55 protein-coding genes and 1 pseudogene (1 of these 56 running past the window's edge) are annotated in these 56,384 nt (G+C 59.4%); 21 read left to right on the forward strand and 35 right to left on the reverse strand.

Annotation, left to right across the window (positions count from 1 at the left end; genetic code table 11):
- Positions 1 to 160 precede the first annotated feature (160 nt).
- The 3 genes and pseudogenes from CEW89_RS20125 (at position 161) to CEW89_RS20135 (ending at position 2,669) form a co-directional block, all read left to right on the forward strand.
- Positions 161 to 922 carry a DeoR/GlpR family DNA-binding transcription regulator gene (locus CEW89_RS20125; RefSeq protein ID WP_088652777.1) on the forward strand — a complete coding sequence of 254 codons (762 nt, stop codon included), beginning with the start codon at positions 161 to 163 and terminating at the stop codon, positions 920 to 922.
- Positions 923 to 980: 58 nt separating this feature from the next.
- Positions 981 to 1,350, forward strand: a pseudogene (locus CEW89_RS20130) (DDE-type integrase/transposase/recombinase); the annotation flags it as partial.
- Between the two features lie 386 nt (positions 1,351 to 1,736).
- Positions 1,737 to 2,669, forward strand: a complete 933-nt coding sequence (locus CEW89_RS20135; protein WP_096807325.1) for an IS5 family transposase — start codon at positions 1,737 to 1,739, stop codon at positions 2,667 to 2,669.
- 195 nt (positions 2,670 to 2,864) lie between these two features.
- Here the strand turns inward: CEW89_RS20135 and CEW89_RS20140 are convergent, their stop codons facing one another.
- The 4 genes from CEW89_RS20140 to CEW89_RS20155 all read right to left on the reverse strand — a co-directional run bounded on the left by CEW89_RS20140 (position 2,865) and on the right by CEW89_RS20155 (position 5,879).
- Entirely contained in the window at positions 2,865 to 3,986 is a 1,122-nt protein-coding gene (locus CEW89_RS20140; protein WP_096807326.1) for a Fic family protein, read from the reverse strand.
- Between the two features lie 120 nt (positions 3,987 to 4,106).
- The gene (locus tag CEW89_RS20145) at positions 4,107 to 4,346 is read right to left on the reverse strand and encodes a hypothetical protein (protein WP_096807327.1); all 240 of its coding nucleotides are present in this window, start codon (positions 4,344 to 4,346) and stop codon (positions 4,107 to 4,109) included.
- A 161-nt stretch (positions 4,347 to 4,507) separates the two neighbouring features.
- Entirely contained in the window at positions 4,508 to 5,149 is a 642-nt protein-coding gene (locus tag CEW89_RS20150; RefSeq protein ID WP_096807328.1) for a hypothetical protein, read from the reverse strand.
- A 10-nt stretch (positions 5,150 to 5,159) separates the two neighbouring features.
- Positions 5,160 to 5,879, reverse strand: a complete 720-nt coding sequence (locus CEW89_RS20155) for a nucleotide-binding protein (RefSeq protein WP_096807329.1) — start codon at positions 5,877 to 5,879, stop codon at positions 5,160 to 5,162.
- A 440-nt stretch (positions 5,880 to 6,319) separates the two neighbouring features.
- Here CEW89_RS20155 and mobC point away from each other — a divergent pair, with 440 nt between their 5' ends.
- The 4 genes from mobC (at position 6,320) to CEW89_RS20175 (ending at position 12,223) form a co-directional block, all read left to right on the forward strand.
- The gene (gene mobC / locus CEW89_RS20160; RefSeq protein ID WP_096807330.1) at positions 6,320 to 6,907 is read left to right on the forward strand and encodes a plasmid mobilization relaxosome protein MobC; all 588 of its coding nucleotides are present in this window, start codon (positions 6,320 to 6,322) and stop codon (positions 6,905 to 6,907) included.
- Entirely contained in the window at positions 6,894 to 9,242 is a 2,349-nt protein-coding gene (locus tag CEW89_RS20165; RefSeq protein ID WP_096807331.1) for a relaxase/mobilization nuclease domain-containing protein, read from the forward strand. The genes mobC and CEW89_RS20165 overlap by 14 nt, the downstream gene beginning before the upstream one ends.
- On the forward strand, positions 9,235 to 11,190 hold the full coding sequence (locus CEW89_RS20170) for a type IV secretory system conjugative DNA transfer family protein (protein WP_009574171.1): 1,956 nt from the start codon (positions 9,235 to 9,237) through the stop codon (positions 11,188 to 11,190). The genes CEW89_RS20165 and CEW89_RS20170 overlap by 8 nt, the downstream gene beginning before the upstream one ends.
- Before the next feature lie 313 nt (positions 11,191 to 11,503).
- On the forward strand, positions 11,504 to 12,223 hold the full coding sequence (locus CEW89_RS20175) for a HoxN/HupN/NixA family nickel/cobalt transporter (RefSeq protein WP_009574170.1): 720 nt from the start codon (positions 11,504 to 11,506) through the stop codon (positions 12,221 to 12,223).
- A gap of 120 nt (positions 12,224 to 12,343) precedes the next feature.
- On the opposite strand, the gene CEW89_RS20180 is transcribed toward CEW89_RS20175, so the two are convergent.
- Genes CEW89_RS20180 through CEW89_RS20245 form a run of 14 tightly spaced genes read right to left on the reverse strand, consistent with a single transcriptional unit; the run spans position 12,344 to position 23,651 of the window.
- Entirely contained in the window at positions 12,344 to 13,369 is a 1,026-nt protein-coding gene (locus CEW89_RS20180) for a TrbL/VirB6 family protein (protein WP_009574169.1), read from the reverse strand.
- Positions 13,369 to 13,788 (reverse strand): hypothetical protein, encoded by a 420-nt coding sequence (locus CEW89_RS20185; RefSeq protein ID WP_009574168.1) that lies wholly within the window; start codon positions 13,786 to 13,788, stop codon positions 13,369 to 13,371. Before CEW89_RS20185 ends, CEW89_RS20180 begins: the two co-directional genes overlap by 1 nt.
- Before the next feature lie 16 nt (positions 13,789 to 13,804).
- Positions 13,805 to 14,839 (reverse strand): ATPase, T2SS/T4P/T4SS family, encoded by a 1,035-nt coding sequence (locus CEW89_RS20190; RefSeq protein WP_043872329.1) that lies wholly within the window; start codon positions 14,837 to 14,839, stop codon positions 13,805 to 13,807.
- A gap of 1 nt (position 14,840) precedes the next feature.
- Positions 14,841 to 16,166, reverse strand: coding sequence for a TraB/TrbI/VirB10 family type IV secretion system protein (locus CEW89_RS20195; RefSeq protein WP_043872330.1), 1,326 nt, complete (start codon positions 16,164 to 16,166; stop codon positions 14,841 to 14,843).
- Positions 16,163 to 16,864, reverse strand: a complete 702-nt coding sequence (locus tag CEW89_RS20200; RefSeq protein ID WP_009574160.1) for a TrbG/VirB9 family P-type conjugative transfer protein — start codon at positions 16,862 to 16,864, stop codon at positions 16,163 to 16,165. The genes CEW89_RS20195 and CEW89_RS20200 overlap by 4 nt, the downstream gene beginning before the upstream one ends.
- On the reverse strand, positions 16,861 to 17,508 hold the full coding sequence (locus tag CEW89_RS20205) for a VirB8 family type IV secretion system protein (protein WP_043872331.1): 648 nt from the start codon (positions 17,506 to 17,508) through the stop codon (positions 16,861 to 16,863). Before CEW89_RS20205 ends, CEW89_RS20200 begins: the two co-directional genes overlap by 4 nt.
- A gap of 14 nt (positions 17,509 to 17,522) precedes the next feature.
- Positions 17,523 to 18,320 (reverse strand): type IV secretion system protein, encoded by a 798-nt coding sequence (locus CEW89_RS20210; RefSeq protein ID WP_028095516.1) that lies wholly within the window; start codon positions 18,318 to 18,320, stop codon positions 17,523 to 17,525.
- Positions 18,317 to 19,483 (reverse strand): lytic transglycosylase domain-containing protein, encoded by a 1,167-nt coding sequence (locus tag CEW89_RS20215; protein WP_096807332.1) that lies wholly within the window; start codon positions 19,481 to 19,483, stop codon positions 18,317 to 18,319. Before CEW89_RS20215 ends, CEW89_RS20210 begins: the two co-directional genes overlap by 4 nt.
- Positions 19,484 to 19,487: 4 nt before the next feature.
- Complete coding sequence (locus CEW89_RS20220; protein ID WP_043872333.1) at positions 19,488 to 19,703, reverse strand: hypothetical protein; 216 nt, start codon at positions 19,701 to 19,703, stop codon at positions 19,488 to 19,490.
- Positions 19,700 to 22,084 (reverse strand): VirB4 family type IV secretion/conjugal transfer ATPase, encoded by a 2,385-nt coding sequence (locus CEW89_RS20225; RefSeq protein ID WP_043872334.1) that lies wholly within the window; start codon positions 22,082 to 22,084, stop codon positions 19,700 to 19,702. The genes CEW89_RS20220 and CEW89_RS20225 overlap by 4 nt, the downstream gene beginning before the upstream one ends.
- Positions 22,074 to 22,352 (reverse strand): VirB3 family type IV secretion system protein, encoded by a 279-nt coding sequence (locus CEW89_RS20230; protein WP_009574151.1) that lies wholly within the window; start codon positions 22,350 to 22,352, stop codon positions 22,074 to 22,076. The genes CEW89_RS20225 and CEW89_RS20230 overlap by 11 nt, the downstream gene beginning before the upstream one ends.
- A gap of 21 nt (positions 22,353 to 22,373) precedes the next feature.
- Entirely contained in the window at positions 22,374 to 22,688 is a 315-nt protein-coding gene (locus CEW89_RS20235) for a TrbC/VirB2 family protein (RefSeq protein ID WP_043872335.1), read from the reverse strand.
- Positions 22,685 to 23,368 (reverse strand): lytic transglycosylase domain-containing protein, encoded by a 684-nt coding sequence (locus tag CEW89_RS20240; protein WP_043872336.1) that lies wholly within the window; start codon positions 23,366 to 23,368, stop codon positions 22,685 to 22,687. Before CEW89_RS20240 ends, CEW89_RS20235 begins: the two co-directional genes overlap by 4 nt.
- Positions 23,325 to 23,651 carry a hypothetical protein gene (locus CEW89_RS20245; protein WP_009574148.1) on the reverse strand — a complete coding sequence of 109 codons (327 nt, stop codon included), beginning with the start codon at positions 23,649 to 23,651 and terminating at the stop codon, positions 23,325 to 23,327. The genes CEW89_RS20240 and CEW89_RS20245 overlap by 44 nt, the downstream gene beginning before the upstream one ends.
- A 314-nt stretch (positions 23,652 to 23,965) precedes the next feature.
- Here CEW89_RS20245 and CEW89_RS21125 point away from each other — a divergent pair, with 314 nt between their 5' ends.
- From CEW89_RS21125 to CEW89_RS20270, 5 genes are all read left to right on the forward strand, one after another.
- On the forward strand, positions 23,966 to 24,124 hold the full coding sequence (locus CEW89_RS21125) for a hypothetical protein (protein ID WP_169747690.1): 159 nt from the start codon (positions 23,966 to 23,968) through the stop codon (positions 24,122 to 24,124).
- Positions 24,125 to 24,987: 863 nt separating this feature from the next.
- Positions 24,988 to 26,388: a TolC family protein gene (locus tag CEW89_RS20255; RefSeq protein ID WP_043872337.1), complete on the forward strand. Its 1,401-nt coding sequence runs from the start codon at positions 24,988 to 24,990 to the stop codon at positions 26,386 to 26,388.
- Complete coding sequence (locus tag CEW89_RS20260; RefSeq protein WP_074646437.1) at positions 26,385 to 27,752, forward strand: multicopper oxidase family protein; 1,368 nt, start codon at positions 26,385 to 26,387, stop codon at positions 27,750 to 27,752. The genes CEW89_RS20255 and CEW89_RS20260 overlap by 4 nt, the downstream gene beginning before the upstream one ends.
- A 26-nt stretch (positions 27,753 to 27,778) precedes the next feature.
- Entirely contained in the window at positions 27,779 to 28,255 is a 477-nt protein-coding gene (locus CEW89_RS20265) for a cupredoxin domain-containing protein (protein ID WP_009574143.1), read from the forward strand.
- A 23-nt stretch (positions 28,256 to 28,278) separates the two neighbouring features.
- Complete coding sequence (locus CEW89_RS20270; protein ID WP_009574142.1) at positions 28,279 to 28,566, forward strand: copper-binding protein; 288 nt, start codon at positions 28,279 to 28,281, stop codon at positions 28,564 to 28,566.
- Positions 28,567 to 28,621: 55 nt separating this feature from the next.
- Here CEW89_RS20270 and cueR read toward each other — a convergent pair whose 3' ends face one another.
- Together cueR and CEW89_RS20280 are read right to left on the reverse strand one after the other, a co-directional pair.
- Positions 28,622 to 29,026 carry a Cu(I)-responsive transcriptional regulator gene (gene cueR, locus CEW89_RS20275; RefSeq protein ID WP_009573646.1) on the reverse strand — a complete coding sequence of 135 codons (405 nt, stop codon included), beginning with the start codon at positions 29,024 to 29,026 and terminating at the stop codon, positions 28,622 to 28,624.
- A gap of 12 nt (positions 29,027 to 29,038) precedes the next feature.
- Positions 29,039 to 31,543 (reverse strand): heavy metal translocating P-type ATPase, encoded by a 2,505-nt coding sequence (locus tag CEW89_RS20280; protein WP_096807333.1) that lies wholly within the window; start codon positions 31,541 to 31,543, stop codon positions 29,039 to 29,041.
- Positions 31,544 to 31,717: 174 nt separating this feature from the next.
- Between CEW89_RS20280 and CEW89_RS20285 the strand changes: the two genes are divergently transcribed.
- On the forward strand, positions 31,718 to 31,915 hold the full coding sequence (locus CEW89_RS20285; protein WP_009573644.1) for a heavy-metal-associated domain-containing protein: 198 nt from the start codon (positions 31,718 to 31,720) through the stop codon (positions 31,913 to 31,915).
- A gap of 88 nt (positions 31,916 to 32,003) precedes the next feature.
- Here the strand turns inward: CEW89_RS20285 and CEW89_RS20290 are convergent, their stop codons facing one another.
- The 8 genes from CEW89_RS20290 to CEW89_RS20325 form a co-directional block, all read right to left on the reverse strand.
- Positions 32,004 to 32,324 carry a YnfA family protein gene (locus CEW89_RS20290; RefSeq protein WP_009573643.1) on the reverse strand — a complete coding sequence of 107 codons (321 nt, stop codon included), beginning with the start codon at positions 32,322 to 32,324 and terminating at the stop codon, positions 32,004 to 32,006.
- Between the two features lie 118 nt (positions 32,325 to 32,442).
- Positions 32,443 to 33,177, reverse strand: a complete 735-nt coding sequence (locus CEW89_RS20295; protein WP_009573642.1) for a DsbA family protein — start codon at positions 33,175 to 33,177, stop codon at positions 32,443 to 32,445.
- Complete coding sequence (locus CEW89_RS20300) at positions 33,177 to 33,647, reverse strand: c-type cytochrome (RefSeq protein WP_009573641.1); 471 nt, start codon at positions 33,645 to 33,647, stop codon at positions 33,177 to 33,179. The genes CEW89_RS20295 and CEW89_RS20300 overlap by 1 nt, the downstream gene beginning before the upstream one ends.
- Positions 33,644 to 35,038: a multicopper oxidase family protein gene (locus CEW89_RS20305; RefSeq protein ID WP_009573640.1), complete on the reverse strand. Its 1,395-nt coding sequence runs from the start codon at positions 35,036 to 35,038 to the stop codon at positions 33,644 to 33,646. The genes CEW89_RS20300 and CEW89_RS20305 overlap by 4 nt, the downstream gene beginning before the upstream one ends.
- A 56-nt stretch (positions 35,039 to 35,094) precedes the next feature.
- Positions 35,095 to 36,039 (reverse strand): c-type cytochrome, encoded by a 945-nt coding sequence (locus tag CEW89_RS20310; RefSeq protein ID WP_066707480.1) that lies wholly within the window; start codon positions 36,037 to 36,039, stop codon positions 35,095 to 35,097.
- A gap of 2 nt (positions 36,040 to 36,041) precedes the next feature.
- Positions 36,042 to 36,614: a c-type cytochrome gene (locus CEW89_RS20315; RefSeq protein ID WP_066707483.1), complete on the reverse strand. Its 573-nt coding sequence runs from the start codon at positions 36,612 to 36,614 to the stop codon at positions 36,042 to 36,044.
- Between the two features lie 426 nt (positions 36,615 to 37,040).
- Complete coding sequence (locus tag CEW89_RS20320; protein WP_066707486.1) at positions 37,041 to 37,505, reverse strand: c-type cytochrome; 465 nt, start codon at positions 37,503 to 37,505, stop codon at positions 37,041 to 37,043.
- Between the two features lie 29 nt (positions 37,506 to 37,534).
- The gene (locus CEW89_RS20325) at positions 37,535 to 38,098 is read right to left on the reverse strand and encodes a L,D-transpeptidase (protein WP_066707488.1); all 564 of its coding nucleotides are present in this window, start codon (positions 38,096 to 38,098) and stop codon (positions 37,535 to 37,537) included.
- 163 nt (positions 38,099 to 38,261) lie between these two features.
- Between CEW89_RS20325 and CEW89_RS20330 the strand changes: the two genes are divergently transcribed.
- The 8 genes from CEW89_RS20330 to CEW89_RS20370 all read left to right on the forward strand — a co-directional run bounded on the left by CEW89_RS20330 (position 38,262) and on the right by CEW89_RS20370 (position 49,584).
- Positions 38,262 to 38,558, forward strand: a complete 297-nt coding sequence (locus CEW89_RS20330; RefSeq protein ID WP_066707491.1) for a DUF2933 domain-containing protein — start codon at positions 38,262 to 38,264, stop codon at positions 38,556 to 38,558.
- Positions 38,559 to 38,809: 251 nt separating this feature from the next.
- Complete coding sequence (locus CEW89_RS20335; RefSeq protein WP_009573630.1) at positions 38,810 to 40,990, forward strand: protein-disulfide reductase DsbD family protein; 2,181 nt, start codon at positions 38,810 to 38,812, stop codon at positions 40,988 to 40,990.
- 682 nt (positions 40,991 to 41,672) lie between these two features.
- Entirely contained in the window at positions 41,673 to 42,734 is a 1,062-nt protein-coding gene (locus tag CEW89_RS20345) for a YncE family protein (protein WP_096807335.1), read from the forward strand.
- 33 nt (positions 42,735 to 42,767) lie between these two features.
- Positions 42,768 to 44,153, forward strand: coding sequence for an MBL fold metallo-hydrolase RNA specificity domain-containing protein (locus CEW89_RS20350; RefSeq protein ID WP_066707496.1), 1,386 nt, complete (start codon positions 42,768 to 42,770; stop codon positions 44,151 to 44,153).
- On the forward strand, positions 44,150 to 45,664 hold the full coding sequence (locus CEW89_RS20355; protein ID WP_066707498.1) for a thymidine phosphorylase family protein: 1,515 nt from the start codon (positions 44,150 to 44,152) through the stop codon (positions 45,662 to 45,664). Before CEW89_RS20350 ends, CEW89_RS20355 begins: the two co-directional genes overlap by 4 nt.
- Positions 45,664 to 46,554, forward strand: coding sequence for a ribose-phosphate diphosphokinase (locus CEW89_RS20360; protein ID WP_009573625.1), 891 nt, complete (start codon positions 45,664 to 45,666; stop codon positions 46,552 to 46,554). The genes CEW89_RS20355 and CEW89_RS20360 overlap by 1 nt, the downstream gene beginning before the upstream one ends.
- Positions 46,555 to 46,619: 65 nt before the next feature.
- On the forward strand, positions 46,620 to 48,980 hold the full coding sequence (locus CEW89_RS20365) for a copper-transporting P-type ATPase (protein ID WP_096807336.1): 2,361 nt from the start codon (positions 46,620 to 46,622) through the stop codon (positions 48,978 to 48,980).
- 121 nt (positions 48,981 to 49,101) lie between these two features.
- Complete coding sequence (locus tag CEW89_RS20370; protein ID WP_009573623.1) at positions 49,102 to 49,584, forward strand: c-type cytochrome; 483 nt, start codon at positions 49,102 to 49,104, stop codon at positions 49,582 to 49,584.
- A gap of 57 nt (positions 49,585 to 49,641) precedes the next feature.
- Here CEW89_RS20370 and lgt read toward each other — a convergent pair whose 3' ends face one another.
- The 7 genes from lgt to CEW89_RS20405 all read right to left on the reverse strand — a co-directional run.
- The gene (gene lgt / locus CEW89_RS20375; protein WP_009573622.1) at positions 49,642 to 50,547 is read right to left on the reverse strand and encodes a prolipoprotein diacylglyceryl transferase; all 906 of its coding nucleotides are present in this window, start codon (positions 50,545 to 50,547) and stop codon (positions 49,642 to 49,644) included.
- 97 nt (positions 50,548 to 50,644) lie between these two features.
- Positions 50,645 to 51,808: a c-type cytochrome biogenesis protein CcmI gene (ccmI, locus tag CEW89_RS20380; protein WP_009573621.1), complete on the reverse strand. Its 1,164-nt coding sequence runs from the start codon at positions 51,806 to 51,808 to the stop codon at positions 50,645 to 50,647.
- Positions 51,805 to 52,275 (reverse strand): cytochrome c-type biogenesis protein, encoded by a 471-nt coding sequence (locus tag CEW89_RS20385; RefSeq protein WP_009573620.1) that lies wholly within the window; start codon positions 52,273 to 52,275, stop codon positions 51,805 to 51,807. The genes ccmI and CEW89_RS20385 overlap by 4 nt, the downstream gene beginning before the upstream one ends.
- A gap of 1 nt (position 52,276) precedes the next feature.
- Positions 52,277 to 52,837 (reverse strand): DsbE family thiol:disulfide interchange protein, encoded by a 561-nt coding sequence (locus CEW89_RS20390; RefSeq protein ID WP_009573619.1) that lies wholly within the window; start codon positions 52,835 to 52,837, stop codon positions 52,277 to 52,279.
- Between the two features lie 3 nt (positions 52,838 to 52,840).
- Positions 52,841 to 54,841 (reverse strand): heme lyase CcmF/NrfE family subunit, encoded by a 2,001-nt coding sequence (locus tag CEW89_RS20395; protein ID WP_009573618.1) that lies wholly within the window; start codon positions 54,839 to 54,841, stop codon positions 52,841 to 52,843.
- A gap of 47 nt (positions 54,842 to 54,888) precedes the next feature.
- On the reverse strand, positions 54,889 to 55,188 hold the full coding sequence (locus CEW89_RS20400; RefSeq protein WP_009573617.1) for an SHOCT domain-containing protein: 300 nt from the start codon (positions 55,186 to 55,188) through the stop codon (positions 54,889 to 54,891).
- Positions 55,189 to 55,210: 22 nt separating this feature from the next.
- Positions 55,211 to 56,384: the 3' portion of an ATP-binding protein gene (locus CEW89_RS20405; RefSeq protein ID WP_009573616.1), read on the reverse strand. 212 nt of this gene lie beyond the right edge of the window; only the last 1,174 of its 1,386 coding nucleotides appear in the window; the start codon falls outside the window, past its right edge; it ends in the stop codon at positions 55,211 to 55,213.

Here is a 56,384-nt window from a genome sequence, read left to right on the forward strand (position 1 = left end):
TTCGATTAAGAAAAATCAATGGGTTAGGTTGGATATTTCTGCAACTGCGAAGAAAAGATAAGAGAATCTACGCGGGTGCGGCAATAAATTGACTGGATTCGCATCGGGTTTTCGCGTCTTTTTCCCGTGCAGCCACAAAAACGAAGCAAAGCGAACACCTATGTCCAACAACTTTCGTCATCCCGAGATTCTCGAAATGACACGCAAAGAGGGAAAGGTCACGGTCGAGAGGCTGGCAGAGCATTTTGGCGTGACGCTTCAAACCATTCGCCGCGACCTGTCCGAATTGGCGGAACTGGGGCGTGTCGAACGGGTACATGGCGGGGCGGTGCTGGCTTCTGGCACAATCAATATCGGGTACGAAGATCGTCGGCAGTTGAACGCGGAGGCCAAAACCGCGATCGCGCGGGCCTGTGCATCGCGGATTCCCAACGGGATTTCGTTGTTTCTCAACATTGGGACGAGCACGGAAGCCGTCGCGCAGGAGTTGTTGCAGCACAAGGATCTGATGGTCGTCACCAACAATATGAATGTCGCCAACATCTTGGCCGGGAACAGCAATTGCGAAGTCATCGTGACCGGCGGGCATTTGCGGCGCTCCGATGGCGGCTTGGTCGGCAATCTGGCCGCAGAGACCATCCGCCAATTCAAATTCGATCTGGCGGTTATCGGTTGCTCCGCGCTCGACCGTGATGGCGATCTTCTGGATTTCGACATCCAAGAGGTCAGTGTGAGCCAGACGATCTTACGGCAATCGCGCAAAATTTTTCTCGTCGCGGATCACACCAAATTCTCCAGAAGCGCCCCGGCAAGGATCGCATCGCTGTCCGACATCGACGTGTATTTCACCGATCACGCCGTTCCGGCCGAGCTGTCCCAGGCCTGCAAGAGCTGGAATACCGAGGTGGTCTCTGGCTGCTGAGACGACGCCACGGCATTGCCAAGTGGTATGCGCGTTCTGAATTGTTTACGGCTCACGCATGAAGATCCCGCCCAAAATGCCTCGCCTGAAGGGTTTTGGTTTTACCCGTGAGATCATCGTCTATGCCGTCGGGGCCTACCATCGCTTTGCGTTCAGCCGCGCTGACGTTGCAGATCTGCTCGCGGAACGCGGTGGACGGTCAGCCGGTAAACAATCCGGAAATGGGTCCGGCCATTTCGCGCATTGCATCAGGCGAGACCGGCCAGCCGCAGCCGACAAATGGCATATGGACGAAGTGGTCATACCGGATCAACGGTCGGAAATGCTGGCTCTGGCCGGCCGTGGATGCGAACGGAGATGTTCTTGATGCCCTCGTACAACCAGGGCGGAGTGCAAAGGCAGCCCGGCGCTTCCTGAGGCGGTTTATTTGAACCCCGTGTCGTGATCACAGCTTGAACCGCGCCATAACTGCGCAGGTTGTCTGTCACAATCAACCGAGGATTGCCCCAACGGGCGCCAAACCCCGCAAGAAAACGCCTTGCGGCCCGTGTGTTCCGCTGTGATTGCAACCTTTCAACTATTGCTCTCAGTTAGGTCGGGCTGATCAAATTCCTCGACTTAATCATCGTTTAATAATGATAGAGGTCACAATTTGATTATTAAACGATTAACAAAAATGGCGGACCTCTAAGATTGCTTGGTACATTGAGATTGTACCATTCACTAAAGAAAATCGACTATTTCGACGGGCGTTGTTGCAGAAGTCTGGCCGCGAAGGATTCCCATCACGAATCCATCCGGTTAGACGGGCGTCATGAACAAGCCCAAGCCCGCCCGCTACCGCACGACGAACTGGTCCGCCTACAACGCTGCGCTGACGAAGCGCGGGTCTCTGCTGATCTGGCTGGACAAGGAGATGGCTTGGCACGCGCCGCATGAGGGCCGCCCCGGACGCCCGCCAGTCTTCTCGGATGCGGCGATCCAGTTCTGCCTGTCGATCAAGGTGCTATTCAAGCTGCCGCTCAGGCAGACAGCCGGGATGGTCGCCAGCCTCCTGCGCCTTGCCGGGCTGGACTGGCCCGTTCCAGACTTCTCCACGCTGTGCCGCCGGCAGAAGACTCTTAAGGTGCAGATCCCCTATCGCCGTGCCGGCGGGCCGCTGAACCTGCTGGTGGACAGCACCGGCATCAAGTTCCTCGGCGATGGCGAGTGGCAGGCCCGGAAGCACGCTGCGCAAGGCCGTCGCCAATGGCGCAAGGTCCATCTGGCCATGGACACCGCCACTTCCGACATCCGCGCGGTCGAGTTTACCCCCAGCCGGGAAGGCGACAGCCCCGTCCTGCCAGACCTGCTGGACCAGATCCCGGACGACGAAGACATCGGCACCGTGACCGCAGACGGCGCCTACGACACCCGCCGCTGCCATAGCGCCATCATCGCACACGGTGGCACTGCGATCATCCCTATCCGCAAGAACGGTCGGCCATGGAAAGACGACTGCCCAGCTGCCCGGGCGCGCAACGAAACCCTGCGCGCCACACGTCACTATGGCAGGGCGTTCTGGAAGCGGTGGACCGGATACCATATCCGCAGCCGCGCCGAGGCCAGGATGCGATGCCTGAAGGCCTTCGGCGAGCGCATCGCCGCCAGAGACCCCGACCGCCAGACTGCCGAAATCCACATCCGCGTCGCCCTCATGAACCGCTTCAACGCCCTCGGCACCGCCGAGATCGTACGCGCCGGCTAACGCCTATGGGGAAAGGGGACCTCAAGCCTCAGGACGCCGTTCTGCAACAACGCCATTTCGACGACAGCATGTTCCGTCTTCTCGATGGTATGCTTCAAAATCGACTTGAGGCACCAAACAGATCATCAGTATACATAAAACGAATTATGCGTATTTCGGTAAAGTATTGATAAAAATACAAATGTTAAGTTATCGTCACTTGCGCTGCTCCATATGGTCTAGGTTCAACCAGTACCTCGTATGGCGTCGCTCACCGGTTCGGCGGAGCGCACCTTTCTCGACCAGGTTCTGCAGATCGCGGGTTGCGGTTGCGCGTGAAGTTCCGGTGATCTTGAGATAGTTGTCGGCGCTGAGGCCGCCTTTGAAACCGCCAGGGCCTTCCCGAAACAGGCGAGCGATGGCCTTGGCCTGGCGTTCGTTCAAGTGGTCTCTGTGCCGATCGTAGAAGTGCGCTTTGTTGATGAAGAAGCCGACGCGGTCGAGTGTTGCCTGTTGGGCCTTCAAGACAACTTCCGCGAACCAGACGAGCCAATCGGTCACGTCGAGCGTTTTTTGATGCTGCTCGAGCTGGTCGTAGTATGCCTTGCGCTCCTTCTCGATGGTGAAGGCGAGCGAGATGAGGGTCGGCTGGCCAATGTTCTGCGCCAGCGACTTTTCAGCGAGGGCGCGACCCAAGCGGCCGTTGCCGTCTTCGAATGGGTGGATACTCTCGAAATAGAGGTGGCATAGCCCTGCGCGCGTCAGCGCTGGAAGCGGCTTTGCTCCCACCGGCCCGGTCTTGTTGAACCAATCTGCGTATCGCTCCATCTCAGGCATGACCCGCTCCGAGGGAGGCGCTTCGAAATGGATCGTCGGCCGGTCGAGACGGCCGGAAACGATTTGCATCGCCTCGGCGTGTTGTCGGTAAGCCCCGATGGTTTCCAACCGGCGGTCATGGGACAGGAGCATCCGATGCCAGCGGTACAGTGTCTCGTGGCTCAGCTTTTCTGCAAAACTGGAATAGACGTCGACCATCATTTCCGCGACGCCCTGTTCGCGCGGTTTGGCAGGGTAGCTGTCCGGATCGAGGCCCAGATGGCGGCGCAGCGAAGACTGGACACTGAGCCGATCGAGGATTTCACCCTCGATGGCGCTCGTCTGCATCGCTTCCTCGCTGAGCAGTTCGATGCGGAGTTGCTCGCGTTCCGGCTGACTGACATGATGGACCGCGCCGAGGATTTCCCCGGACGACAGCAGGAACGTCTGCTCAAACGGCTCCAGAGCGGAGGCGTCATATCGGAAATCCGGCCAATCGGGCAGCGTCCAGTTCCAAGCCATGAGTTATAGATATCCTTTCTATAACTCATATCTAGATCACTAATGAGGCATAGAAGTCAACTCTATCGCTCAAAGGACCTACGGGATGGGATGACCCACAAACCGACGCGAGACTTTGAGCTAGGCCTTTTCAAGGTGCGTCAGATCTTGCTGACGCGGTCTGGGGGTCTTCGGATCGACAGGGTTCTGTTCCGTCGCTTGAATGAATGGTTCATAGCGAACGTCCGCCACAGCGCCGTCGAACCAGGCAGGCTGCACGTCGCCATTGTTCCATTGGTAAAGGTAGCCGACCAGATTTTCAGATGTCTTGCAGAGGATGCGCATGATCGGTTCGCCAGTCAGGCGGGGCTTCGTGTTCATAATGCGTTCCTCCTAAATGGACCTCGTAACTCGTCACCACTGAGGTCTGAAATTCCCTATGACGCTCATTAGCGCCACGCTTTCCGCAACTGCAAGGCGAGCTTCTGCCGGTGGGCAAAAATCCACCGGCGAAATGCAAGTTGTCTTTTCAGATAGGTATCTTACGGTGCGTGCGGTTCATGCGGCGATGCAGCACGAACAGCAATTTCTTCCAAGATTTTGTCGATCTCGCCCCATATGCGTGGTTCCACCTGGCCGCGGATCAGAGCCCATTTACTCAAGACGTCGAGGGGGTCGTGGTCCCGGAGGAGGACACCCAGGCTGGCCGCATCTACTGCCAGAGATGTACGGGCCTGCCACTGCGTGTTTCGAGTGCGCCGCTCCTCCGCGACTGGGGCGAAGACCGGCGACAGTTGCCAGCCTTTGACTGCACGGCGCAGGGCGGCACGCACCACATGTGCCGGCTCAACACCACAAATCTCCAGCGCTGCTTCCTGTCGTTCGAGTGCGTTGACCCTGATGTCGATCTTGCGGGTCGGGCTCTTCGTCGCGGTCGATACGGGAGCACTCAGGCTGGTATGCGGGTCAGAGCTTTCTGCGATGACTTGGTGCGGCGCCACGGCACCTTCCGGCGCACACTCTGACACGTGCCGATCAGCGTCAACGTCAGCGGCTGGGGTGGCTGTCTTTGTTGCTGAGACCTGTGCCTCATCTTCCTTCCCGGGAACCTCGCGGCCACCCTGTTGCAGGGTGGCGGCGTAGGCTGGGTCGGGCCTGGTGATAGTCGGGATCTTCTTGCGCAATCGACTGTCCTCACGCAGCAAGAATGTTGTTGAGAATGTCCGTCGCCTCTTCAAGCGCCTCGACGACATGACGTACATGTGGACGCATCAGGGGATTTGGATCGGACTGCTTTTCCAGCGCCAAGGCGTGGAGAAGCCCCTTCTGGTCCATCTCCTTGTAAGTGTTCCGTCGCATCATGACGGTCTCAATCACCGGAAAACGGGTGAGCGCTTCTTCAATCAGGGCGGCGTCAGCACGGGTTGTTTTCGGGTCGACCATGTTGAGGACGACGTGGTGGCGCGGAAGGCTGGAGGGGTCGTCAACACGGGATTTCAGCTTCTCAAACCAATCAGCCGTCTGCGCGCCGACATCGAAATCAGACGTCGACAGCATGACGGGCGTCACAATGTGGTCCGCAAGCACCGCAATGCCGTCTGACCATTCGGCACCGACCCCTGCGGTATCGATGAAGATGAAGTCTGCCGTGCCTGCCATGTAGACCTGATCGATCTGATCCTCGACACCCGCCACGCTTTCGACGGTGGCCGAGCAGAGAAGCGGCGAACTCAACCCACCGGCTTGCGCCCGAGCATGCCAGGCCCCGAGTACTCTCGTGCTGTCCGTGTCGATCAACATCACTCTGCGTCCGGCGGCGATCGCGGCGCTGATCAAGGCGCGCGAAAGCGTCGTTTTTCCACTGCCCCCTTTCCGGGCCATCGCTGCGATCACCACAAGATTTTCGTTCGGCATTCTGATCCTCCGCAAAAATAGTGAATCGCAACGATAATACCAAAATGTCGCTAAACGCATGAGACTGAGGGGTCAAGCAGAAGTCGGGATGCGCTCGGCGATGTACAGCGGACGGAATGCAGGTGACGGATAGCGCGCTCCAGACGACGGGAGGCAGTCTCGCGTATGTCGTTCCGCGGGTGACGCGAGACGGTTAGCACGCGGCAAAACCCGTCTTGCGGGGTGCAAGAGACGGGGCGCAAAAGACGCGATGCGCGATGCGGAGACCGCATCGCGTGGTGCAATGAGCGCGAAGCGCGATCCATTTGACAAAGGGCGGGAAATCGCCCCTGCAGGGCGATTTTCTACATTGAGTACAAGCCCTTATAGCCGACCCCACTTGCGTTGGGAGTCGGCGGGCTTGTACGAAGTTGGCAAGAAATAGGAACGTTAACTTCAAAATGCCCCGCCGTCGTAGACTATCAGAGATCGAGCGATCGACCATCGCCCAGGACCGCCGGAACGGCGTCTCTGCGGCGTCGTTGGCCGCGCGCTACGATGTCAGCCTGAAGACGATCTACAATGTGGTGAACCACTGGGGTGAGCGTCAGACAGCGAACGGCAGCCGATCGCGGGTTGTGGGGATCCGGGTCTCGGACGACGACCTGCGCCGGTTCGACGCGGCGCTGTCGCGGCGCGGGATTGCGCACCGCTCGGATGCCATGCGCCGCCTGATGCTGGCGGCCGAAGGTGTCTTCATGCCCGACGACGAGTTGTGCGACGAGCTGCGCAGCCTCGGCGCCGCGCTCAACCGGGTTGGCAACAACGTGAACCAGATCGCGCGACGTCTGAACGAGGCCAAGGTGCGGGGCGAGAGACTGTCCTACCCGGCCTCAAGTCACCGTGACGTCCGCGCCCTTGCGGGTCTGGTCTTCAATCTGGCCGACCAGGTTCAGGAGATGTCGCGGGCGCGTCGCAGCGTGCTGGACCTTGAGATCAGCTCTGCCCTGGCGGGCCTCGCCGAGAGGGATGAGAATGGCGCGGAGTGACCGGGTCCGTGGCATCGACCCGGCGCTCTTTGACCGCGGCTGGAGCCGAGTTTCGGGATCCTGGCAGGGGCTTTCCAAGGGCGCGCAGATGGTCCGGGCCGCGCGCGGCTATTCGCCAGCGATCTTCAAGGCTATCTCGAAAGGGGGCTGCCACACCGGGGCGCAGCTACGGGCGCAGCTCACATATCTCACGACGAAGTCGACCCATATCCTCGACAGCCGCGGCACCCATGACGGGAAGAAGCAGCTCTCGGAAGCCGAGATCAACCGAGTGGCGCGGCGGTTCGAGAACCAGTGGAACGAGCGCTACAGCCCCAAGCTTGGCCATACGTCGCATCTGCTGATGGCATTCCCGGTTGGGACCAGTGGTGAAGAGGTGCGCGATATCACCCAGGCCGTCTGCGAGAAGTTCTTTCAAGGTGAGGGCTCGCAATTCGACTATATTGCTGCAATACACCAAGATCGCGCGCATCCACATGCGCATATCGTTCTGAACCGCCGCAGCAAGGATGGCGAAATGTTCTTTCTCGGGAAGGATCATCACTTCAACTACGACGCCTTTCGCGAGGCGATGGTCGAAGCGGCCAGAGGACACGGGATCCGGCTCGAGGCAACGCGTCGTCTGGATCGCGGCGTCACGACCTACCGCGCCGAGATCGATGAAATCTACAAGGCCCGCGACGAAGGTCGTCCCCCAGTCGAGCGCCAGAGAACCGGTGCTGACCTGGCGGCCGCTCTGGAAACCGTCCGGCACAACGCTTTGATCTATCGCGGGCTCGCGGCGGAGGCGTCCCGTTCGAATTTCGAAGACGTGTCCGAGGCGCTCGAGAGGGCCAGCACCATCCTTGCCAGTGGCGGTCAGATTCAATCTGACGGAGCCATCTACATGTCCGAAGACGAAGCAGCGTTCGACACGCTGATCACCGAGTTTTCTCAGAACATTCGCCAGATCGAGGCGGCGATCGACAGGGCGCCAGCGGCCGAGAGGCCGGTGATCGAGCGCAAGCTGACCGACGTTCTGGCCTCGGTCGCGCATTTGAACCCGCTCGGGGATCGCTCCGCCGCCCTGGTCGATGCCCCATCCCGGGACGGCATCTATGCAAGGCCGAACTTAAGTGAAGAACACCTCGCGCGTATTGACGATGGAGAGGTGGCATCAAAGCTGGCCGAGGCGTTGCAAGGCACGGGCATCGATGCCGAGGCTGTGGCCGCGCGCCTGCGGGAGGGGGCAGGCAATGCCGCATTGGAGCGCCAGTGGCTGGCACAGGATCTGCAGGGGATTGCCAAAGCAAGCGACCTCGATCTGGAGAAATCTGCGGACCGGGAAGACGCGCTCGACCGGCTGGAAGCCGTGCATGTTCGGTTGGGCGATGTTCTGACTGACGTGCGCGTCCTGCGCGCGCCAACCGAGGTCGACGAGGTGGATGACGCTGAGGCAGCGCTTGGTGAGCGGTTGACGACACCTAGGAGTGATCTCGCGCAAGACGGGTCCGACATCTTTGCCCCATCGGAGCGGCAGGCGTTCAGGGCGCTGGTGGCGCAGTTCCGTCGGACGGATTTCGATCATCCGTTCTCCGACGACCCCTCGGTGCGGCGGGCGGGCGCCGTGGAGGTGGAGGAGGCCCGCGTTGCGTTCGACGCCTATGCGCAGAGATCTCCGCAGCATGCCGAATTGGCCTCGATGGCTTGGGAACAGATGACTGACAGTCGAATGCCGCCGCAATATGCGGTATCGGAACAGGACCGCACACTTCATGCTGGCGACATGGACCTCGCCTTGCGGGATCCTTCGGATCATCTCGGTCCGATTACCGAAGAGCTCCGTACCCTCGCCCGCTATCGCACGGAGATGCCGGATGACGAGTTTGGGCAGGCCGTCCAGGACGAAATCAACCACCTTCGTTCGCTCGGCGCGTCGCGTGCCTATATCAGCGAGCGCAGTTTCGAGATCGAGGACCAGGCGCGACAAGACTACGCCGAGCGCCGGTATCTGGAAGAGACAGCGCCAACCGTCATGGCCTTTGTGCGAAACGCAGACGTCGAGGGCCCGCTCTCCGAGGCAGAGCGACATGACATCGTCCGGCAGGTCAACGAACGGCTAAGCCCCGACGCAATCGACGCGCTGCGGGCCGGAAACGCAGAAGTCCTCGATAAGTTCACTGAGGATCCGCTCCGCCAGCTGGAACTCGCTAGAACCTATCTCCAGAGCAGCGAGGTCACTGCGCATGGCCCGGCCATGGAGCGCGTTCTCGATGCATTGGCGGAAGAACAGATAGAGGCGCAGCGCGCACGCCACGCCGCGGCACATGGTGAGAAGGGGATCACCCATGGATAAAGGCAAGATTGCCCTAGGAGTGTTGAGCCTCGTGCTGGTCGGTCTCGCCATGGGCTATGTCGTGGCGACCGGCTTTGTCATGTTCCGCTATGGGCTTTCTCCCACGCGTTTCGACGTCACCCTGCTTGCCCGCGAATATCGGGGTCTGTCTCAGTCCGCACCAAAAGACTTCCTCTGGGTGAACCTCATACTTGGCGGCTTCGGTCTGGCATCGCTGATGCTGAGCGTCACGCTTCTGGGGGATGCATTGACCCGCTTCGGGACGACGCATTGGCAGACTCGCAGCGAGATGAAGAGGAACGGTTTCTTTGCCAAGCCCGGCGGCGGCTTCCTTCTGGGCAAGCTCGGCTCCCCGAAATCCAAGCGCCCGTTCCTAGTCTCAAAAACCTTCCCCCACGCGCTGATCGTGGCGCCCACGGGCCGGGGCAAGGGCGTGGGGTTCGTGATCCCGAACCTGCTGACCTACAAGGGCTCCGCCGTGGTGCTCGACGTGAAAGGCGAGAACTTCCGCGAGACCTCGCGCTTCCGCGCCAGCATGGGGGACAAGGTTTTCCGCTTCGCGCCGACCGACTGGGACCGACCAACACATCGCTATAATCCGCTGGCGCGCATTGCTGCCATGACCAACCCCGACCGGCAGCAGATGGAGCTTAAACTCACCGCGAAGCTCTTCCTGCAGACCGACAACGAAAAGCTGAGCGGCCTTCTCGCAGGCGGTATCGACTTGTTCGTGGCGGCCGGTCTTCTGGCTTTCGAGCGCGGCGTGCCGACCATCGGCGAGATCTACCGCATCACCGCCTCGGGGGGCGACAAGCAGAAGGAATATCTGAAGCGTTCGCAGGAGGTGAAGAACACCTCGGCCAAACTGATCTTCGAGCGTATGGCCTCGACCAACAACGACACCCTCACCTCCTACCTCTCGCTTCTCATGACATCGGGTCTCGACACCTGGGACAACCGCGCGATCGACGCGGCCACCGCGACCTCTGACTTTTCCTTCCGGGATATCCGCCGCCGCCCACATGCGATCTATCTTGCGGTCGAATCCGAGATGATCCGCCCGCTTGCCCCGCTGATCCGCCTCTTCTTCTCGGACCTGATCGCCTCGCTGCAAGCACAGGAACCCGGCGATGACGAGCCCTGGCCGGTGATGATCATGCTCGACGAGTTTGACCGGCTCGGGAAAATGCCAATCGTCGCCGAAAGCATAAAGACGCTGCGCTCCTTCGGCGGCAACCTCGCCATCGTGACCCAGACGATCCCGGCGCTGGACGAGATCTATGGTGAAAACACCCGCAGGTCGCTGCAGGGCGGCGCCGGGGTAAAGCTCTACCTCACCCCATCCGAGCAGAAGACCATCGAGGAATTGAGCCAGGCTGTCGGCAAGACCACCAAGCGTGTGGTGACCCGCTCCCGTGCTGTTGGACGCAATCCATTCGAAGGGCGCAGCGTCTCGGAGAGGACAGAAGATACCCCGCTCCTGACCGAGGATGAGGCCCGACGCATGGACCTCGACGAGGTCATTCTCGTGATCGACGCGCAGATGCCCATCCGCGGGAGAAGGGTGAAGTATTTTGAGGATCCGGCATTGCAGATTCTGCACGCCGGTCAATCGGGAAGCTTCCCATATCCAGACGAGGACAAACTGAGGCGGGATCGGCAGATGTCCGAGACCCGCGAGACGGTGGCTAGGCTGAAGCAAGAACTGCAGGAGGTGCGGGCGGCTGCGGGACCGCGGGACGTCGGCCCGAATGCGCCCAACGTATCGAAAACCGACCCTGTCAGCGCAGCGAAGGCCCGCGGCCGCGCGGCTCGTGTCGCTGCAAGCGGCGGTGGCCAGGGCCAGCTGTCGCTTGATGTTGAGGGCCTAGGTATCACGAACACAGACCGGACAACGCTTGCTTCGGCAGTTCAGACAACGAGAGCTATCATCGCGGAGCACGGATGAGTTTCGCAGGAGTTGACGTTCATTCTCCTCGCGGCGAATGTAACTGAAGAGCCCTTTGCGGACGACAGCTGCACATGCGGTCTTGACCGCGTTCCGGCCATTGGTAGCAGAAGGCACGTATGGCCGTCATGCCAGACACGGGATGCGGTCTGGCGTGACGGGTTGCGCGCATCGTCGACAACTGCGATCGGGAAGGGGGCCGCATGGGAAGTTCGAAGCGGTGGTTTAGAAGGGCGCTGTTGGTCCTGCAGGAATGGTGGGACGGCGCCTATTCCGGTGATGCGTCCCGGGCTCAATACATGAGGTCTAAGGCATGAGTTACTCCGCGATCCTATTGCTCGCCTTCGTCATCGGCATGGGGCACGCGCTTGAGACCGATCACTTGACCGCCGTATCCAACATGCTGGCTCAGAAGGGCAGCCGCCGAGCGCTGATTGCCCGTGGGGCATTCTGGGGGCTGGGACATACACTCGCGTTATTCGGTTTCTGCGCTGCTGTAGTGCTGCTGGGCCTTACAATTTCGGGCCAAATGCAAGCAGGACTTGAATTTGCGGTTGGCGTGATGATCGTGGCGCTCGGCACGCAGACACTTTGGCGGTTGCACCGAGACCGCGTACACATCCACATGCACGAACATGACGGCTCCCAGCACATGCACGCCCATTCGCACAAGGGAGAGACGCTGCCTCACGGCGAGGTGTGGCACAACCACAGCCACCACAGGACCAACGCCAAGGCCCTTGGTATCGGGCTGGTTCACGGCGCCGCAGGCTCAGGAGCGCTCTTGGTGCTAGCAATCAGCGCGACACAGAACATTAGCCAAGCTTTGGCGTATTTCGCCGTGTTTGGACTGGGTTCGATGGCCGGAATGGCGGCGTTGTCCACGGTGGTCAGCTTTCCGTTGCTGCTAGCTCAGCGCGGGGCGAATTGGCTTCGAATTGGGACCTCTGGAGCAATCGGGATAGCAGCGCTATGGATCGGCGCAACCATCATCGTTGAGAACGGAACAGCGCTTAATATCTTCGGAGGCTGAAAGCGTACTCGTCAACGCCTCACGGCCTGCACGCTTGATTCGGTCGAACAGCAGAAGGTGCGGAAAGTCCCGCATTGTGTGAGTTCATGCACAGTGCGGCGAAAGGCTGCTTTCTCCTTTCTACTCTCGCAAACGTTTTGCCCGTTCCGCCATTCTGACCACCTGCGCGCTTGTCGTTGCCGCGGCGCTCCGCACAGCGGCAGGCGTCTGCACCGCGCCTCGTCCGATTACTTCGCTTGTCGTGAGCGCACCGATCCGCGCCCGGCCCTTCACGCCGTCGGTATTGAAGATCCCCCGCATGATCCCGGTCGATCCAGCGACCACAGCGGGCGCTGCGGCTACCATCAGGTTCCCAGAGATCCCCCGCACAATCAGGGGCGTTGCAGCGACGAAGCCCTTGGCTAGGAACACCATGACGAAGAACGGCACGAGCGATCCGATGTTGGTTGCCGAGTTTGGATCACCGAGCTGCGCGAGAAGCGAATTCGCCATGCCGACGACGGTCGAAAACATTGCTGCGATGACGATGGGGTAGAAGGCATAGCTGACCGTCGTCGAGACCCACCTATGGAAGAAATCCTTGGTCGCGTCGAAGAGCGACAGAGCGATCATGATCGGAGCAAGGCCGAGCATGAGGGTCAGCATCATCTTGGCGAATATGAGGACGATGCCGGTCATGAAGCCAAGGAGGCTCAAAAGAATAAGCCCGATGCCGCCTAGGATCGCGCCCGTCATCCAGTTCAAATTGCTGCCGATGGCATTCAGGTACTGGCTGAATTTTTCGATCAGGATGTCGAATTCGCCGGCAAAGTGTGTGGCTCCGGCTCCTCCGCCGCCAACCGAAGACACTAGTGCGCCAGCGACGTAGTCCAAGCCTCCAATGACGGCGTTCGCTACTGCATTGAAGTTTGCCCAGTTGAAGGCGAAGAGCCCTATCAGCATCAGCTTGATCAGGTACCAGAAGAAGCTGGCCCCATCCATGCTGCGGAACTGGAATGCCATGTTGATGCAGACGCCGATTAGCGAAAGCGTGACCATCAGCAGGACGATCGTGCCGGTATTGCTTGCCACGGCCCCGAACTGGGACTCAGCCGCATCGACAAGGAACGCGTCTGCCGTTCCGACCATCCAGCTGACGACGCCCATTACCAGTTGCCTTGAGCTTCGCAGATTGTACGCACGCTCGGCTCGAGTTGCTTCCTTACTTCAATCCAGTCGCGGCGAAACGCTGAATGCTCGGCTTGGCTAAGGCCTGCATACCTTTCATGATACTCGCCATCGGAGCTACCCCAAGCGGGAAAGCGGGTTTCACAGCCGCAGTCGCCAGATTCAGCGATCTCCTCCCAGGCCCGAATTTCGTACAATTCCATCAAAGCTGCTGCCTTGTAGGCTTCCCGCGGATTGATTTCGTCCATCCAGGTCGGGCGCGCCGGACGATCGTTGCAGATCCGGTATTGTTGAGGCGACATATCGACCGTGAGATCGTTTGAGATCGGAGGCGAAGTCTGTGCCACAAGTGGGCCCGCAAGGGCGGCAAGCATGACTGCGAGGATTGGTTTTCGCATCTGGGGGGTTCCTTTTTTACTCAGCGGCAACGGAGGGGCTCTTGTTGCCTCTGCCGTCGACCGTGTCGAGGTTCAAATCAGTGGTTTGGCCCGGGAGAAAGAACTCGGTGATTCCGCGCGCGCCTTCATGGCGGCCTGCCTGAATGATCACGTCGATTGAGCCCTCGATATAATCGAGCATGTCGGCATAGGTCATCGGCACATCGGTTTTCAGGGCGGCGATGGCGAGGCGGCGAACAGCAAGTTGTGGGGTCTCGGCATGCAGCGTGGTCAGCGATCCACCGTGGCCGGTGTTGATTGCCTCGAGAAACGTCATCGCCTCGCGACCGCGGACTTCGCCTAGGACAATCCGGTCGGGTCGCATGCGAAGCGTTGAGGCCAAGAGCACATCGGCACTGCGGGCATCCGTGTCCCGGTCCGCGATCAACGTCACGGCATTGGGCTGCTCGGGGCGCAGCTCGGCCGCCTCCTCGATGGTGATGATCCGCTCTTCGGGCGGGATCAGCGAAAGGATCTTGCGCGCCGCCACCGTCTTGCCGGTAGATGTACCGCCCGAGACGATCATGTTGAGCTTGTTCTCGACGCAAAACCGCAGCGCAGCGTCGATGTCGCCGGACCTCACCACATCACGAAGCGCGGCGTTCCGTTCCCGGCGCAGACCCTCAAGGCTGCGTTCCTTGCCGAAAAGGAATCCGAGTTTGACCTTCTCAAGCGGCAGGGAGGAGAAGAACCTAAGAGAAATCGAGAAACCGCCCTCGACTGCCGGCGGCTGGATCACCTGCGCGCGGATCGGGCGATCACGATATAGGATCGAGACCGAGACGATAGGCTTCTTGGTGCTGAGCGTGGTCGAGGCGGCGGAGGCGATCTGGTTGCCGAGGTCCTTGATCTCGGTCTGGCTCAGCGGGCTGCCGAGACCTCGCATGAAGTGGTCGCCCTGGAATTCGCCCCAGACTTGTCCGTCGGGATTGATACAGATCTCGATCGTGTCGTCGCGCAGGACCTCGGGGCCGAAACGGTCGAGCGACGCTTCCAGATAACTTGCAGCCATGTCAGAAAATCTCGAGGTCACGATCAACCATGACCGTGATCCGTGTACCCTGGTCGACATGTATCACTGGCCGGATCGCCAGATAGTCCTGCATCACGCTTTGCGTGCTATCGCGCAGGTCGGTGCCGACATCACTCGCAACATCGGCCGCCGCCTCGCTGTCGATTTGACCCGCTGCAGCCGCAGGCAGAGCGCCGATCAAGGAGATCAGCGCGGCGGAGCCGAAGCGTTGCGCGAAACGGGTGTCGACAAACCCGGTGGTGCCAGTACGGCCGAGTTCGTCTCCACCGAAGGCGCTGATCTGCACAGTCTGATTGTCGGGCAAGATGATCCGGTCCCATGCCACCATGACGCGCGATTGGGCGAGTGCGACATCGGAGCGGTAGCGCCCGATCAGCCGCGCGCCGCGCGGGATCAGGATACGGGTTCCATCGAACGAATGGACGTCTTCCGAGACGATGGCGCGGATCGCGCCGGGCAGTGTGCTGTCGAGAGCCGTCTCTGTGACAGCCTGAATCATGGTGCCCTGAACAACCGTGTTCGATGGGTTCGCGATCACTTCGGCACGTGTCACCTGCGCAGGTTGTGCGCCCGAACGAACAAAGGCTTCATCTGCATTCAAACGTGCGGCTTCCAGCGTGTTCTCCCTATCCGCACCCGCGCCCATCCCGGAGAATGCGATCATAGGAGACGCGATACGCTCTGCGCGGGCCTCAGCTTCAGCAGCGCGCCGCCTTTCGAGTTCGGCCAGCCGCAATTCTTCTTCACTTGGTCCCAATGAGGTCGGCTCTGGTGGTGCAAGCCGTGCAAGTTCCAAGTCCATGCGGAGCTGATCCAATTCGCGGTCCCGCTCGGTCAGCTGCCGCTCGAGGGCACGCTGAGCCTCGGCGGATGCTTCCTGTAAGGTGGCAATTTGCGCCGTCAGGTCCGCAATAGCCTGCTCCGCCCCGCTATCCGCGGCCTCGGCCGGTCTTGCGCGCAGGTCCTCGAGTTCCGCTCTCAATGTCGCAAGACTTTCCATCAGCGCGAGTTCAGACTCGCTCGGACCTGTGTCCGCAGGCGGGGCTTGGCTGGGCTCCGGGGTAGAAATCGGCGCCAGATCTCCGAATCCGGGGCCGCTGCTCTGGAACTCCTCCGGCGCGGCGGTCGCCATTGGTGCTTCTGCCGACGGCTGTAGGGCAGCCCACGCCAGACCACCTGCTGCGGCGATGCCGACGACTCCAAGGATCGCGGCAAGCGGTGCAGGCCGCTTGTTTGCCTTCGCTTTGCCTGTCGAACCTTCGAGAGCCGCGAGGCGCGCGGCGAGGTCTTCCGTACCTTCGGTCATGATGTGGCCTGTCCTGCGTCCTGGACGCAAATCACCTCTTCGCCAAGGCGAAGGACCCATTGCCGGTTGACGCCGGACACGCGGATGACGCCGTCACTCAAGGCTTGGCTGTTCACCGCGCGTTCCCTGCCGTTCGAATATCGGAAGATGGCGGGCACCGGCGCGTTCCGTGCAAACCGGAAATACGTGAAGGTACCATCATCCCAGATGGCCGTCGGCGTGAACTCTTCTCGGGCGCTGACCGCATAGTTCGCGTTCGGCGCATCGGCCGCAACCGCCCTGGTGGGTTGCACGCGGTTTTCAGGATAGCGGAACTGCACGACATAATGCGGCGTCTCCCGGGCTTCGACGACATGGAAGTAGTAGGAGCGGCGGTTGGTGTAGACGGTGATGTTGGTGGCGACGCCAGATGCTGTCGGCTTGATGGCGAAGGCACGGCCACCCGGGACACCGTCGAATTGAAACCCGACCGTATCGCCGGCGATGATCGAGCGGATGGTTTCACCCTCACCGAATTCGACTGTGGTGACGCGGGTCAGAGTCGTGACGACACGGTAAACCTGGCCTTCAGTCCAGGTCGCGACGCGCACGCGATTGTCATGAGAACCTGGACGGGGCGTAGTTTCGGCCAAAGCAGTCGTTCCCGCGAACGCGAGAATACTGGCGGCCAGCAGCGCAGAGATTGGAGTGCGAGTCATTCGGAACGGTCCGATCGGATGGCATATTGGGTAACGGTGAAACCGAAAGGGTTTTGCCAAACATCGTCGATCGCTCGGGTCCGCTCGGGCCGGAATTCGAACATCAACGTGGCAGTGAACGATCCATCCTGTACCCCCTGAGGGCTGGTCAGGCGCTTTCTGAGCCGCACCTGGGCGCGGTTATCGCCAATAAGGGTGATCGATGCGATCTCAACGGCCATCTCGGCCGCAGCCCCGTAACGCGTCGGCGGATAGCTGTCCTGCCCCGATGTCCACATCGCGCGCATGCTGGCCTCGGCCGATCCGGAAGACTGTGCCAGGACACGGCGGACACGAAGATCGTTGTCGAGCTGGTTGTAGGTTTCGCGGTCGAAAATGTAGCGGTAGATTTGCGCTTCGATCACGGCAGGCCGTTCGGCGAGCGACACGGTTTCAACCGTGGCATTGGGGAGCGCCATCCCGGTCGCGGGATCGTAGGGCACAACCACGGGAGGCGGCGTCTCGACCATCAGCGCGACAGCCGCAGCCGTCAAACAGCCGAATACGCCAAAGCCTGCCCCGGAAATGCCGATCATCCGCCAAAGCTGTTCCCGGCGCAGGGCACCGTAGACAAGTTCCTCTTCCACGAGCTCGCGCGCAGTCATCACCCCTGCCCCACTCATGGCTCAAGATCCGGCAAGGTGAAGTCCATGTAGCGGCGTTCTTCGGCAACCGTGGCGGCGTCGACCACGCCTGCATTGCCTGCGCCTAGGGTTTGGATCGCTTCCAGCTCCCACATCCGGGTCATGGCGATGGCGAGTTCCGCCGTGACGCGTGTGTTATGATCCATCGAGGCTTTGAGATCCTCCATGTCGGGGATCATCTCGACCAGACGTTCCACCCGTTCGAGAGACTGTTCCGCCTCTGCGTGGCTGTTCTGCGCCGCCGCCGACATCACAGCACCTGTGGTGGCCCGCGTGGCCACGCCTTCGGCGCCCGGATTGCCGCTGGTGGCGATCTCGCGGAGTGAATCCTCGTCGAACCCGGCGCTTGCCAGCGCCTGTTCCATCTGCGTGCGCATGGGCCCGGCATTGGGCCCGATGAGCGCGCTCCAATCGCCCGCCTGGATGCCTCGGATCAGGCCGGGGATGTCTTCGAAGTTGGCCTCAAGCAAGGTATCGAGGTCCCCGCCCATGGCAAGTCCGAGGATGCTGCGCGGCCCGGTGAGCGAGGCATACATCTCGTTCAGCTGATCGAGTTGGCTTTGCAGCATGTCCAGTTGCTCCAACGCATTGTCCAGAAGATCGGTCTGGATCCCGAAATCCTGCAGCATCTGCTGAAGCTGGCGGATTTCCTGGGCAATGTTCTGAGTGTCCACCGTGGGCACACCCTGTGCCGCGACAGGTCCGGTAACATTGAGGGCAAGCGCGAGAGCGATGCTACCGGCGAAAAGGGAACGGGGCAGGCGCAGGTTCAACGCAAATCCTCCTGACTAAAATCCATGTATTGCCGCTCGGCAGCTTGCGCTGCCGCCAAGGCGATCTGCTCGGCGCTGAGTGGCTCGGTTCGGGCGGCCTTGATCCGGGTCCGGATTGCGACCAGCCGGGCCAGTTCGGCCCGGGCATAGGTGTTGAGCGCGATGGCCTCGTGGAGATCCTCGGTCTCACCAATGCGGGTGATGATGTCCTGAACCCGCAGGGCGGCGGCACGGACCGAGACCAGCGAGTAGTCGCCATAGACCCCTGCGCCGTGGGCCGAGAGGCTGAAACTCGCGTTGGCGAGGAGCACAGGATCGATGGTGCCGAGCGCATCGATGCCGCCCACGGCCGCGAGGTAGCTGTTGTACTGCTGCGGGATCACCACGACATAGTGCTGGGTTTCCGCGAAAGGCGGCACACCGCCATAATCCTGCACATTGCCAGGACCGGCGTTATAGGCGGCTAGCGCATGGATAATGTTGCCATCGAACATGTTCAGCATTTGTGCGAGGTATCGCGCGCCACCGGTGACCTGCAGATAGGGATCGTCGTAATAGGCCGGGTAGATCCCGAGATCGCCCGCGGTACCTGGCATGATCTGGGTAAGTCCGAAGGCCCCCACCGGTGAGCGTGCCCCGATCTGGAAACGGCTTTCCTGCCAGATCAGCGCCTGCAAGAGACAGCGCCATTGCACGAGCGAAAGACCTGCGCGGCCGACCCCGGACAGACTATGGGTGTCGCGTGCTGCGCGGATGATCAGCTCCTCGATCCCCTCCCGGGCATCGCCGAACATCCGCGCCGCCGCTGGATTGGTGTCCTCGGGTGCATGAAGACTGGCGGCCGCGCTTTCGACGTCGTTAATCGCCCCCTGCCCCGCCTCGAGCCCGGCCACGGTTCCGGCCACGTCTCCAGCGCCAAGCGACATGGCATCCATCAGCCCTTCGAGGGAGGCGAGTTGCTGGCGCTCGATTTCGGCCAGTTCCTCCTCGCGGCTTAGCCGGACCTGCTGCAGTGCCAGGTCCCGATCGGTCTGCTCAAGGATGGCCTGCCGCTCTGCGAAGAGGCGCAGATCGAAGGTCGGCACGCCTTGGGCGACCGCTGGCCCTGCCGTGGGACCTGCCAGTGCAAAGCCGATCATCGAGAGAGGTAGCCAGGTCCGCATTGGCTCAGCCGCCCGCCCCCAAGAGGACGAAATCGCAAGGACTGTCGCGGCGCGTGACCTCCGCCCCCATGGTCGAGATCGTGGCGGTGGCGGTTCCTGCCTGCGCAGGAGCCTCGCGAAAATTGAAGCAGTTGGCTTGCGGGGGGTTATGCTGCGCACAGGCTGTCAGGGTCAGGCCGAGCCCGAGCAGCACTACGCTGCGAATGATGGTACGGGTCATGTCACTCTCCAGAAATCAGGACGTTCGCGATAATCGGCGCCGACAAGCGCTTCGCCCTTCTCCATTCCGCCAAGGATGGTCACGAGCGGGCCGAGCGCGCTGAGATCGGCATCGATCACGACGGAACCACGGTCGTCGCGTACAAGCGCGAGCCGCGAGGCCGAGCCGACGCCCAGAAGCACGTCGAGCTCTTTCTCGGTCAGGCCGAGCATCGCGTAGTCAGCGGCGGAAGCACGAATGTTGGGCAAGAGCACCTGCGTCGGCACCGCTTCCACGATGGTCTTGCCGGTGCGCGTGCGCTCGAGCTGGCTGGCATATTGCGTCATCATCACGACGACGGCGTTCTGCTTGCGGGCGGTCACCAGCCAGTTGCTGAGGCGCTCCGCAAAGTAGGCGTTGTCGAGGGCTTTCCATGCCTCGTCGATGACGATGATGGTGGGCTTGCGGTCCTCGATCACCCGCTCGACCCGGCGGAAGAGGTAGGACAGGACCGCCATGCGTTCCCGCTCGCTCTCGGAATCGAGGATGCCGGTGAGGTCAAAGCCCGCGACGTCTCCATCGATGCTGAAACTGTCCTCGGCATTGGCCCCGAAGATCCAGCCGTAGCGACCCTCGGCCGTCCATTCCTGCATACGCTCGAAGAGATCGCCCTCGTCATCGGTCGAGACCAGCAGCGAGGCGAAATCCGACCAGTTTCGTAGGCCCGCATGTCCTGCGCTCGCGTTCTGGCGCACGACTTCCTGCAATCGGTTGGTCTGAACCGGGGTTAGCGGTCGATCGCGCCGCTCCAAGAGGCTCGCGAGCCAATCAGCAAGCCATGCCTGGCCCCGCATGTCGATCTCGGTCTGGAGCGGATTGAGGCCCGTGGGGCGCCCCGCCCGCACGGTCGAATAGCTGCCGCCGAGCGCGCGGACGGCCATCTCCATGCCCGCGCGATAGTCGAATACGAAGACCCGCGCACCTGCCCGCCGTGCCATGGTCATCAGGAAAGCCGCCAGGACGGATTTGCCGGAGCCGGGACGGCCGAGGATCAGCGTGTGGCCTCCCGTGGGCTCGCGATCCGGCGCGCCCTGTTCGTGGAAGTTGAAGCGAAAACCACTGCGCTCGGGTGTCGGAAAGAGCGTGATCGGCACGCCCCAGGGGACTTCCCGACCTGTCTTTCCGAGCGGGGTGCGGTGAAAGGTGGCGAGATCGGTGAAGTTGTGGTTCGTGATTGCGGCCTTGCGGCTGCGCGCCCCTGTGTTCCCGGGATGCTGCGCCATGAAATGCGCCCGCGCCCCGAAAGCTTCCGAGATCAGGTTGATCCCGGAAGTGGCGGAGATGTTGCGGATTTCGGCCGCGATGTCGTCAAGCGCCGTCTGGGTGCGGGCATAGACGGCCACGGTCATGTGGTGCTCGCCGAAGATCAGGCGTTTGGATTCCAGATCGTCCTGCGCGAGTTCCAGTTCCTGGGCGAGACTGACGGCTCCGTCATTGGCGGCCTGCATTAGCCGCAGCTGCCGCTTGATCCGGCCCGCCATGATGTTGGCGTTGATCGGCACAAAAGAGTGCGTGACCACCATGTCGACGGGCAGATTCAACTCGTCGAGCATCAGGCTATCGGTCTTGGCCGGGTAGTTCTTCACCGCAAAGATCGCCCCGAGCTTGTCGCCGACGGCACCGTCCGAGAGTGCGATGGTCGTGCCGCGGAAGGTGACGCGCGTATTGGCTACGTCCTCGGCGATCACACCGAGGCGCGACCGGGGGAAAAGCGGGGACTCCTCGCCCGTGTTGAGTGAACCGAGGAAGCCCAGAAGCTCGCCGGTGCTTGCGGCCAGCGGGCGGGGCTTCAGCTCATCGAAGGAGGACAGCAGAAACCCCACAACCTCGTCGAGCTTGCGCAAGCGGCGGGTGGTGTCGGCCGCATGTCGCGAGCGAGACGCCCCCAGACCGAAGGGCAGACGGCTGCTCGCCTCGGGGCGCTTCAGCACGGTCAGAGTCAGCGTCTTGTCGCGCAAACTCGCGCGGCCGAGATGCGCGTGCCATCGTTTGTCGACGGCGGCCGCAAACCCTTCGCCCGGAACGGGCGGCAGGGTCACGTCGACCGCTTTCGAGACCTTGTGCAAGTAGAATGAGAACTCGGTCCCGACCTGCGCCACGATGCCAGCCAGCAACCCTCCGATCCGGTCGAGATGCCCGTCCTCGCTCGTGGTGCTGTTCACCCCCTCGAGCCGGATGCATTGCATCAGCTCGTTGCCGCGTGTCCGGATCGTTCGGTCGTTCACGAGGCTCACATAAGGCAGCATCATTGAGAGCCGCTTCTCGCCCTTGACCCATGCGGGTAGCGCGGTCAGCGGATCGATGGCGTTCTCAATCTCATCGGCAATTCCATCACGGGGCATAGCTGTCGCCTCCATGCAGCTTGCGGTTCGTCGTGGGCGGGGTTTCCTGCAGGGTGATCACCAGGACATCGAGGAAGTTCGGATCCCAGTCCGCGGCCTTCCAGAGCGCCGGCCAGGCCAGCCCCGCGAAAACAGCCACCACCCAGCTCTGCACCCAGAGGAACAGAAGCGTCGAGCCGAAGAGCCAGACCATGGCGTACATGATCGGCAAGCCCATCAGCTTGGGTGGCCTGAGAAGGCCGATGAACACGCGGGACTGGTCAGCCATGGCCAAGAACTCCGGGATTGCTCAGGTGGTCCAGATGGCGGCGACGATGGTGGGTGCTGCGGCGATGCCCGCGATTGCAACCACGACCCAAAGCGCCTGACGAAAGTCGAGGATGCCAAAGAGCCAGGAAAGAAACACACCGATCAGTGCGAGCGTGCCAATCACGATGCCCAAGGGACCGGTGATCGCATCGACAATGCCTTGAAGCAGGGTCTGTACCGGCGAGAGGTCGATGCTTTGCGCAAGCGCTGGACCCGCCAGCACGATAAGGGCCGTCGCGCCGAGCGCGACGATCGCCCGCGTGCGGAGCACGCTTTGACGTTTCCTCGATGTCATGAAAGATCTCCTCTGAGCCGCTCAAACACGGCAGTCACACGGGCCACATGCCCTTGGGTTTCTCGAAAAGGGGGGATGCCGCCGTGGCGTGTGACCGCCTCAGGGCCAGCGTTGTACGCGGCAAGGGCCAGAGAACCCTCACCGAACTGGTCGAGCATCATCAGCAAGTAGCGGGCTGATCCGTCGAGGTTCTGCGCAATGTCATGTGGGTCCACGCCGAGGTCGCGGGCGGTATCCGGCATAAGCTGGCCAAGGCCTATGGCACCGACAGGGCTACGTGCAGCCGGATTGTATGCGCTCTCGACTTCGATATTGGCCCGGTAAAGGAGCGCCCAATCAGTGACTGAAAGCCCTGCGCGACGCAGCGCACCATGCCCGGCATACCGCAGAGCCGTGGTCTCGATCGCATGGAGGATTTCTGGGGTGGCGCGGGCGGCGGATCGAGCCGGGATCGCTGTCTCGCTCGTTGCGTCAGGAACGCGAGGTTCTGCGAAGAGAAAAAGGCGCCCGTTTGCCTCTTGAGAAGAGGAAATCAATTGGCCGTCTGGGCCAACCGAAAAGATGAAACCGTCGGCCAGGGCCGGGGGCGCGGAACAAACGCCTGTACCCAAAGCAACGACGAGCGCAGTCGCGCGGTCAGCTGCCTTTGACCGGAGGCGCGGCGTGGCGCTCGCGGCCACCTTCTTCAAGTGGGATGCTAGCGGTCGTACAGCCCATGTCGGCCAGGAAACTGACAAGGCCAACGATGGTTTTGAAGTCGCGGAGCTTGAGGACGCTTCGGCTGGTGACGAGCATCTTATCGTCACGCTCATCAGTGGCGACGGCGCGGATGACCCACGAGCCGTACCAGCTGTTATGGCGCTTCTCTGCTCTCTCCTTGCAGACCACCTCAATGAGGTAGCCCTCGGCGAGCAAGCCGCGCAGTCCGTCTTCTGTAACCACATTCGGGGCTTCTTCAATCATGGCCTTCCCTTGGGTCCTTGTTCTGCCTGGGTGCAGTATCAGGCCCACGGGGTCGCAACACCGTGAGCGATACAAAACAACATTAATGATAGCAAGACAATAATAACGTGTTGACGAAGTTCGCCTTGCTCCGATAACGGTGATAGCCGACAGAATGATAATCTTAAAGGCGGCAAAGGAGTTTTGCCCTGCGGCTGTTTATTGCGCGCAACGCACCGTTGCTGTTCGCGTTCCTGCTTGGAAGCATGCCGATAGCCGCGGCAGCAGATTGCGTACCTCCCGAACGACCGTTCTTGCCTCAGTCGCAAGACGACATGCGTGCCTACGCCGATCTGATCAGAAGCGATTTCGAGACCTACATTGCCGATGTGCAGGACTACTTTCGTTGTCTCGACGCCGAGCGCGCTCGCGCCTTTGTTGAGGCGAGGGAGGTCAGTGATGACTACGCCAGGTTCCTGAATGCTCTCGAGTAAGCGACTACGGGTTTGTGCCGCCAGTAGAAATCAACCGTTAGACCAACGCTCCGTCAGTCTCTAACGCAATGATGTTTTTCAAGCGGGCGATCATGTCGTCACCGCTTGCGACATCCGCGCTCGCACATTCATTGATCGATTAGGATTTCAGCAGTTTGTTCAGACTTCTACGAAGAATGTATGAAAAATTGGCCCACACGTTTTGGTGACTTGCCGACATTTTGTTTCAGCAATACAGCTTCAAAAATGATGTACAGGATTCGGGCCTTTTTTGGGATACTCCAGATTGCCTCCATATTGGTGGCAGTGACCCTGATGCCGTCCAATGCATCAGCCATGGTTTCGTGCTCTGTTGAACAACTCGCCCAGGAGTCTTCAAACGAGCGCCACCATCATGAAACGGACATTCCGGCTGCAGATATCGACCATGGAGCAGACCACTGTGCGTCACATATCTGCGTGGTCGGAGACTTCGTAGGTGCCGAAAGTTGCACAAAGCAGTCCGCTAATGTTTCCCTCCGGTCCTGGGATATTGCGTCCCTAGTCCGTTCGGCCACACCCGAAGGTTTGCGGCGCCCTCCTCGCGCCTGATGCACCTGTAGCCGCAGTTTGACTGCGACCATCTGCATCTGACATTTCGAGGAAATCTAAGTGAAAATTCTGCTTGCGGCATCCTTGCCGCTGTTCGGGGCCGCCTGCTCGGCGCTTCCTGAACTTGAAACCGTGCCAGCGCTTACGGCGGCGGTTACATCGCCTGTGGTCGCGTCTGCGCAACCCGGGCCTGTTGTTGCTTACGCGGGCTACTCGGTCGGAGAACCGGCCGAATGGCGGACGCTGAATGATGAACAACGGGAGGGTGGCGAATGAAACTGCCTCTTCTCATGGGGTCCATGTTGCTGGTGTCCGCCTGCGCCAGTCCTGCCGTTCTTGAGCGCGCAAAACCAGATCGCGCGGGCTTTGGCAGTGTCGAGACGGGTGCACGCCAGGCTCTAGGGGCCACACCGATCTGGAACCTGTCTGCCGCGGACCTTGAGGAAACGCGCAAGAGGGTTCACGCCATGGTGCATGGTAAGACCGTCAGCGCCGACACCGCAGTGCAGGTTGCCCTGATAAACAGTCCCGCACTTCAAGCCAGCTTCGCTGAGCTAGGTCTGTCCTCAACTGACTTATGGGAAGTGGCTATGGGGCCGGTGCCCTCGATCGGTGTGTCAATCTCCGGGTTGGCTGGCGATGTCACTCGCACACTTGAGGCAACATTAATCAACTCCCTGCTCGACGTGGCAACATCCGCACCGCGGACCCAACTTGCGGAGATTCGCTTCAGACAATCCGAACTTGCTGCGCTCGCCGACACGATAGACTTGGCCGTTGAAACCCGCCGGGCCTGGATTGAGGCGGTTGGCGCTTTCGAAGCCGCTGCACTGATCGCTCAAACTCAGGGCACTGCCGAGGCAGCGTCCGAACTTGCTGTGCAACTGGGCCGTACCGGCGCGATGAGCAAGGCCGATCAAGCAAGAGAGCATGCCTTTACTGCTGAGCTTGCCGCCGAACGTGCAGCCGCCCAATTGGAGGCGCAATTGGCCAAAGAAAAACTGCTTCGGCTGATGGGGCTTTGGGGTAGCGACACCACTGTATTCGTGCCGGACTCGCTGCCCGCCTTGCCTGGTGGCCCGCGCGTTGCAGGAAATATCGAACAGCTGGCACTGGCAAACCGCGTAGACCTGGCATCTGGAAAGCTGGAACTCGAGGCGCTCGCGCTGGACTACCGTCTGACCGGGCAAACCCGTATGGTCTCGGACGTCCAGTTGGTGGCTGGTTTCGACCTGGAACGTGCAGCCGGAGAAACCGAGGCCAATCCAGCGCTTGCTCTAGATTTCGAGATCCCGCTCTACGACACCGGTCCGCTGGTGTCGAAGCGTGGCCGCATGGCCTATCTGCAGGCAGCGAACAGGCTGGCCCAGCAGGCCGTCGATGCGCGTTCGGACGCACGCATGGCCTATAGGGCCATCACCGGTCGCCATAGCATCGCGCGGCATTGGCGCGACTCTGTTTTGCCTCTGCGACGCCAGATCGATGACGAAGCGCTGCTGTCCTACAACGGCATGCTGACCTCGACCTTTGAATTGATCGCTGATGCCCAGGAGGGGCTCGCTTCGCGCCTCTCTGCCGCAGAAGCGAAACGTGACTACTGGCTTGCCGAAACAGACGCGACCGCGGCGATTTGGGGCGGGGCAATTACTCTGACCGGAGGTAGCGAAGAATGATGAACCGTCGTCAATTACTGGGCGCGGGATTGACCGCGAGCGCTGGAGCTGTGCTGGCGAACGCCGGGGCCGCGCAAACACGCTTTCGCGATCTGCCCGAGGCCGCCTTTACCGACAGCCCCTATACACAAGTTCCCCCAAGGCCTTCGGATCGGTTCGACTACAACCCCGTTGTAACACTGAACGGATGGTCTTTGCCGTATCGCATGAACGGAGATGTAAAGGAGTTCCACCTCGTTGCAGAGCCTGTTGAAAGGATTATGGCGGACGGGATGATTGCGCGGCTCTGGGGCTACAATGGCCAATCCACCGGACCCACAATCGAAGCGGTCGAAGGCGAGCGGGTGCGTATTTACGTAACCAACCGTCTTCCGGAACATACCAGCGTGCATTGGCACGGACTGATCCTGCCATCGGGAATGGATGGAGTTGGTGGTTTGTCGCATCCCGGCATCCCGCCGGGTAAGACCTTCGTCTACGAGTTCGACCTCATCAAGTCCGGCACCTTCATGTACCACCCGCATGCGGACGAGATGGTACAGATGGCCATGGGCATGATGGGGCTCTTCATCGTGCATCCGCGCGACACGGCGTTCATGCCGGTGGACCGGGATTTCGCGTTCCTCCTTGCGGCCTATGACATCGACCCGGGGACCTACATCCCGCGCGTGGCCGAGATGACCAATTTCAACATGTGGACCTGGAACAGCCGGATCTTCCCGGACATCGATCCTCTGGTGGTCAACAAGGGGGACCGCGTCCGTGTGCGTTGTGGCAACCTGACGATGACCAACCACCCAATTCACATGCATGGCTATGACTTTCAGGTCACCTGTACTGACGGAGGCTGGGTGCCGGAAAGTGCCCGTTGGCCCGAGGTCTCGATCGACATTCCTGTAGGCGCCATGCGCGCCTACGAGTTCGACGCGATTCACGAAGGTGACTGGGCGATCCACTGCCACAAGTCGCACCACACCATGAATGCTATGGGCCACGACATCCCTACATTTATTGGCGCCGACAAGTCCCGCCTGACCCAAATGATCCGCCGCCAGCAGCCTGGCTACATGCCGATGGGCACGGCGGGTATGGCGGATATGGGCGAGATGTCGATGGAGATCCCCGAGAACACCGTGCCGATGATGACCGGATGGGGGCCGCATGGCCCATTGGAAATGGGTGGCATGTTTAGCGTGGTGAAGGTTCGCGAGGGCATCGACCGCGACGATTACAGCGATCCTGGCTGGTACGACAACCCGCCCGGAACACAGGCCTACGAATGGACGGGCGAGCTGCCCGAACATGCATACAACACCAGTCCGAAAACCGTGATCACGCCGCGCGGCGGCGTGCGGCAGGGCTGATGCCAGAGCACAGGAGAAACACGCTCATGAAAACTGCACTTTTGACATTGGGGCTGGCCCTGATTCCCGCCCTCGCAATTGCGGACGCCGGGCACGGCAACGGTCAAATGGCCATCGGCATGCCTGCGATGCATGGCCATGAACCCACGCGAACCATCGATGTGATAATGCGTGAGGACTACGACAAGGACGCACCGTTCGTCTTCGAACCCTCCTCGGAAATGACTTTTTCTGAGGGTGAAACCGTGCGCCTGCGCATCACGAACATGGGTGAGGAAACCCACGAGTTCGTGATGGATTCGATGGCACAAAACGCTGAACACAAAGAGCTGATGGCCAAGTTCCCTGAGATGGAACATGACGACCCTAACGCTGTGCGCCTTGAACCAGGTGAAGAGGCGGAGATCCTTTGGACTTTCAACAAGGCCGGCAACTTCGAATTCGCCTGCCTGCTGCCCGGCCACTATGAAGGCGGCATGCACGGCGCCCTTACTGTCAACTGATCTCAAATCAAAGGAAACCAATCATGACCAAATTTTTGACGCTCGCCGCTGCCCTTCTGATGACCGCTGGAACTGCAATTGCTGCTAGCGATAGTGCCATGTCCTCGGGCACGGTGACCAAGATCGATGCCAAGTGGAACAAGATTACTGTCGACCATGGCCCGCTGGAAAACCTCGACATGCCAGCAATGAAAATGGTCTTCGTTCTCGCCGATCCCGCGATGCTGGAAGGGCTGAGTGAAGGCGCACAGATCAACTTCGTTGCCGACCGTGTGAATGGCAAGCTGACTATTACAGAGCTGGTGCAGTAACTACAGGTCGCGCGCCCTGTCTCGCAGGGCGCGCGATTTCATTCGTCGTCGGAGATCATGAGAAAGTTGCGTCGTCTACGACAGAAAGATCCGCAAGAATTGGACAATCCGGTCGGTGATCGCCAGCACACTGGTGCACGAGAGACGAAAGAGTTTCTTTCATCGACATGAGTTTAGAGATCTTTTCATCAATCTGGCGCAGGTGCACCTCTGCGACGGCCTTTACCTGCGCACTTTCTCGATTGTCATCGTTATAGAGCGCCAAAAGCGTACGGCAGTCTTCGATTGTAAATCCCAAGGCTCGCGCTCGTCCGATGAATGCCAGCTTATGAAAATCGATCTCTCTGAAGCTTCGATACCCGTTTGCAGCGCGCAAAGGTGTTACTAGACCGATATCCTCATAGTAGCGAATGGTCTTGGCCGGCACTCCTGACCGCTCGGCAACATCACCAATGTTCATTTCTGCCTCCTCTCACTCGGCCGGGACGGGGGCGAAGTCCTCCACCCGCCCAGACTCTTGGCGCTCGTCCATCGCCGGTCTTACGCGCCGCAGCCGCAAGGCGTTCGTCAAGACAAAGACCGAGCTAAGTGCCATCGCACCGGCAGCGACGACCGGTGACAGCAGCACGGCGAAACTCGGATAAAGCGCTCCGGCGGCCAAGGGTATCAAAGCCACATTGTAACCAAAGGCCCAACCAAGGTTCTGTTTGATGTTTCGCATGGTGTGTCGCGAGATCTCGAAAGCGTTCACAACGCCGCGAAGATCACCGGACATCAATACGACATCTGCGCTTTCGATCGCCACATCCGTGCCAGTGCCGATGGCGATGCCGACATCCGCGTGGGCGAGCGCGGGTGCATCGTTGATGCCATCGCCAACAAAGGCCAATGTGCCCTGCTGGCGCAGATTTTCCAGTGCCGCCACCTTGCCGTCGGGCAAGACCCCCGCGATCACGTGGTCGATACCAGTCTCTTCGGCAATTGCTTCTGCCGTTTCGCGTTTGTCGCCGGTAATCATTGCCACCTTCAAACCCAGACTGTGCAGTGCGGCAATCGCGGCTCGGCTCGAGGGTTTGACCGGATCGGCGACGCCAATCGCAGCCACCGCCTTGCCATTGATTGCGGCGAAGAGTGCGGTGCGACCTTGCCGTGCGAGCATAGTTTCAGCCTCTGCGAGTTCACCAAGATCGATCCCTTCGCGCTGCATCATTCGGTCAGCTCCGACAACAACCTCGGCCCCGTCAACGATGGCGCGCACGCCATACCCTGTAATCGAAGTAAACGCGCTCGGTTCCGACAGTCTGATGTTTTCCGCCTGCGCGCCGCGCACGATAGCTTCGGCGATCGGGTGTTCTGATCTGGCTTCGACCGATGCGACTGCCGCAAGAACGGTGCAGCGCTCGGCTCCTTCCGCCAGCACAAGGTCGGTCAGCGCGGGACGTCCGGCGGTGACGGTGCCGGTCTTGTCCAGAGCGACAACCTTGACGTCCCCCAATGCTTGCAGAGCATCCCCCTTGCGGAACAACACGCCCATTTCAGCAGCGCGACCGGTCCCGACCATGATCGACGTCGGCGTCGCCAGTCCCATCGCGCAGGGACAAGCAATGATGAGAACTGAGACACCCGCGACCAGCGCATAGGTGAGGGCGGGATCAGGGCCGAATATTAGCCAGACAAGGATCGTCAAGGCGGCGAGGGTCATCACAGCGGGGACGAACCAAAGCGTGATCCGATCCACCAACCCTTGAATGGGGAGCTTGGCGCCCTGCGCATCTTCGACCATGCGGATGATTTGGGACAACGTGGTATCCGCACCAACACGCGTTGCTTTATAGGTCAGACTGCCCGCGCCATTGACCGTACCGCCCGTGACAGGATCACCAGCCGACTTGCCGACCGGCACGGGTTCCCCGGTGATCATGCTTTCATCGACATGGCTTTCGCCGTCCACAACCTCACCGTCCACGGCGAGTCGTTCTCCGGGGCGCACAACAATCAGATCTCCGGTGCGCAAGGCATCGATCTCGACCTCGACCGCATCGCCGTCACGCAAAATACGCGCCGTACGAGCCTGTAGGCCGAGCAGCTTCTCGATTGCAGCCCCTGTTCGCCCTTTCGCTCGCGCTTCGAGCCAGCGCCCGATCAGGATCAGGACCACGATGACCGCGGCGGCCTCGAAGTAGACAGCGCGGACGGCCTCGGGCATCAGCGACGGGAAGAACGTTGCGACAACTGAATAAAGATAAGCTGCGCCTGTGCCGACGGCGACCAGACTGTTCATGTCTGGAGCACCTTTCAGCAAGGCCGGAAACCCTTTCAGATAGAACTGTCGGCCGGGCCCAATGAGCACAGCCGTTGTGAGGATGAACTGGATCAACCAGCTGGCCTGCTGTCCTATGGTATTGTTGATCGCCATATGCACGGCCGGGATCAGGTGCCCGCCCATTTCCATCAGGAAAACCGGCAAAGCGAGTGCTGCGGCCAGTGCCACCCGGCGTGCCAACCCGCGCGCTTCCTCTTCTTTTCGCGAAGTGCGATCCTGTGTTGCCGTGGCCTCGGCCACGCTGCCTGGATATCCGGCTTGCTCGGATGCACGGATGAGGGCCACAGGGTCGGTCATGCCCTCAAGATATGTGATGCGCGCATTTTCCGCCGCAAGATTAACGTTGACCTCCAACACGCCGGGAACCAAGGCAAGTGCCTTGTCGACGCGCCCGACACAAGAAGCACATGACATGGACGCGATGTTCAGCGTCACGGATGCCGTTCGCGCTGGATACCCGAGATCTTTCAGGGCTTGGACCGCATCTTGCAGGTGGGGCGAACCATCCACGCTGAAACGCGCCGTCTCGTTCGCGAGGTTCACCGAGACATCGGATATTCCCCTCAACGCGGCTAGGCCCCGATCCACGCGCCCTACGCATGAGGCGCAAGACATTCCTTCAATCGAGAGCGTCACTTTGGATTGATCTGTCATTTCAGTCTCCTGGAATCCCATTTGACACCCCAAATAGGAGTTCCAGTGACTGGAAGGTCAATACCCAATTTGAACTTTCCTGGCTTCGCTTTAAAAATCTACGGAGACCCTTGACCTTCCCCCCACTGGAAGCCCCATCTGCACTGAACAAGCTGTCACAGAGGAGACATCGACATGAAATTCAACGTTCCCGACATGAGTTGTGGTCATTGCACCAGTACGATCGAAAAGGCGATCAAGGCAGCTGACGCAAATGCGAGCGTATCTTGCGACATTCCGGCCCGCACGGTTTCTGTTGAAGGTGCACTGTCAACAGAACGGCTGACGGCCCTGCTTCGTGAAGCTGGGTACGAAAATACCGTGACTGCCTAATCTATGGGTCATCGCACCCGTCGTGACGGGTGCGATGACCTAGCGATTTCTAGCGACGGATTTGCCTGGTTTTCTGAGGTTCCGCAGATCATGAGCGCGAAGGCAACAGGATGAGAGCACTGCCTAAGAGGCAAAGAAGAATGCCTGCAATGTCCCAGCGGTCCGGTCGGCTCCCCTCCACTAGCCACATCCAGATCATGGACGCCGCTATGTAGACGCCCCCGTAAGCTGCATATGCCCGACCGGCCATTTCGCTTTCTGCGCGCGTCAAAAGCCATGCGAAGAGTGCCAAACTTACCAGACCTGGCCCGACCAAAAGTGGCGAACGATCGAGCCGCAACCATGCCCAGAAAGCAAAACATCCGGCGATCTCGGCAAAGGCAGCAATAAGATACCAAAGGTAAGTCATCTTCTCGCCGCCTCTTTCAGTGGTAGGCCGTGCCTAGGTCTTTTGGTATGTAGGGGCTCCGGCTCATTCGCCTGCATCATTGCTCATCGGGCGTGATGTCAGAACCCACCGCAGAGTGCTAGTTTGCCGACGCCCGCACGTTGTCGACCAGTTCCGTGAGCTTATCGCTCTCCACGAAGCCTGGAACCAGATTGTCGCCGATCACAAATGAAGGCGTGCCACTGAAGCCGAGCGACTGCGTCAACCGCATCGAGGTCGCGATGTGCTCTTCAATTTCGGGGCGCTCCATGTCGGTTTGAAGGCGTTCGATGTCGAGACCAACTTCTTGTGCTATCCTGAGAACGCTTGCCTCTTCCGCCCGGCCGTTCATACCCATTAGGGCCCAGTGGAATGCCTCATACTTGCCTTGCAGCCGCGATGCGAGTGCAGCTTTGGTTGCAAACACTGACCCGTCCCCGAGAATTGGCCATTCGCGATAGACCAGACGCACATCAGGATCGGCCTCCAACAGAGCCTGAACTTCCGGCATAGCGCGTCGACAATATGGGCAGTTGTAATCGAAAAATTCGATAACGGTCACATCCCCATCGGGATTGCCGAGAACCGGTGCATTCGGGTCTTGCTCGAGCAATTGTCGCTGATCGCGCAAGACGGTTGCCTGCGCTTGTGCCTGGGCTTCGGCGTCCTGACGTTGAAGTATTTCGACTGCTTCCATGATGATTTGCGGATTCTCGCGGATAGCCTCATATACAAGTTCCTTGACCCGCGCTTCGTCCAGGTCTGCGGCCTGCACTGCCATTGGAAGTAAGGCAAATGACGATACGAGCATCAAATTTCTGAAAATCATGTCCATTATCCCTCTTGTTCTGCTGCTGTGCGTGCGGCCTGAGCATTGCGCTCTCGCTCTGGCCAGGTCGACTTAATGAAGCCGAGAATGTTCCAAATTTCCTGATCTGTGAGTTTGCCGGCGAAGCCCGGCATGCCACTATCGAAATCTGAGCCCTGTTGTCGCATCAGTTCCGCCCCCCCGAGCTTGGTGTAGGAGAACAAAATCTGGTCACTATGGTGCCAGGTATGACCGTTGCGATCATGCGGCGGCGCGGGCAGGCGGCCATCTGAACCAGGGCTTCGCCAGTCTGGTTGCCCTTCGAGATTGGCGCCATGGCAGGACGCACAGTTTTCAGAATAGAGAGCTTGCCCCAGTTCGATATTGACGTCGTCAAACGGGGAAGAACCCTGGGAGGCATTGCCGCTGAACCACCAGGTTGCACCTAGCCCAATCAGGCCAATGGATGAAATTACCGCCAGGTAAGCTGATCTCATGCGACCTCCAGCCACGTCATCATGCCGGATGCCGCGTGCGAGAGCATGTGACAGTGAAACAGCCACTTTCCCGGATTGTCGGCAACGAAGGCGATCTCGCGAGTCTCGCCACCGAACATCAGCAAGGTATCCCGCAGGGGACCAACTTCACCGCCCTCCAGCACCTCCCGGAAATGCATCCCGTGCAAATGCATGGCGTGGGGGAAGGATGTATCGTTGTAGATCTCCACTCGCGCTGTTTCACCGCGTGACAGGCTAGCCAGTGGCTTCTCGGTCATGCCCACGGTACCATTGAAAGCCCAGAACTGGTTCGCGTCGACCAGTTGGCGGAACGTTTTTCGCTCACCCTCAAGTATGGCTGCGTCAAGGTTGCCCATTGCCCCGCCTTCCATGTTGAGCCTGATGCGTCTCGCCTGCTCCAGTCCCGGCACATCCATATTAGGGTTCGGTGGCAGAACTTGGGGGACATCCCGCACAGCGGAGGCCAAAGTGCCGGTCACGCGAAACTCGGTTTGGGCAAATCCCTGGCCGTCTTCAAGCCGCACCAGATGAGCACTTTCCCCTTCATCCGCAATGACGTCGACAAACAAATCCGCTCGTTGGCCCGGCCCAAGGATGATCGGTTCGCTGATCTCACTCGGCGTCACCAGTGGCATTCCGTCGAACGCCATCACCCACCCCTTTAGACCTGACAGGCCCAAAACAAAGATCCTGGCATTTGCCGCGTTGATCAACCGAAGCCGCATCCGCTCACCCTGGCTCACGTTGAGCGTAGAATTGAAGCTTCCGTTGGTGGCGACAAAGTTGCCACGTCGGCCTGCATGGCTACGATCATGAACGGCTTCAAAATCTGGGTCGAGTTGTGCGGTCTCCGGGTTGAGGAGCCAATCGTCAAGAATAAGGACTTCATCGCGATCAACATCCGGGGCTATCGGTTCTTCGACGATCAACGCTCCGTAGAGCCCACGAGCGACCTGTTCGACGGAGCGATTATGCGCGTGAAACCAAAAAGTTCCTGCATCTGGAACGGCAAAATCGTAGTCGAAGGTTTCGCCTGTGGGGATGGCATCTTGGGTGAGCCCGGCCACGCCGTCCATCGCATTTGATATCCGCACGCCATGCCAGTGCAGGGACGTCGCCTGCGGCAACTTGTTGACGAGCCGACGTTGAAGACGCGCGCCCTGCCGAACACGGATCACGGGGCCAGGAAACTTTCCGTCATAGCCCCAAATCTCCGTCTTGGGGTAGTCCGGAGGGGCGAGTTGTACGGCGCCACTTTGCGCTGTCATCACCTGAAATTCAGGGGTGGCTGCTGATCCAGCCTTAGGGAAGACGCTCAACGCACTCATTGCCAACCCCGATTGAATGAATGCTCTTCTGGTGTGTGTCATTTCGTTCTCGTTTGTTGTGCGAGCCAGTTTTGGCTCACACATTGTCTCTATTGCAGTCACATGTCTTTATTAGCAGCGGCGCCCTCGCCCTGAGCGACCCGGTCGGCTCGAGGTTCGTCACCATCAAGCAAGTACACGGCCATCGCTTCCAGATCATCGGGGGACAAAAAGCGCGTATTGCCCTGCACGACCTCCACCATGCTGCCGCCGAAAGCGTCGCCTGACGGCGTCACGCCAGTACGCAACGCATAGGCGAGGTTGGAAACGGTCCAGCCGCGTTCCGCCAGTGAGTTCGGCGTGATCGAAGGCGCCTTGCTCCCCCCTGGCAATGCCTCATTTCCAGCAAAAACCGCGTCAAGCAGGCGCCCGCCTCCGATATTGCGTGGCGTGTGGCAAGCACCGCAATGTGCTGCACCTCGAACCAGCTCGCGACCGCGGTTCCATTGTGCGTTTTTCTCGTCAATGGGTTCCGTGGGTGGATCGTAGAGATAGGCCGCCCGCCATAGCTTCAGGCCCCATCTCTGATCGAAAGGAAACTTGACATCATGCTCAAGCGCTGCCTCGGCGACCGGTGGCACGGTCTGGAAAGCTGCCCAAAGGTCGGCAATGTCCTGATCCGTGAAATCCGCATAGAACGGATAGGAAAAAGCGGGATAATACGGCTCTCCGCTAGGACTAATGCCCTGGCGAACCGCCTTGGCGAACTGCTCAACCGTCCACCCCCCGATGCCGCTCTCTTTGTCTGTCGTCAGATTGGGCGGAAAAAACGTGCCAAAATCTGTCGCCAGCCCCGCGCCGCCTGCGAGTGCGGCGCCGCCAGCCTCTGAATTGGTGTGGCATGAAATGCACCCGGATACGCGAGCCAAATAGGCGCCGCGCTGGACATCACCCGTTTGCGTGATCGACGCGGGCACCTTGCCAATCGGCCAGATCACAAGGCCGCCGACCACAAGGGCGCCAAGCGCCCCTGCAGCAAAGACCAGTTTTTTCATCCGGCCCATCTTTACTTCGCCTCGTAGCGGAATTTCGCGTGACATGCCGAACATGTCTGGGTCACCATGTTGAATGCCCCATCTGCGGGCATCGAGGCATAGTCCATCATCGGGCTTCCTGACGAAGTTCCCATCATGGACGAAGCTCCCATCATGCCACCGGGGGATTGCGTGCCCATCATAGAGCCTGCATCCATTCCCGCCGCTGACGCCATAAGCCCGTTGTCGGCGGCTTTGGCAAGACCTTCGCTAACCACCTTGAGCTGCTCTGCGAGCGCACTGAATTCTTCCCAATCCGACCAGATCTCGGGCTTTGCTTCCGACGGTTTCCCAGCAGACCCTTCGGGAAACAATTCGGTCATGCCTTCGCTATGTTCGACAAAGACGCGTGCTCCCGCACGAACAGCTTCAGCATCATAGGTGATTTCACCACGCATCATCGGAGCCAGTTCTTTGACCGATTGCCCCATGGCCATCATGCCGTCCATGCGTTCCTTGACGACGCCTTCCGCGCCACCATGTGCAAATGCAGCTGCGGCCATTGTCGTTCCTGCCAAGAGGCCGATCATCAGTTTGCTTTTCATCGTTCCGTATCCTGTATTTCCATGCTTGATAGATTTAATTTGATGAGGCGTGGTTGCCCCTAGGTCAGGATAGGTGTTTGGGAGGCGGGGTGTCCCTTAGGACATTCCGGTTAGAAAAGCTCTGATCTGGATGTTCGCGAGGCAATTGCGACAAGTTGGTCGAAGCTCTCGGAGCTGATAAAATGACAATTACCATATTTTTCGAGCAGTCCGGCCCCGGATCGCAATGCCCGGGGAGAAGATTATCTGCATCTTCCTCATGAGAGGTCTGATGTTTTTGCGCACTTCGTTCGGAAACTTTGGCAGCGACCGTTTCATGGCCAATTGCATCGAGAGATCCCGCCGGGAGAACGACAAATAACGCAATCGAGACCAGCAGGAGAATCTGGATCGCGCTACGGAAGATGTTCAGCCTGACGACCAAAGTCAGTTGATCCCGTTCGCGCGCTGCAGTTCGCGCACGTATCCAGCAATCATCTTCACATCACCTTGGGTGAGGCCTTCAACGGGAGGCATATTGCCAAAATTCCAATGATGAGATTGGACGCCGTTTTGCGCCGCATTCAGGAACGCGGCATCGGAATGGTGGTTCGGCTCGTAGATTTTGTGAACAAGCGGAGGAGCGACCCCATTCTGGCCTGCGGCATTTTCACCATGACAGCTGGCGCATTTTGCCTCGAACGCGCGTTGCCCCATTTGGGCTTGCGGCGAAAACTCAGCGGGAATTATTACATTGGCAATGGGCGCGCCCTGAGGAATGCCGCTCGTGTCCGGCGGAACCATTGAGTGTCCTTGAGCGGTCTGCGCCGGGGCCGGCTGCAACGCTTGCCAACCGACCGCTCCAAGGCCGAGCACGAAGAACCCGCTAACGAACCATCCCCAGAAATTCATAGTGTTTTACTCTCCTGCATGTGATCCGTTCAGATCAACTTAACCTGCGTCCCGACCGGCGTGCGATCGAAGACCTCTTCTATATGTTCGTTGTAAAGGCCGATGCAGCCGTTTGATGATCGACGCCCGATTTTCCGCGTGTCTTGGGTTCCGTGGATCCGGTAGTATTGCCACGACAGATAGAGCGCACGCGTTCCCAGAGGATTGGAGGGATCTCCTCCAGGCACATAGGCTGGCCATTCCGGATTGCGTTCCCGCATTGAAGGGGTCGGCGCCCAACTTGGATTTTCCCGTTTCTCGACAACTTCTGTATACCCGCGCTTCGTCAATTCATCAGTCAAGGGAACAGAGGTCGGGTAAATCCGCATCTCTTCATCCTCTGTCCAGTGTTGGAGCACCTTTGTGACAGTATCCGAAATGATGATGCCCTTCCCGAGACGGTCAAAGTGATCACGCCAATTGTGGAGAACGAACGACGAGATATTGCGTCTTACCACACCAGCCTCTTCCGCCCGAAGAGTGTGGGGGGTCATCAAGAATGCGCCTGAAATTGCAATCAGGCTCCGCCTGTTCAAACTCGGTCTCTCTGCCATTTGTTCGTCCTTGGTTACTCAATTGGACGAGACAGGCATTGCTCAGATGGGGCTGAATCTCAACCGCAACAGGCCGCAAGATTTGTATCGAAGTGTATCCTTGACCTTCCAGCGGGAGATCAAGCTAAACAGGATGCGTTGACCAAAATCAGAGGTGGATTCCATGCAAGAGGATAGCGAGTCAGGTGGCAATCGCCACGGAAAGTTGATGCACTGGGGCATGATGGCTTGCTGTGCTGTCATGCTTCTACCCATCGCAGCTTTCCTGATTGGCGGAGGCACCGTCGCAGGCCTTTGGGCAAACGCTACCGTCTTTGCGCCTCTGGTGCTCTGCGTTGGCGCCCATTTTGTGATGCACAAGATGATGGGGCGTTCATGCCATGGAAGCAAAGAGCACAAGCAGACCGCCCCCCAGCCAGTGCCGATTGAAGATATGACCGACAGCGCCGTCCGGCGGTAAGTCGAAATGAGAACAAGAGCGCGGCTGGCGACTGTCTTCTTGGGAGCGATTTTCGTGAGCGCTTGTTCCGGCGGACCAGTCCTGTGCCCGACAAACCCGCCGCCAACTTTGTCGACAAAGTCACCAGAGCTGGAGCTGCCCAATGGATGTCGTCTGGCAGGGCCTATCTCCAACGGTGTGGGCCAGTTGGATTGTGTAAACGGCCGATCAGGCTTTGTTGCCACTCAAGTTCAAAGCCTGGAGATAGTGCGATGACCATCTGGCGCTCGCCAATCCGTCTTGCTTTCTGCGGTACCCTCGCTGCCGCAATGTTCTGGCTCTTGATCCCCTTTGCTGCAACGGCCGAGGTATCAGTCGCCCACAAGGTCACTGCGGTGGAAGCGCGGCTGATCTCCGCCGAGGATGCCGTTTCCGCCGAAGCTCAAACGCTCTCCGCCGGTCTGGATCTGAACCTTGCTGACGGATGGAAAACCTATTGGCGTTCGCCTGGCGAGGTTGGCATTCCGCCACAGATCGACTGGAGCGGGTCGACGAATGTCGCGGGCGTTGATTTCCTATGGCCTGCGCCCGAGCGGTTCACTGCCTTTGGCATCGAAAACTTCGGCTATCATGATGAGGTTGTCTTTCCACTTCAGATCACCCTGAAGGATCCTGGGGAACCTGTCGAACTCAGAGCAAACGTCAAGCTCTTGACCTGCTCAGCAGTTTGTGTCCCCCAGGATTTTGACTTGGCACTTTCGTTGCCTCAGGGGAACTCAATCGATCAAGTCTCGGCTAATCGTATCGGGGCATTTCTCGCACGCGTTCCGGCGGAAGGAGGAGCGGCAGGCGTGACCGCCGCCACATCCCATATAAACGATGATTTCACCCGCCTAACGATAGAAATAGCTGCCACGACTGCCTTCAAAACCCCGGACGTCTTTCCTGAAATTGGTGATGGCAACACGTTGGGGAAGCCCGACATTCGCCTTGGGGCAAGCGGGCGAACGCTTTGGGCTGAATTCCCAATTCTTGCCTACATGGCAGATACAGACGCGCCGCCACGGGTAACCGTGACGGACGGGCCGGATCACGCCCTCACCGTCACGCCAGATCGGGCAACAACCGCCCCAACTCCCCCTTTCAGTATTGATCGGGTGGTCCCCGGCATTGATCAAGTGATCTGGATCGCCATCATCGCTTTTCTTGGGGGCTTGATCCTGAACGCCATGCCTTGCGTGCTTCCTGTTCTGTCGATCAAGTTATCTTCTGCCCTGAAATCCGAAGGACGCGGCAATGCCCAAGTCAGGGCAGGCTTCTTGGCCGCCGCCGCCGGAGTCATGGTCTTTATGTGGGCACTCGCGGCTGTTCTCTTCGCATTGCAAAAGATTGGCGTTGCCGTCGGTTGGGGGCTCCAGTTCCAGAGCCCAACGTTCCTGGTTCTGATGCTCCTGATCCTTGGTCTGTTCACCGCAAACCTGTTTGGACTGTTCGAATTCTCTTTGCCAGCCGCCCTGACAACGCGGTTGATGAAAGCAGGAGGTACGGCCGGTTATGGAGCGGATTTTGCCACCGGATTTTTCGGGGCGGTCATGGCTACTCCCTGCTCCGCGCCGTTTCTTGGAACAGCTATCGCATTCGCACTTGCGGGGCGGGTGATAGACATCGCTGTCGTTTTCACCTTTCTCGGGTTAGGTCTGGCCAGCCCATATCTGTTGGTGGCCATCGTGCCGAACGTTGTTCGGTTCGTGCCCAAGCCCGGCCGCTGGATGATCGCCTTGAAAGCCGGCCTTGGCATCCTCCTGATGGGTACCGCGGCATGGCTGTTCTATGTCCTGCTCGGCGTTGCTGGATCGCGCGCGGCCCTAACAGTTGCATCTCTCGGTGCGGTTATGCTCTTCATAGCGGCATCGCCCTGGGTGCCAAGATCTCTTCGCTGGCCCTTTGGGCTGGCGCTGGCGGCACTCGCGGTCGCGGCCGCGCCATTCTTGGCAACACCCGCCGCACCCGATGCCCAAGCAGGAAAAATTGCCTGGGTCACATTTGACCGCGGCGATATTGCCCGTCGGGTTTCACGCGGAGAGGTCGTTTTTGTCGATGTAACCGCCGATTGGTGTTTGACCTGCAAAGCCAACAAGGCGCTCGTTCTTGAACGCGACCCGGTTCTTTCGGCATTGAACAGCTCTGGTGTCACGCCGATGCTGGCCGACTGGACCCGCCCAGATGACGCGATCACCCGTTTTTTGGAGACCAACAACCGTTACGGCATTCCATTCAACGCGGTTTATGGGCCGTCTGCTCCCGAAGGAATTATCCTGTCTGAAATATTGTCGACTCAGGATGTTCTTGCTGCTCTGCACGCGGCGCGTCCGGGGGCCGCTCAAGCAACGCTCATCGAGGACGATGTGAAGGTTTCCAGATTTGGAAACACTTTGGAGCAAAGTGCCGACTGAGTAATTTCGCCTAAGCTGCGCATCAAGGACGCCGAGTCAGGCAGCATTTAACGCCCTGATTTAGATCAACCACACCATCTGGATAGCGTGTTATAATCACCTAGGAAGGACTCAAATCATGCGATCAAGGCCACATATCGATGTCAGAAGAGTGTCGCGTATTCGCGTCAGCTTCGTCCTGATATTGATCGGAGCCTTGTTTTTCGGTCTCATTGCCGATGGTTTGCATGCGCATGAGGGCGAGCCTGCCGGGTTAGAGACGCAGATTGTTCAGGTCACCGACGCAAATTCCTCCGTCCACGTTATTCTGGACGCGGATTGCGGAATTCATCCCGGTTGCGCCGCTGCTCTGATCCCTAACGGGCTTGTCAGCGCAGTAGTTTCGAACCGTAGCACGCGAATGGTAATGTCGTGGCGGCAATCGGCGTCTTTCGCCGATGACGAATTCATACACGTCCCCATTCTCTTCTGAGCATTCCAGTCAGCGAGGTAGCGAAGCGCCTCCCTTTCGGCTTTTACGCCAATCGTGACGCTTAGGTTTTTCGACAGGCTCGTAGTCTGGATGTCCGGATTCTGCCTGACCGCGCTCCTCACTTCATTCGCTCCTATTAACCGTGGATCCGCCGGTTTTCTGCCCTCGCCACGGCCACCGCATGATCTCGACCAGATAAAGGTTCCAAAAATGAACATGTCGCCCCGCATCGCCTATACGCTCGCCACTTTGTTCGTGTCAGCACCAGCTTTGGCCGCTCCGCCTACGGTCTTCATTCCAGAGGGCAGCGCCAATTCAGTCCTGATGGTTCAGGCGGAGACTGGAAAAGTCCTGCGTCGGATCAATGATGTCGAGGCGGTCCACGGTCTCGCAGGCGCACCCGGCGTGCCGTATCTGGTCGCCGGCAGCTATTCGGAGATCCCGCGCGAGGATGTCGCGGCGCTAGAAAAGCCCTCCACCGTGTCTGCAGACGATCACGCCGCGCACCACGCACCAAAGGCCGCGCCAATGGGGCCACCCGATGCCGGGATCAGTCTTCTCTCGATTCTGGACGCAAAAAGTGGCGATATCCTGCGTCGGATAGAGGTGCCGGGTGCCGTACATCATACGGCAGTTTCCCCTGATGGACGCTTTGCCGTTGCGACCCATCCGGCAGGTGACGGAATATCGGTGATTGACCTGGCGACTTTCGGCATGACGGCATTTGTCCCGACTGGATCGATGCCGAACTATGCAGCGTTCGGAACTGATCCCAATCTCGTCTACGTCTCCAACACCGGTAACGGAACGATCAGCGAAGTAGACCTGTCGCGGGGTATCGTTCGTCGCAACTTCATTGCAGGTGACACCCCGGAACATACGGCGGTTTCGCCCGAAACTGATCGACTCTTTGTGGCAGACGCGGACGCAGGTCAGGTTCTGGAACTGTTTTTGAGTACCGGTGAAAAGCTGCGGACCTTCGAAATTGGCGGCGAGATTCATGGACTGGGGCTGTCAAATGATGGGGCAACTTTGTTCGTCGCGGGTAGGGGAGAGGACAAACTCGCCTCAGTTGCACTCGCTACCGGGGAAGTGCGCACAGCCACGCTTGCACCAGAACCCTACCACCTGACGGTAATTCCAGGCTCCGACATCCTTTATGTCTCAAGCCGTGCAGAGCCCGTGGTTTGGCTCATCGATACCAGCTCACTGCAAACGCGTGAAACAGTTTCTGTCGAAGGAGAAGGACATCAGATGGTGGCGCTTCCCTGAAGGGCTGCCGATGGGAATGAAAGGCACAGGATCATGGCACAGGACACTCGCCCAACACTTCGTTTTCTGGGAGCCGCCGGAACAGTAACCGGATCGCGCTATCTGATTGAAACCGGGGATCGCCGCATTCTAGTTGATTGTGGCTTGTTTCAAGGCTTCAAATCGCTGCGGGACCGCAACCGCAAGGCGTTTCCGGTACGCCCCTCCACCATTGACACCGTACTTCTGACGCACGCGCATCTCGATCACTCAGGCTATCTGCCTGCGCTGATCCGCGGCGGGTATCGAGGGAAGGTGATGTGTACCGAAGCGACGGAGGAACTCTGCGGCCTGATCCTGCCGGACAGCGGCCATATCCAGGAAGAGGAGGCACGTTTTGCCAAAAGGCACCGATACTCCAAGCACAAGAACCCCAAGCCGCTCTACACGTTGAAAGATGCTCAGGCGGCGCTTGAGCATTTGCACAGAGTTCCCTTCAACAGCACAATCGATGTTGGTGACGGAATATCCGCAGAGTTCATCCCGGCGGGCCATTTGCTCGGTGCGGCGCAGATCCGTATCAGACTGCCGGGAAGGACAATCCACTTCAGTGGCGACCTCGGCCGACAGAACGACGCACTGATGCGACCACCACAACCGTTCTCAGGTGCGGACGTGTTGGTTTGTGAATCCACCTATGGCAATCGCCATCACGCAGCCATCGACGCGGAGGAAGAGCTTCTGCCAATCCTGAAACGTGTTTTCGGGCGGGGCGGTACGGTTCTCATCCCCTCATTCGCGGTTGGGCGCGCGCAGGGGCTTATGTATCACATTGCACGCCTGCAAAACCGCGGCGAGATCCCATATGTGCCGGTTTATCTCAACTCGCCAATGGCGATCGACGCGACCGAAATCTACCACGGCCATCACGAAGAACATCACGTTGCCTGGGAGGATTGCCTTGCGATGTTCCAGATCGCCAAGCGGGTCACTTCGGTCGAGGAGTCGAAGAAGCTGAACACGCAGCATGGCCCGATGATCATCATTTCGGCGAGCGGCATGTTGACCGGCGGGCGGATCCTGCATCACCTCGCCAGCTTCGGCGGCGACCCGCGCAACGCAATCCTGCTGTCGGGCTTTCAGGCTGGCGGTACCCGCGGGGCGGCACTGGCCGCTGGCGCGGACAGTCTGCGCATGTTCGGTCGAGATTTCCCGATCAGGGCAGAGGTGATCCAGCTCGAAGCCTTTTCCGGACATGCCGATGCCGAAGAGTTGCTGGCCTGGATGCGCGCGTCGGATCGCGCGCCGCGCATGACCTATGTGACTCACGGCGAACCTTCTGCCTCGGACCGGCTGCGCTGGCGGATCGAACATGAACTCGGCTGGCCTGCCCGCGCCCCCGAACACCTCGAAACGATCCGGCTGGACAATCCAAAATGACAGAAATCGACAATACGCTCGCCCTGTCCCGCGCGGGGATCGACACTTACCGGCAACCCGTTGTCTTCATGCGCGAAGACTGCCACGTCTGCCGCGCCGAAGGCTTCGCAGCCCTGACCCGGATCGAGGTCACGCTCGGCGACAGGTCGGTGATTGCCACGCTGAACGTGTTGACCAATGGCGACTGGCTGCCCGACGACACTGCCGCCTTGTCGGAAGAAGCCTGGGCCGCCCTGAAGCCCCAACCGGGGGACCGGGCAAGTTTTACGCACCCGGAGCCACCGGACTCCGTCTCAGCGATCCGCGCCAAGGTCTATGGAGAAACCCTTGAGCAGCAAAGGTTCGACGCAATCATTCGTGACGTCCTCGATCATCGTCTCTCCGATCTCGATCTGGCAGCCTTCATCACCGCCTGCGCGGGCGACCGGCTTTCGATTGCGGAAACCATCGCACTGACCCGATCCATGCAGGCGGCGGGCGAAACGCTGGATTGGGGCGGCGCCGAGATCTACGACAAGCATTGCGTCGGGGGGCTTCCAGGAAACCGCACCACGCCGATCATCGTTTCGATCATCGCGGCGGCGGGGCTGATGATCCCCAAGACCTCTTCTCGCGCGATCACTTCCCCCGCAGGCACGGCCGACACGATGGAGGTCATGGCTCCCGTCTCGCTCGACATCCCCGCGTTGAGACGCGTCGTCGAGGCTGAGGGCGGGTGCATCGTTTGGGGGGGCAACCTCGCTCTCAGCCCTGCGGACGATGTTCTGATCCGGATTGAACGGCCACTCGATTTCGACAGCGACGGACAGCTGGTGGCGAGCGTCTTGTCGAAGAAGGCTGCGGTCGGTGCGAAGCGCGTGCTGATCGATGTGCCCGTCGGACCAACGGCCAAGGTCCGCTCGGCGGAAACCGCCGCTGCGCTGGCAGAGCGGCTCCGCGCCGTTGGCAAGGCCATCGGCCTGACGCTCTCGATCCATCAAAGCGACGGGACTGCACCTGTCGGCCGCGGAATTGGACCCGCACTTGAAGCCCAAGATGTCCTTGCCGTGCTACGCCGCAACGAGAACTTCCCTGTCGACCTGCGCGACCGTGCACTCGACATCGCTGGAGCGCTGCTGGACCTTGTCCCCGAGACGGGCAGCGCGGGAGGGCGAAAGGTGGCCGCACAGCTGCTCGACAGCGGCGCTGCCGAGGCGAAGTTCATGGCGATTTGCGATGCACAAGGCGGTTTCACTGAGCCCGGTGAGGCGCGTTATCATGCGGTGATCACCTCCCGCACGGCGGGGCGCCTCATTGCGATTGACAATCGTCGCATCGCGCGCACAGCGAAACTCGCCGGCGCACCGCGGCAGCAGCTCGCAGGGCTGCGCCTTCTGGTCCAGATCGGTGACCATATCGAATTTGGCAAGCCGCTGTTCGAGATCCACGCCGAAACGCTGGGAGAACTGGAATACGCCCGCTCCTATGCCGAGGCGCAATTGGGACTTTGCACAATTGAGGAGGCAAACTGATGACCATTATCGCCCCCTTTCCCGGCATGGAGCCATTGGCGCGCAGAATGGCGGCGACATCCGGTGCCGAAATCCAGCCGGTGGACTTGCACCATTTTCCCGATGGTGAAACCCTCGTGAAGCTCGGCGGCGATCCTGCAGGACGCGAAATCGCCTTCCTCGCCACGTTGCGCGATCCTGATCGGCTGGCGTTGCCTCTGCGTTTCGCAGCTCTGACGGCGCGCGAACTTGGGGCCGCGCGTGTGGGGCTGGTCGCGCCCTATCTTGGCTACATGCGCCAGGACAAGCGGTTTCATCCACGCGAAGCTGTGAGCGCCCCGATCTTCGCGGGATTTCTTGATGAATGTTTCGACTGGGTGATGACCGCTGACCCCCATCTGCATCGCAACCCGAGCCTTTCAGCGCTGTTCCGCATTCCCGCATATCGTGTCGCCACAGCCCCTCTGCTGGCCGACTGGATTGCGGCGAACGTTCCAGAGGCCGTGCTCCTTGGGCCTGACAGCGAAAGCCAGCAATGGGTGGCTGAAGTCGCCAGGCTCGCCGGACGCCCCTACGAAGTGCTGACAAAACATCGCTCCGGGGATCGGCAGGTCGAGATCAGCCTGCCGGGCAGCGCCGTTTTCCGACAGGGGACACCCGTGATCCTCGATGATATCGCCTCGTCCGGACACACGCTGATCCGAACGCTCGAACAACTCGAGCAGGCCGGTGCCCGACCTGCGACTTGCGTAATTATCCACGCGGTTTTCGCACACGGCGCAGAGGAAGCAATCCGCCATGCCGGTGCCGCGCGGATCGTCAGTACCGATACGATTCCACACTCAACGAACGCAGTCTGCGTCGGCGAGCTGTTAGCGACAGAAATGAAAGTTGCTCAATGCGCCACTTGACCTTCCAGTTACTGGAAGAATTAGGTTTGAGGCAATGAGCTAGAAATACGGGAAAGGATCCCCGAATGAACAACCATCACGAACATGCCAACGGATCTGACGATCAAGTTCCTTCTGGCTACGCGGGCACGGTCTTCACTTGCCCGATGCACCCCGAGGTACGCCGCGCCGAACCGGGAGATTGCCCGAAATGCCAGATGCATCTGGTGCCGGAGGGCGAGCCCTCGCAACACCACGCCCATCATCAGCACACGGGCGACGCGGTGGAGCCAAACCACTTGGACTCGGTTCCCAACGACTACACTGGCCCGGTTTATACCTGTCCGATGCACCCTCAGGTGCGCCAGACGCATCCCGGGTCTTGTCCGATCTGCGGTATGGGGCTGGAACTGGAATCGGCCGCCATGGAAGCGGAAGGCCCGAACCCGGAGCTTGTGGATTTCAGCCGTCGTTTCTGGGTGGGGGCCATTTTGACCGTACCGCTCCTTGTGCTGACCATGGGCCCCTATCTTGGCCTGAGCGGGGTGCGCGAGATATTCGGAGAACGCGTCACCCTCTGGGTCGAACTCGCGCTCGGGACACCCGTTGTCTTTTGGTCCGGCTGGCCTTTCCTTGTTCGTGGCTGGAACTCGTTCCGGACAAGGAACCTCAATATGTTCAGTCTCATTGCCATGGGTGTAAGCGCCGCATGGCTGTTCAGCATCATCGCCGTCCTGGCACCGGGCATATTCCCCGATGGGTTCCGGGATGCCGAAGGGCATGTCGGCGTCTATTTCGAGGCGGCGGCTGTGATCGTCACGCTGGTCCTTGTGGGACAGGTGATGGAGCTGCGCGCTCGCGAAGGCACTGGCAAGGCGATCCGTGCTCTTCTGGATATGGCCGCCAAGACGGCACGTATTATCCGCGACGACGGAAGCGAGGAAGAGGTTCCATTGGAACAGGTCCAGGTCGGCGACCGACTACGTGTGCGACCCGGTGACAAGGTGCCGGTCGATGGTATGGTCGTCGAAGGCAGGTCCTCAGTTGACGAAAGCATGATCACGGGCGAGCCGGTACCTGTAGAAAAGGTCGGAGGAGACCCTGTAACGGGTGCCACGATCAACGGAACCGGCAGCCTGATCATGGAGGCGACGCGCGTCGGCGCCGACACGATGCTGAGCCAAATCGTCGAGATGGTGGCCAATGCGCAGCGGTCTCGCGCGCCGATCCAGAAATACGCCGACAAGGTCTCCGGATATTTCGTGCCTGCAGTTATTGGCATCGCCGTGCTGGCCTTCATTGGCTGGGCCATTTGGGGCCCGGTCCCGGCCCTTTCCTATGCTCTTATTGCGGCCGTTGCCGTTCTCATCATCGCTTGTCCCTGTGCCCTCGGCCTTGCGACACCGATGTCTATCATGACGGCGACGGGGCGCGGCGCGCAGGCGGGTGTCCTGATCAGGAATGCAGAGGCACTGGAACGGTTCGAGAAGGTCGATACCCTGATCGTCGACAAGACCGGCACGCTGACGGAAGGCAAGCCGAAACTTGTCGGCGTCTACCCTGAACCGGGTCACGATGAGGTAGAAGTGCTTCGGCTTGCCGCATCGCTGGAACGCGGCTCCGAGCATCCTCTCGCGGAAGCCATCGTACGCGGTGCTGAAGAGCGTGGCGTCGACCTGGCAAAAGCCGACGCCTTCGAGGCGGTCACCGGCAAGGGCGTCAAAGGCACGGTGGACGGGCGGGTAGTGGCGCTCGGCAACGTGAAACTCCTGACTGACCTCGGACTTGATGCAGCAGAGCTTCGGGACAAGGCGGATGCCCGTCGGGATAATGGCGAAACGGTTATGTTTGTCGTCGTCGAGAATGACGTTGCCGGTCTTTTCAGCGTCGCAGACCCGGTAAAGGCGACCACACCGGCCGCCCTGAAGGAACTGCACGCACTTGGGTTCCGTATTATCATGGCGACGGGAGACAATGAGCGTACCGCTAGGGCCGTCGCGTCCAGTCTAGGCATCGACGAGATCCGCGCCGATGTGATGCCGGAAGACAAAGCGAAGATCATCAAGGAACTTCAGGCCAAGGGGCACAAGGTTGCCATGGCCGGCGACGGTGTCAACGATGCACCTGCCCTGGCTCAGGCCGATGTCGGGATTGCCATGGGCACCGGCGCCGATGTGGCCATTGAGAGCGCAGGGTTCACGCTCGTCAAAGGGAACCTCGACGGTATCGTGCGTGCGCGCAAACTCGCCCGCGCGACCATGCGGAACATACGCCAGAACCTGTTCTTTGCTCTGATCTACAACACTGCGGGCGTGCCCGTCGCTGCGGGGATCTTGTTCCCATTCCTCGGGATCTTGATCAGTCCGATGTTTGCGGCCTTTGCCATGAGCGCTTCCTCAATCTCGGTCGTCCTAAACTCCCTTCGGCTACGGCGCGCGCAGATTTGAGGGGAAACAAGAACGATCGCGAGGTCCATCAGACCGTTCAATAAACAGTATTGGGTACAATCCATCGCCGGAGAAGGGGCAACAGCGTTCAGACAATCACCTGCAAACCAAGGAGACCAAAATGACCTACATTTCCAGACAGATGATCTTAGCCATTGCTGTGGTGTGGGCGCTGCCAGTCGGCGCCCAAGACAGCGGGCATATGACAGATAATGGGGCGATGAGTCAGATGATGAGCTCCGGACTGTTCCTGCCAAACATGGATGCAGCCAAGGGGCGTGCGCTGTTCGCCTCGAAAGGCTGTGTCGTTTGTCATTCTATCAACGGGGTCGGAGGCGAGGATGCCCCCGCCCTTGATGCAGCGTATATGGACCTGCCAATGAACCCGTTTGAATTTGCCGCCCGAATGTGGCGCGGCGCGCCGGCGATGGTCGCTGCCCAAGAGGATGAGCTCGGCGGGCAAATTGAATTCACAGGTCAGGAGCTTGCCGATATCATCGCGTTCGTTCACGATTCCGAAGAACAGAAGGCATTCTCTGCCGGCGACATCCCCGAAAAGATTGAAGAAATGATGCACCAAATGGGTGAGGAGGATCACGACTGAAGCGTCAGGGGATATCGCAGTAGAATAAGGCAATGCGTCGAAAGTTTCATTTGCGCCCTAAGATGCCGATCCTATGGCGGACCGCTTCTGCGCCAGCCAAAGTAATCCAAATCCCGCGGCTAACATCGGCAAGGAAAGGAATTGCCCCATCGTAAGCCCCCAGTCACCAAACTGCACAACATACCCAATCGGATTGTTCACGTCTGCGAATTGAGCGTCGGGCTGGCGAAACAACTCTACAAAACTTCTCGCAAAACCATATCCGGCCAGGAAGAGCCCGCAAATTGCCCCTGGTGTCCTAAGCCATCCGCGCCGCCACGCAAGGAATAGGAGAGCGAAGCCAAGCAACAGGCCTTCCAAAAGGGCTTCGTACAGTTGCGAAGGATGCCGTGCGCAAATGTCGGTTATTCCCGGGCATGATTGCGCTGCGTCACCGGGAAATATGACGGCCCAGGGCATGTCCGATGGGCGGCCCCATAGTTCATTGTTTATGAAATTTGCGATCCGGCCCAAGAACAAGCCCGGAGGCGTTGCCAGAGCGAGAAGGTCAGCCATGCTCAGGAGCGGCATACGCTGACGGATGCCATAAACAAGCGCGGCAATGGTTACGCCAGCAAACCCACCATGAAATGACATTCCCCCTTGCCAGACCTTCAGAATTTCTAACGGATTGGCAAGATAGAACCCGCGCTGATAGAACATCACGAACCCTAACCGCCCGCCAACGATCACCCCGATGATAATCCAGGTCAAAAGATCCTCAATTTGGCGCGGTGTTAGCGGGGCGCCCGATGCAGGCCACAGAGCGGCGCGTTTGACCGTGGCAACACAAATTCTCCAGCCGACGAGAAGGCCGATGATATAGGCCAACGCATACCAGCGGAGAGTCAACGTAAACGTGCCGATCTCAACCGAAAATATATCCGGCCCGATATTTGGGAACGGAAGTGCGGACAAAGGCATGGACATTCTTTCTAGTCATTCGGGTGAGGTCGGATCGTGCACATACGCCGTTCGTGCTCTCTCATGGTTTGTTCATCGCGAGTGAAGCTTCCGCGGGCTATTGGCCCGACTGGAGTTCTTCCAAGGACTGCAAAATGACACTTTGGCGCGGGTCTTCGGAGGAAACGGGCACCAATAGCTCTTTGGCTCGACTGTACGCGTTCAAGGCGAGGTCAGTTTCGCCGAGCACCCTGTAGGCCCTGCCAAGACGCATCCATCCATCGATATCGTCTGGTTCAGCCTCAAGGCGTGTTGCCAAACGTTCCACCATGGATCGGATAAATGCATCTCGATCGACATCATCCATCTGGCTGGCCGCTTCGACATCTGCAGCAGTGGGGCCGGGCGAATTGCCTGACATTACTGGAGCATAATCCGACAAACTGATAGGCGCTCGGCCCAGTGCCGCACCTATCCGGTTTGCTTCCGCGACAAATGTTTCCATCCAGGGTGCGAACCCATCCACTTCGTCCAATCGCGTGAGAAGACGATTGTAGGCCTGCTCATTCGCACCCGCTTGCGCAAGCCCGACAGCATCGTAAAAAGTTCCAGCAGGATTGGTCGGATCGAGCTCAAGTGCTCTTGCAATGGCCCGCTTCGCTTGGGGTGTCACGATCCCCTGTTCGGAAACGATGAGAGCTTCCGCATAGATCGAAAACACAGCAGAATCGGCATTCATGGATTGTGTTGCACGCTCGTAGGCCGATGCGGCATCCGAAGCGCGGCCCAATTTCATGAAGGTCTGTCCAAGGAGCATCCAGCCCTCCAAGGCTCCGCCTTCTGAATCCGCCTGCAACCGCTGCAATAGCTTCTGCGCCAACGCTTCGATTTCACGATTTTGCGCGACCTCTGCCTGGCGATCCTCGAAAGCGATGCTGGATAGGTTTGGCGCTCCAGCAAAACTGTAATACCCCGCCGCGAACAGCGGCACAAAGACCGCAGCAGCCATGAGTATGACCCTGCCGCCGCCGTTGGATTCCCCGGTGTTTTTTACTCTCCCCACGGAGAGAACCCGCCGCTTGATTTCCTGTCGCGCCGCATGCGCCTCTGCGACAGAAAGCAGGCCGCGTTCAGCATCCCGATCGACTTCAGACAACTGGTCCTTCAAAACTGCGAGAGTCCTGTCTTCGGCCGGACCTTGCACCAAGGCAGGCTTCCACGCCGAAGCCGCAACAATACCTGAGGCAGTCAAGGCGAGGACTGCCATTGCAATCCATATCATCGGTGGTCCCCTTCGCTGGATGAAGTGAAAATGCGTGCGACCTCGGCCTCCTCGTCATCGCTCAGGTCTGCGATTTTTTTTCTTTTTCGAGAGCCCATCAGGATGCCGCCACCGATCCCCAGAGCCAAGAGCCCAAGGAGTGGGGGGGTAAACCAGAGAGCGTAGGTCTCGGGTTTAAACGGAGGCTTCAGTAGAACGTAATCGCCGTATCTCGCTTGGATGAAAGCAATTGCATCTTCGTTCGTGTCACCCGCAACCAACCGTTCCCGGACCAAAAGTCGTAGGTCGCGCGCAACGCCGGCGTTCGAGCTGTCAATATCCTGATTTTGGCAAACTACGCAGCGAAGCTGCCTGGAAACCTCCCGTGCCCGAGCCTCGAGGATTGGATCGGAGAGGATTTCGTCGGGCTCAACAGCCTGCGCAGACATTGGCATGATGAGTGCCAACACAAGGAAAAAACGACGCATGTCAGCTCCTCTCCTCTAACACACCCGCTTGTCGGAGAGCCTGGCGAAAGGTTGATACAGCCTCTTCACCGACGATCGGGCCGACGTATCGGTAGAGCACCGTTCCATCGCCTCCGACAATGAATGTCTCGGGCACACCCGAAATCCCCCACTCGATCCCGGCACGACCTGACAGATCCAAGCCAATACGTTCGTACGGGTTCCCGAGATTTTGAAGCCAATTGACCGCGTCTACCGGTTGATCCTTGTAGTTGATCCCGAACAAACGCACGCCATCGCGCTCAACCAAAGCGCTCAGAACCGCGTGTTCGGCACGACAGGGAACGCACCAGGAAGCGAACACATTAACGACGACTGGCGTTGGGTTTCCGAGCAGGTTTTCCCGAGACAGTCCCTGTACATCAAGACCCGGCACCGGCCCGAGAATGAACGAGGGAGCTGGCTGAGAAATGAGAACCGAAGGAATCTCGCTTGGGTCACGATTGGGATTCAGGCCCCACAAGAAAAATCCGCCGACAATCACTGCCAGTACCAAGGGAATAATCGCTACAGCTCGTTTCATTGCTCACTCCGCTGCGACCGGTTTCGTGGATCGTGCCTTGGAGCTTTGGGGTGCCCCGACCCGGAAGCGGCGATCGGACAAGGACAGACTGCCGCCTATGACAAGCATGGCCGCACCCAACCAAAGCAAGCCGACGAATGGCTCATAGAGAATACGCAGAGTCCAGGCACCGCTCTCTTCGGCTTTGTCCAGAGAGGGTTCCGTGATCGAAGCGTATAGGTCTCCCGCCAGGGTTGACCGTATCGCCGATTCTGTTGTCGTACTTTGTGCGACCGGATAGCTGCGCCGTTCAGGTTTGAGAGCCGTCACGAAAGAGCCGCCCCTTTCGACGCGCAGGGTTCCCTGATCCGCAATATAGTTCGGGCCACGAACGCGCTGCACACCTTCAAATGTGACATCAAATCCCGCAATGTTGACACTCGTGCCGGGCTCTACAAATGCGATCTCTTCAGATTTCCAAACCGAAGAGCCAATCATGCCGATCATCAAGACCGCAACTCCCGCATGAGCGAGCGTCATTCCATGCGCCGCGCGGGGCAAATTGCGGGCACGCCGGATGCTTTCCTGGAGCGGAACCTCGAACAAACGAACCCGCAGCGCCCATTCACGTAAGGAAGCAAAAAACAACCAAAGCGCGATGAGGATCGAAAGATATGCCAACACGGGCCCGCCTTTGGCGAAATACCAAATTGCGAGCGTTGCCAGCACCGCCAGCACCACCACGAAGCGGACACGTTGAAGCACTCCGACGAGATCGGCTCGTTTCCAGGACAAAAACGGCCCCAGACCCATGACAAAAACCAAGGGGAGCATCATTGGTACGAACGCGCCATTGAAGAACGGCGGACCGACGGAAATCTTGTCACCAGAAACGGCTTCGAGAAACAGCGGATAAAGCGTACCGAACAGAACCGTGCCAGTCGCTGTAGCCAGGATCAGGTTGTTTAGCAACAACCCTGCCTCTCGACTAATCGGCTTAAACAACCCGCCACCTTCCATCATTGGCGCCCGCCACGCATAGAGTGCAAGTGAGCCACCAATTGAAATCGCAAGCAGGCCAAGAATGTATAGGCCTCGCTCCGGATCCACGGCAAAAGCATGCACAGAGGTCAGCAAGCCAGACCGAACCACAAATGTGCCGAGGAGTGACAGCGAAAACGTCAAGATCGCGAGTAGGATTGTCCAGCTTTTGAACGCGTCACGCTTTTCAGTGACAATCGCCGAATGGAGAAGTGCTGTCCCGAGAAGCCAGGGCATAAAACTGACATTTTCAACCGGGTCCCAGAACCACCATCCACCCCAACCCAGTTCGTAATATGCCCACCACGATCCCAGAGCTATCCCCGCAGTCAGGCTGATCCACGCGGCCAGTGTCCAGGGTCGAACCCATCTTGCCCAGGCTGTGTCGATCCGTCCCTCGATCAAGGCTGCGGCTGCAAACGAAAAGACGATCGAGAAACCGACATATCCAAAATACAGCAGAGGCGGGTGCATCGCGAGGCCGATATCCTGGAGCAGAGGATTGAGGTCAGCGCCATCAAGCGGCGGAGGAAAGACGCGCTCGAACGGATTGGATGTGAAGAGAAGGAAGGACAGGAACCCGACGCTGATCCATGCCTGCATTGCCAAAGTTCGCGCTCGAAGTGTTTCCGGTAGGTTTGAGCCGAAAGCAGCAACCGCAGCACCGAAGATGGTCAGAATGAAGACCCAGAGAAGCAACGATCCTTCATGACTTCCCCAAGTCGCCGCGACTTTGAAGATCATTGGTTTCAGCGAATGCGAATTGTTCGCAACGTTCAAAACAGTGAAATCAGAGACAACAAAAGCGCGCATCAAGGCTGCAAAGGCAAGTCCGACGAAGACGACCTGCCCAAAAGCAGTCGACCGGGCCGAACGCATCCAGAGAAGATTGCCCCGGGCCGCGCCGAAAAGAGGAATAGTCGATTGGACGAGGGCCAACGCCAATGCGAGGGCCAGCACAAAATGGCCGAGTTCCGGGGTCATAGGAGCCTCACGATCTTTAGCAGTGGGGTCGACTGGTGATCACTTTCTCAGTCGTCTAGAGCGGCTTTGCGCTTGCGATACTCTTCTTCATCAATCTCACCGCGCGCGAAGCGATCCCTGAGAATGTCATGCGCGCTCGACCCGGAGGCACGGCCCTTTTCGCTGAACCAGCGAACGGCGAAGAATATCAGCGCAATAATCACGCCCCAGAACACGATCATCATCAGCCCTCCCAGCATTCCAAATCCACCGCCCCACATGTGGCCGTAATAATCTCCGCCGGGGTCCGCCATGGCGGTCGTCGCGAACAGTGTGAATGCTGCGGTTGTGTTGGTAAGTCTAAGCATGTCGGTTTCCTTTTCTGTCATTTCATGTTTCAGCAACTGGCAATCGAATTGTCGCGATAAGCCCCCCGTCCGGGTGGTTCGCCAGACTGATCTCCCCACCCTGCGCACGAAGAATGGACCTTGCGATCGACAGGCCCAGCCCATGCCCGCCGGTTTCCAGAGATCGGCTTTCTTCAAGCCTGAAGAATGGGTCAAATATGCGTTCCAATTCTGCGGTTGGAATCCCCGGCCCTCTGTCAGTGACGGAAATTTCTATTTCCCCCTCGGCTGATATCCAGCCCAGGGTTGCGGACCCGCCGTAGCGCACCGCGTTCTCGATCACGTTTCGCAATGCGCGTCGAATGGCATTGGGGCGCAATCGAACCGTGACTTCGGGGCCGTCAGAGAGCACAAACGGTACGACCATATCCCCCCGCAGAGCTTCTAGGAACGATTGCAGGTCAACATCCTGCATTGGTTCGTTCCCTGAGAGACCTTTCGCGAAGGTAAGGGTTGCTTCCACCATCGACTGCATTTCTTCGACGGTTGCGACGAGACTCTCTCGGGTTTCGTCTTCCTCTACCATTTCTGAATGTACTCTCATTGCGGTGAGCGGAGATCGAAGATCATGTCCAAGGGCCGCCAGAACCCTCGTTCTGTCGGCAACGAACCGTGTCAGCCTGTCCTGCATACGGTTGAAACCAGCGGTCAGCTCCCGAACCTCCTGGGGTCCCCGTTCTGGCAACGCGTCTATGTCTTCTCCACGCCCCAATCGTTCCGACGCCCAGGCCAATCGCCGCAGAGGGCCCAGCAGTCCGGTCATGACAAACCAGCTCACTGCGACCAACAGGGCCATTGCCGTCAGACCAAATGTCAGCATGGAATAAAGCGGCCACTGGATCGGCGGACGCTCAAAGCGCGTACTTACGTTCAACCACTGGCCGCCGGCGATCGAAATTGAAAGGTTCATCTCGATTGCGGACAGTTCACCTCGCATCATGGCCAAGTGCATCTCGGTCATTTCGTGCGAAAGGTTCGGTAGCGGCAGGATCGCGCCTTGGATCTGGTGAAGCTCCACACGAATGTCGCGACTGTAGCTGTCGTTCAGGAGTGCGCGGACGCGGGTTTCAACCAACCCGCCATCCGAATGGTCGCTATGTTGCACAAGCGGCTTCGTCCCGAGGTCAAAGCGAACAAGGGGCGAGTTCGCCGCGCGG

Source organism: Celeribacter ethanolicus (genome assembly GCF_002407265.1).
In the GTDB taxonomy this organism is placed as follows: domain Bacteria; phylum Pseudomonadota; class Alphaproteobacteria; order Rhodobacterales; family Rhodobacteraceae; genus Celeribacter; species Celeribacter ethanolicus.

Bases quoted from the DNA above. Each gene is read 5' to 3' on its own strand.
- CEW89_RS20235 (WP_043872335.1), bottom strand. From the start codon at position 22,688: ATGACATCGAGGAAACGTCAAAGCGTGCTCCGCACGCGGGCGATCGTC.
- CEW89_RS21125 (WP_169747690.1), top strand. From the start codon at position 23,966: ATGCGTGCCTACGCCGATCTGATCAGAAGCGATTTCGAGACCTACATT.
- CEW89_RS20365 (WP_096807336.1), top strand. From the start codon at position 46,620: ATGAACAACCATCACGAACATGCCAACGGATCTGACGATCAAGTTCCT.
- CEW89_RS20180 (WP_009574169.1), bottom strand. From the start codon at position 13,369: ATGGGCGTCGTCAGCTGGATGGTCGGAACGGCAGACGCGTTCCTTGTC.
- CEW89_RS20170 (WP_009574171.1), top strand. From the start codon at position 9,235: ATGGATAAAGGCAAGATTGCCCTAGGAGTGTTGAGCCTCGTGCTGGTC.
- CEW89_RS20245 (WP_009574148.1), bottom strand. From the start codon at position 23,651: ATGATTGAAGAAGCCCCGAATGTGGTTACAGAAGACGGACTGCGCGGC.
- CEW89_RS20370 (WP_009573623.1), top strand. From the start codon at position 49,102: ATGACCTACATTTCCAGACAGATGATCTTAGCCATTGCTGTGGTGTGG.
- cueR (WP_009573646.1), bottom strand. From the start codon at position 29,026: ATGAACATTGGTGATGTTGCCGAGCGGTCAGGAGTGCCGGCCAAGACC.
- mobC (WP_096807330.1), top strand. From the start codon at position 6,320: ATGCCCCGCCGTCGTAGACTATCAGAGATCGAGCGATCGACCATCGCC.
- CEW89_RS20165 (WP_096807331.1), top strand. From the start codon at position 6,894: ATGGCGCGGAGTGACCGGGTCCGTGGCATCGACCCGGCGCTCTTTGAC.
- CEW89_RS20310 (WP_066707480.1), bottom strand. From the start codon at position 36,039: ATGGGCCGGATGAAAAAACTGGTCTTTGCTGCAGGGGCGCTTGGCGCC.
- CEW89_RS20295 (WP_009573642.1), bottom strand. From the start codon at position 33,177: ATGGACATGATTTTCAGAAATTTGATGCTCGTATCGTCATTTGCCTTA.
- CEW89_RS20305 (WP_009573640.1), bottom strand. From the start codon at position 35,038: ATGACACACACCAGAAGAGCATTCATTCAATCGGGGTTGGCAATGAGT.
- CEW89_RS20200 (WP_009574160.1), bottom strand. From the start codon at position 16,864: ATGACTCGCACTCCAATCTCTGCGCTGCTGGCCGCCAGTATTCTCGCG.
- CEW89_RS20350 (WP_066707496.1), top strand. From the start codon at position 42,768: ATGGCACAGGACACTCGCCCAACACTTCGTTTTCTGGGAGCCGCCGGA.
- lgt (WP_009573622.1), bottom strand. From the start codon at position 50,547: ATGCCTTTGTCCGCACTTCCGTTCCCAAATATCGGGCCGGATATATTT.
- CEW89_RS20390 (WP_009573619.1), bottom strand. From the start codon at position 52,837: ATGAAACGAGCTGTAGCGATTATTCCCTTGGTACTGGCAGTGATTGTC.
- CEW89_RS20190 (WP_043872329.1), bottom strand. From the start codon at position 14,839: ATGGCTGCAAGTTATCTGGAAGCGTCGCTCGACCGTTTCGGCCCCGAG.
- CEW89_RS20325 (WP_066707488.1), bottom strand. From the start codon at position 38,098: ATGGCAGAGAGACCGAGTTTGAACAGGCGGAGCCTGATTGCAATTTCA.
- CEW89_RS20315 (WP_066707483.1), bottom strand. From the start codon at position 36,614: ATGAAAAGCAAACTGATGATCGGCCTCTTGGCAGGAACGACAATGGCC.
- CEW89_RS20345 (WP_096807335.1), top strand. From the start codon at position 41,673: ATGAACATGTCGCCCCGCATCGCCTATACGCTCGCCACTTTGTTCGTG.
- ccmI (WP_009573621.1), bottom strand. From the start codon at position 51,808: ATGATATGGATTGCAATGGCAGTCCTCGCCTTGACTGCCTCAGGTATT.
- CEW89_RS20220 (WP_043872333.1), bottom strand. From the start codon at position 19,703: ATGACCCGTACCATCATTCGCAGCGTAGTGCTGCTCGGGCTCGGCCTG.
- CEW89_RS20205 (WP_043872331.1), bottom strand. From the start codon at position 17,508: ATGACTGCGCGCGAGCTCGTGGAAGAGGAACTTGTCTACGGTGCCCTG.
- CEW89_RS20255 (WP_043872337.1), top strand. From the start codon at position 24,988: ATGAAACTGCCTCTTCTCATGGGGTCCATGTTGCTGGTGTCCGCCTGC.
- CEW89_RS20320 (WP_066707486.1), bottom strand. From the start codon at position 37,505: ATGAATTTCTGGGGATGGTTCGTTAGCGGGTTCTTCGTGCTCGGCCTT.
- CEW89_RS20215 (WP_096807332.1), bottom strand. From the start codon at position 19,483: ATGCGGACCTGGCTACCTCTCTCGATGATCGGCTTTGCACTGGCAGGT.
- CEW89_RS20230 (WP_009574151.1), bottom strand. From the start codon at position 22,352: ATGGCTGACCAGTCCCGCGTGTTCATCGGCCTTCTCAGGCCACCCAAG.
- CEW89_RS20335 (WP_009573630.1), top strand. From the start codon at position 38,810: ATGACCATCTGGCGCTCGCCAATCCGTCTTGCTTTCTGCGGTACCCTC.
- CEW89_RS20330 (WP_066707491.1), top strand. From the start codon at position 38,262: ATGCAAGAGGATAGCGAGTCAGGTGGCAATCGCCACGGAAAGTTGATG.
- CEW89_RS20270 (WP_009574142.1), top strand. From the start codon at position 28,279: ATGACCAAATTTTTGACGCTCGCCGCTGCCCTTCTGATGACCGCTGGA.
- CEW89_RS20225 (WP_043872334.1), bottom strand. From the start codon at position 22,084: ATGCCCCGTGATGGAATTGCCGATGAGATTGAGAACGCCATCGATCCG.
- CEW89_RS20145 (WP_096807327.1), bottom strand. From the start codon at position 4,346: ATGAACACGAAGCCCCGCCTGACTGGCGAACCGATCATGCGCATCCTC.
- CEW89_RS20195 (WP_043872330.1), bottom strand. From the start codon at position 16,166: ATGACCGAAGGTACGGAAGACCTCGCCGCGCGCCTCGCGGCTCTCGAA.
- CEW89_RS20300 (WP_009573641.1), bottom strand. From the start codon at position 33,647: ATGAGATCAGCTTACCTGGCGGTAATTTCATCCATTGGCCTGATTGGG.
- CEW89_RS20395 (WP_009573618.1), bottom strand. From the start codon at position 54,841: ATGACCCCGGAACTCGGCCATTTTGTGCTGGCCCTCGCATTGGCGTTG.
- CEW89_RS20155 (WP_096807329.1), bottom strand. From the start codon at position 5,879: ATGCCGAACGAAAATCTTGTGGTGATCGCAGCGATGGCCCGGAAAGGG.
- CEW89_RS20285 (WP_009573644.1), top strand. From the start codon at position 31,718: ATGAAATTCAACGTTCCCGACATGAGTTGTGGTCATTGCACCAGTACG.
- CEW89_RS20260 (WP_074646437.1), top strand. From the start codon at position 26,385: ATGATGAACCGTCGTCAATTACTGGGCGCGGGATTGACCGCGAGCGCT.
- CEW89_RS20140 (WP_096807326.1), bottom strand. From the start codon at position 3,986: ATGGCTTGGAACTGGACGCTGCCCGATTGGCCGGATTTCCGATATGAC.
- CEW89_RS20265 (WP_009574143.1), top strand. From the start codon at position 27,779: ATGAAAACTGCACTTTTGACATTGGGGCTGGCCCTGATTCCCGCCCTC.
- CEW89_RS20280 (WP_096807333.1), bottom strand. From the start codon at position 31,543: ATGACAGATCAATCCAAAGTGACGCTCTCGATTGAAGGAATGTCTTGC.
- CEW89_RS20355 (WP_066707498.1), top strand. From the start codon at position 44,150: ATGACAGAAATCGACAATACGCTCGCCCTGTCCCGCGCGGGGATCGAC.
- CEW89_RS20290 (WP_009573643.1), bottom strand. From the start codon at position 32,324: ATGACTTACCTTTGGTATCTTATTGCTGCCTTTGCCGAGATCGCCGGA.
- CEW89_RS20385 (WP_009573620.1), bottom strand. From the start codon at position 52,275: ATGCGTCGTTTTTTCCTTGTGTTGGCACTCATCATGCCAATGTCTGCG.
- CEW89_RS20175 (WP_009574170.1), top strand. From the start codon at position 11,504: ATGAGTTACTCCGCGATCCTATTGCTCGCCTTCGTCATCGGCATGGGG.
- CEW89_RS20360 (WP_009573625.1), top strand. From the start codon at position 45,664: ATGACCATTATCGCCCCCTTTCCCGGCATGGAGCCATTGGCGCGCAGA.
- CEW89_RS20400 (WP_009573617.1), bottom strand. From the start codon at position 55,188: ATGCTTAGACTTACCAACACAACCGCAGCATTCACACTGTTCGCGACG.
- CEW89_RS20185 (WP_009574168.1), bottom strand. From the start codon at position 13,788: ATGCGAAAACCAATCCTCGCAGTCATGCTTGCCGCCCTTGCGGGCCCA.
- CEW89_RS20125 (WP_088652777.1), top strand. From the start codon at position 161: ATGTCCAACAACTTTCGTCATCCCGAGATTCTCGAAATGACACGCAAA.
- CEW89_RS20135 (WP_096807325.1), top strand. From the start codon at position 1,737: ATGAACAAGCCCAAGCCCGCCCGCTACCGCACGACGAACTGGTCCGCC.